The organism is Mycobacterium sp. 236(2023) (assembly GCF_029623955.1).
Lineage (GTDB): Bacteria > Actinomycetota > Actinomycetes > Mycobacteriales > Mycobacteriaceae > Mycobacterium.
Genome location: NZ_JARSBP010000010.1, coordinates 170,082 through 216,665 on the forward strand (window position 1 = coordinate 170,082; position 46,584 = coordinate 216,665).

The window sequence follows — 46,584 nt, forward strand, 5'->3', positions numbered from 1 at the left end:
CCGCTGATGCAGCCTCCCCCACCCACGGGGACGATGACCAGATCCGGTTCGGCGCCGAGTTCGTCGAGGATCTCCACCGCGATCGTGCCCTGCCCCGCCATCGTGCGCAGGTCGTCGTAGGGCGGAACCAGCGTGGCACCGGTGCGGGCGACATCGTCGAGCGCGGCACGCGCCGCCATGTCGTAGGTCTTGCCGCCGACGATCAGCTCGATGAAGTCGCCGCCGTGATAAAGGATGCGGTTGCGCTTCTGCTTGGGTGTCTTGGCCGGAACGTAGACGCGGCCGTGGATCCCCATCGACCGGCAGGCCAGCGCGAACCCCTGCGCATGGTTGCCTGCCGACGAGCAGACCACACCAGCGGCCTTCTCTTCCGGGCTCAACTGCATGAGCAGGTTGTAGGCACCGCGCAACTTGTAGGAGCGGACGGCCTGCAGGTCCTCGCGCTTGAGGTACACCTGGGCGCCGGTGAGCGCCGACAGACGATCGCTCAACTGCAGTGGCGTCCGGGCCACCACCTCCGAAATTCGCCGAGCGGCCTCATCGATATCCGCAGCACGCAGGGGCGCGCTTGGATCGATGCGAAGACTCTGGCTCAGCTCAGCGGACACCGAACAATGGTGCCACCGCACCCCGCCCCGGCAAAAATGCGTTCAGTCGACAGGCGTCAGGACGAAGACCGGGATCTGGCGATCCGTCTTCTTCTGGTACTCGGCATAATCGGGCCAGGTGGCAACGGCCCGCTCCCACCAGGCGGCCTTCTCGTCATCGAAGACCTCGCGTGCCTCGTAGTCCTTGGTGACGGTGCCATCCTGGAGTTCGACGCGAGGGTGGGCCTTGATGTTGTAGAACCACACCGGGTTCTTCGGTGCGCCGCCGAGGGAGGCGACGACGGCGTACTCGCCGCCGTGCTCGACGCGCATCAGTGGCGTCTTACGGATCTTGCCGGACTTGGCGCCGACCGTGGCGAGCAGGATGACCGGCCTGCCCTTGAGTTCGGTGCCCCGGGTCCCCCGGATTCCATGTATTCCTCGGCGTTTTCGCGGGCCCAATCGGACGTACTAGGCTCATACTCTCCAGTGATAGGCATGTAGTCAGGCTAGCGAAATCGACACTCCATAATAAGTGTTTCGGCTGGCCGAAATCTTTCGTACGAGCTATCGTTACCCCTGTGACCACCGCCGAACAGATGCGTGACGCCGTGACCCGTCCGGCGTCGTCGATCTCCATCGCCGGCGTTGCCTGGCCCGTCTACAAGGTTGTCGCGCTGCTGATGGGCCTACTGGTGTTCGTCGTCGTCGCGGCCGCGACCACGTCAGCCGCTCCCGCCGTTCTGACCGCCACCGGCATCACCGTTCTCGCTTGGGTCGCACTCGGCGCCGCGAGTCGCATCCGCGGTTAGAACAGTTCACCGGTTTCGCCGAGCGCCTGATAGTCGTCACGCAACTTCAGGATCATCAGCTTGCCCATCGTGTAGTACCCGTAGAGCGCGTCTGACGTGCCGCGTTTGGCCTCGGACTCAGCCACCAGCCGAGGTTGGTAGGCCTCGGTGACGAAGAGCTCCGTCGCGTCCTCGACCGGCACGCCCCCACCCCGTCACCGGCGCCCCTTCGCTGGATAAGCCCTCAGCCGCCCAGGCAGCCCGGACCGAGCAGTTCCTTCAGGTCGCCCATCAACGCCGACGACGGGGTGACCCGCAGCGACTGATCGAGTTCCAGCGTCGTGATGCGTTCACCACTGATCAGCCGGAGATGAACCTGCGACGTGCCGGGATGGCGGGCCAGCACCTGCTTGAGCGCCGTCACCTTGTCGACCGTGCACTGCCGCGTCGGCAGGCTCACCGCGACCGGGCGATTCGCCTGCGCACTCGAAAAGTCAGGCACCACAAGCTCGTTGACGATCAGCGAGATCCTGTCGTCGCGCTTGGCCACCTTGGCGCCGAGCAACACCACGACGTCGTCGGCGATCTCGGCGCCGAACATCGAATACGTCTGCGGGAAGAACAGCACCTCGATACCGCCGGAGAGATCCTCGATCTGCGCCGACGCCCACGGCAGGCCGTTCTTGTTGACGCGGCGGTTCACCGACGCCAGGATGCCGCCGACCCGGACCTGGGTGTCGTTGGCGATATCCCCTTCGAGGATCGCCGGGATCTGTGTGTCCACCTGCGCGGTCAGCAGGTGGGCGACGCCATTGAGAGGATGCCCGGACACGTAGAGGCCGAGCATCTCGCGTTCCAGCGCGAGCTTGTGCTTGTCCTCCCACTCCTCCTCGGGCACCTTGATGGTGAACACCGACTCCGTCTCGGAGTCTCCCCCGCCGAACAGATCGAACTGCCCCATCGCCTCGGCCTTCTTGGTACCGAGCACCGAATCGACGGCGTCGGTGTGCACGAGGAACAGCCCTTTACGCGGGTGGTTGAGCGAATCGAACGCGCCGGCCTTGACCAGCGATTCGGTGACCTTCTTGTTGCAGGCGGTGATGTCGATCTTGTTCAGATAGTCGGAGAAGTCGGTGTACTTGCCCTTCTCCGACCGCGTATTCACCAGCGAGGCAACGACGTTCGCGCCGACATTGCGCACCGCGCCGAGCCCGAACCGGATGTCGTCGCCGACGGAGGCGAAGTTTTGCACCGATTCGTTGACATCGGGCGGCAGCACCGTGATGCCGAGCCTGCGGCAGTCGGCGAGATAGATGGCCGCCTTGTCCTTGTCGTCCCCGACCGAGGTGAGCAGACCGGCCATGTACTCGGCCTGGTAGTTGGCCTTCAGGTACGCCGTCCAGTACGACACCAACCCGTACCCGGCGGCGTGGGACTTGTTGAACGCGTATCCAGCGAACGGAAGGATGGTGTCCCACAACGCTTTCACCGCGGCGGCCGAGAAACCGTTGGCCGTCATGCCCTCCAGGAAGCCCTTGTACTCGGCTTCGAGGACCTCCAGCTTCTTCTTGCCCATGGCCTTGCGCAGCGCATCGGCCTTACCCATCGAGTATCCGGCGACCTTCTGGGCGATGAACATGATCTGCTCTTGGTAGACGATCAGGCCGTAGGTCTCGGCCAGGATCTCGCGCAGCGGTTCTTCGAGTTCGGGGTGGATGGGCTTGATGGCCTGGCGACCGTTCTTGCGGTCGGCGTAGTCGTTGTGCGCATTCATGCCCATCGGGCCCGGCCGGTACAGCGCCAGGACGGCGACGATGTCGTTGAACTCGGTGGGCTGCATCCGGCGCAGCAGATCGCGCATCGCGCTGCCGTCGAGCTGGAACACACCGAGCGTGTCACCGCGACCGAGCAGTTCGTAGGCCTTGGGATCGTCGAGGTCCAGCGACTCCAGATCCAGGTCGATACCGCGGTTGGCTTTGATGTTGTCGATGCAGTCGCCGATGATCGTCAGGTTCCGCAGGCCGAGGAAGTCCATCTTCAACAGGCCGATGGCCTCACACGACGGGTAGTCCCAGCCGGTGATGACCGCGCCGTCCTGCGGGCGCTTCCACAGCGGGATCGCCTCGATCAGCGGCTCGGAACTCATGATGACCGCGCATGCGTGCACGCCCGCGTTGCGAACCAGACCCTCCAGACCGCGGGCCGTCTCGTAGATGGTCCGGACGTCGGGGTCGGTGTCGATGAGCGCGCGGACCTCCGCGGCCTCTTTGTAGCGCTCGTGTGTGGGATCGGTGATCCCCGACACCGGGATGTCCTTGGCCATGATCGGCGGTGGCAGCGCTTTGGTGATCCGGTCGGCGATCGCGAAACCGGGCTGCCCGTAGTGCACGCGGGCCGAATCCTTCAGCGCGGCTTTGGTTTTGATGGTGCCGAACGTGATGACCTGAGCCACCCGGTCACTGCCCCACTTGTTCGCAGCGTAGCGCAGCATCTCGCCGCGCCGACGGTCGTCGAAGTCGATGTCGATATCGGGGGCGGACGGGCGCTCGGGGTTGAGGAACCGCTCGAACAGCAGACCGTGCGGGATCGGGTCGATGTTGGTGATGCCCATGGCGTAGGCCACCAGCGAGCCGGCTGCCGAGCCGCGGCCGGGCCCCACCCGGATACCGACCGAACGGGCGTAGTTGATCAGATCGGCGACGATGAGGAAGTAGGCGGGGAATCCCTTGTCGCAGATGACCTTGATCTCGTACTCGGCGCGATCGATGTACTCCTGCGGGACGGTACCGCCCTGGAATCGGCGATCCCGCAGTCCGGTCATCACCTCATGCGTCAGCCACGAACCCTGGTCGTGGCCTTCGGGCACCGGGAAGATCGGCATCCGGTCCGTCGGCGTCCACACCTCGCTGTACGGCTGGACACGCTCGGCGATCAGCAGCGTGGAATCGCAGGCGCCCGGCACCTGGTCGTCCCACAGCGCCCGCATCTCCGCAGCCGACTTGAGGTAGTAGCCGTCACCGTCGAACTTGAAGCGATTGGGGTCCGAAAGCGTCTTTCCGGTCTGGATGCACAGCAACGCCTCGTGGTTCTGGGAGGCGTCACGGGTGACGTAGTGGCAGTCGTTGGTGGCCAGCGGCCGGATGCCGAGCTTCTTGCCGACTTCGAGCAGGCCTTCCCGGACTCTGCGCTCGATGTCGAGGCCGTGGTCCATCAGCTCGAGGAAAAAGTTCTCCTTGCCGAAGATCTCCTGCCACTTGGCCGCCGCGGCCACCGCTTCGTCGAAATGGCCGAGCCGTAGCCGAGTCTGCACCTCGCCCGACGGGCAACCGGTGGTGGCGATGATGCCCTCGGCATGTTCGGCGATGATCTCGGCATCCATGCGCGACCACTTGCCCAGCTGGCCCTCGAACGATGCCAGCGACGACAACCTGAACAGATTTCGCAGACCCGTCGCGTTCTCGGCGACCATCGTCATGTGCGTGTATGAGCCGCTGCCGGAGACGTCGTCGCTCTTCTGGCTCGGATCGCCCCACAGCACACGCTTGGTCTCGAAGCGCGATGCGGGCGCGATGTAGGCCTCGATGCCGATGATGGGCTTGATGCCGGCGTCGGTGGCAGCGTTGTAGAACTCGCTGGCGCCGAACATGTTCCCGTGGTCGGTCATCCCGATGGCGGGCATCTCCAGCCGCTGCGCCTCGGCCAGCATCGGCTTGACCTTCGCGGCGCCGTCGAGCATCGAATACTCGGTGTGATTGTGCAGATGCACGAAAGAACCGCTCATAGGGACGCCAGTCTAGGACCGCTCGCCGACACCGCTCGGCGTGTCGGGGCGCGTGTCTTACGAACTTCGGATCACGCGTCCAAGGACGCGCCGACCGGTTCGTTCAGCAATCCGCTACCGAGCATTCTCATCAATTGCCTGGCTACTTCCGGAGTCTCGACGCCATCGGTTCCGTCGGTCAGAAAACCCGCGTAGAAGCCGAAGCCCCAGAAAAGCGCTCCCAGCATGTCGCTCACCGCGCGGACGTCACTGTCGGGGCCCAGCTCACCGCGGAACACCGCATCGGTGACGACCGCGTCGTAGAACGAGTGAACGGTGGCGACGACAGCGGCCGCGGCCACGTGTCGCTGCGGGGCCCTGTGGTGGTCGATCCGCGCGGTCATGACCAGCTTCATCAGCGCGGGCTCGTCTGCCCCGAGACGGTGCAGTTCCCTGGCAAAAGCTGCCAGTTGGCAGATGAGGGCACCTTTGTCTAGTGCCGCATCCGCGCACTGTTCCACCCGGTCACGGACGTCCGTGAGCAACTTGTCGTACAGGTCTTCCCGGGTCGGGTAGTAGTAATGCAGAGTCGGGCGGCTGACGCCCGCGCGCCGGGCGATCTGCTGGAAGGTCGCGGCCTGATACCCGCGTTCGGCAATGATGTCGCGGGCCGCACGCAGGATCGTCTTGCGAGTCTGCTCCGAATCGGCACCCACCGGGCGTCCACGTTTGCGAACCGCGGATTCCGCGAGGGTCTCGTTCTCCACGGGCAAACGTTATGACATAGCTACCGACCGGTCAACATAGGCGTGTGCAAATGTCACGCAATCGTCAGTCCTGCAGGTCGCCGCTCGGCGCGCGCGCGTCGCACCGCGTCGACCGTGAAAATCAGCAGAGCGACCCAGATCAGGGCGAATCCCACCCACCGCGCCGGGGGCATCGCCTCGTTGCCGACGACCACTCCCCATGTCAGCTGCATCGCCGGGGTCATGTAGAACAACAGCCCCAAAGTGACCATCGGCAGCCGTTGCGCCGCCGCGGCGAACATCAGCAGCGGCAGCGCGGTCAACACACCCGCGAGGACGAGCAGTGCGACGTGGCCGCCGCCGTGGCCGGTGAGCGTGCCGCCTCCGGTGAGCGCCAGCACGACCACGTACGCCGCCGCAAACGGGGTCGCGATCGCCGCTTCGATGCCGACGCTGACGCGCGGGTCCGTCGGCACCAGTTTCTTCACGGCGCCGTAGAGACCGAAGGACAACGCCAGGCCGATCCCCACCAGCGGCGGCTCACGCAGCTGAACAGTGAGGATGACGACCGCCACCACAGCGATGGCCAGTGCGCTGAACTGCCAGCGGTTCAACTTCTCGCGAAAGATCAACAGTCCCAGCGCAATCGACACCAAAGGGTTGATGAAATAGCCGAGCGCGGCGTCGACGACATGACCGTTGTTGACCGCGTAGACGTAGATCAGCCAGTTGATCGAGATCAAGCCCGACGCCGCGATCAGGAGCAGCCAGGTGCGGCCCGTGATCGCCCTGATGTCCCCCAGCCTGCGCACCGCGGTCACCACGACGACCATCAGCGCGAAGCTCCAGATGATCCGGTGCGCAAGCACCTCGACGGCGCCGGCCGGCTTGAGCAATGGGAAGAACGCGGGAAACAGGCCCCACATCACGTAGGCGCCGGCGCCGTAGAGCAGACCCGACCTCACCGGTCGTGGCGCCGCAGAACGTCCAGTGCGTGCTGCAGGTCGGCGGGATACGGGCTGGTGATCTCGATCCACCTGCCGTCGGCGGGATGCGCGAACGCCAACGACCGGGCGTGCAGCCACTGCCGTTCCAGCTCAAGCTTTTTCGCAAGCGTCGGATCGGCGCCGTACGTCAGATCACCGCAGCACGGATGGTGCAGCGCCGAGAAATGGACGCGGATCTGGTGCGTGCGGCCCGTCTCGAGGTGGACGTCGAGCAGGCTCGCCGCCTGATGCGCCTCCAGCGTGTCGTAATGCGTGACGCTGTGCCTGCCGCCCTCGACGACCGCGAATTTCCAGTCATGCCCGCGGTGCCGTCCGATCGGGGCGTCGATGGTCCCACTCGACGGATCCGGATGCCCCTGAACGAGAGCGTGATAGCGCTTCTCGACGGTGCGCTGCTTGAAAGCGCGCTTGAGCACCGTGTAAGCGCGCTCCGACAGCGCCACCACCATGACGCCGGATGTGCCGACGTCGAGCCTGTGCACGATGCCCTGACGCTCGTGAATCCCGGAGGTGCTGATCCGGAAACCGGCCGCCGCCAGCCCGCCCAGCACCGTCGGCCCGTGCCAGCCGACCGTCGCGTGCGCCGCGACCCCCGGCGGCTTGTCGACCGCGACGATGTCGTCGTCGGAGTACAGGATGTCCATGCCCTCGATGTCGACTGGCGTATTCTCCACCGGCGCAGGCGCTTCCGGCAGCCGCACCTCCAGCCACGCACCCTCGACCAGTTTGTCCGACTTGCCCGCGGGGGCACCGTCGAGTTCCACGCCGCCGTCCTCGGCGATCGCCGCAGCCGCCGTGCGAGACAACCCGAGCAAGCGGGCCAGGCCGGCGTCGACACGCATCCCCGCGAGCCCCTCCGGCACCGGCATCGACCGGGTCGTCATCCTTCTTCTGCGCTGTCCGGCTTGCGCCGCCCGACCGTATCGAAGTCGAAGCCGAACAACGACAGCACGACGAGCAGGATCGCCCCGCCGACCACGGCGGGATCGGCCACGTTGAACACGGGCCACCAGCCGATGGACAGGAAGTCGACGACGTGACCGCGCAGCGGGCCCGGCGAGCGGAAGAACCGGTCGACCAGGTTGCCCAGAGCACCGCCGAGAATCATCCCGAGGCCGAGCGCCCACCACGGTGAGACAAGCCTGCGGCCCATCCAGATGATGCCGATGACGACGCCTGTTGCGACGAGGGTCAGGACCCACGTGTAGCCGGTGGCCATCGAGAACGCCGCGCCCGAGTTGCGCACCAGCGTCCACGTGACCGTGTCGCCGATGATCGACACCGGCTGGCCCGGAGTCAGCAGCTTCACCGCGAGAACCTTGGTGACGACGTCGAGCGCGAGCACCACCGCGGCCACGGAGAGGAGCAGGCGCAGCCGGCGCGCCGGTGTCGTCTGCGCAGTCTCGGTCGCAGGCTCGGCCGGGCTCGATGATTCATCCGTCACGCCCCCATCATCGCAAAGAGCCGGTGGGGAACAATTCCACCCATGGGTCGCCTCGTCGTCATAGCCACCGGTGGCACCATCTCGACCAGCTCCGGGGTCGACGGTGTGAAGCGGCCCACCCGCTCGGGCGCCGACCTCACCGAGGGACTCGACGTCGCGGTCGTCGACGCGCTGTCACTCGACAGCTCGCAGCTAATCCCGGCCGACTGGGACCGCGTCGCGGCCGCGGTCCGGCAGGCCGCCGCGGCCGACACCACCGACGGCATCGTCATCACGCACGGCACGGACACGATGGAGGAGACCGCGCTGTGGCTCGAACTCACCTACGACGGCGCCGCGCCGGTGGTGCTCACCGGTTCCCAGCGCAGCGCCGATGCGCCAGACGCAGACGGGCCCACCAACCTGCGTGACGCGCTGGCGGTTGCGGGCGATCCGCAGTGGCGCGGACTGGGCGTCCTGGTCAGCTTCGCCGGCGCGGTGTTCGAGCCGCTCGGCGTGCACAAAGTTGCCACGACGGATCTGCAGAGCTTCGCCGGAACCCGGGCCGGCAGTGGGAAGTCCCGCCCGTCCCTGGGGCCGCTGACGGCGTCCGACGCCCCGCGCGTCGACATCGTCGCCGCCTACCCGGGTGCCGACGCCGCGGCGCTGGATGCGTGCGTCGCCGCGGGCGCGCGCGGCATCGTCCTGCAGGGGCTGGGCTCCGGCAACGCCGGGGCCGCGCTGATCGACGGCGTCCGCAGGCATTGCCGCGACGGCGTGACCGTCGTGGTGTCGACGAGGGTGCCCGGCGGCCGGGTCAGTCCGGGATACGGGCCGGGGCGCGATCTCGTCGACGCCGGCGCGATCGTCGCGTCGCGGCTACGGCCGCCTCAGGCACGCGTGTTGCTGATGGCCGCGCTCGCCGCGGGTCAACCAGTTCAGGACGCGTTCGGACGCTGGGGCTGATCAGGTCTCCCGCCCGGCCATCTCAGCGACGAAGTCCGGCCAGTCGAGGCTGTCCACCGGATTCGCCCTGCTGATCGCGGGGTCGGTGGCGGACAGCGTGCGCGCAGATCCCGGACCGGTGCCGCGGGTCTCGAACCGCACCGTCATCACCCCGTGCCCCGCGCCCTGCACCCAGCCGTGACCGAACTCGGGATGTCGGACGTCGTCACCGACACGCCACGCGGGGGCCGTCGCGGCGACGTCGGCCAAGGTGGCAGGCAGGCTGGTGTCCGACGTCTCCTCGATCAGTCCCGCATCCGTGAACAGAGGCTCCTGCTGGACATCGGAAAGCCCCGAAAAGCCCACGCCGACAAGCCGAACGGGCCCGATGTCGACGGGGTCGAGCAGCAGCCTGCGCGCCGTGCGGATGAGAGTGGCGGCGTCGGTCGTCGCGTATGGCAGCGTCGCCGACCGCGTCAGCGTGCTCATGTCGGACCGTTTGAGTTTCACCGTGACGGTGCGTGCTCCCCTGCCGTCCTTCTCCAGCCGGCGGTGGGCGTGGTCGCCGATCGGACCCATCGCCTCGCGAAGTTGCGCGATCGTCGTCAGGTCCTCGGCGAACGTCGACTCGGCGCTGATCTGTTTGGCGGGCGCGTTCTCGGCCACCGGCCGGTCGTCGATACCGCGCGCGAGCCGGTGCAGCGCGGGACCAACCGTGGCTCCCAGGATGTCGGCCACCTCGGTCTCGCTGAGCGCGGCGAACGCACCGACGGTGTCGATCCCGAGCCGGTGCAACCGCTCCTCGGCGACGGGCCCGATGCCCCACAGGCGCCGCACCGGGAGGCCCGCCAGCAGCGTCAGCTCGACGTCCCTGCCGACGACGCGGATGCCGTCCGGTTTCGCCAGCCCAGACGCGATCTTCGCGATCTGCTTGCCCGAACCCGCGCCGACGGACGCCACCAGTCCCGTCTCCGCCAGCACCCGGGCGCGCAACTGTTCGCAGAACTCCTCGACGACGGACTCGCCTGCGCCGGCGAGTTCGGGCGGCTCGCCGAACGCCTCGTCGAACGACAGCTGTTCGAGGACGGCCACCATCGACCGGACCGTCTCGAAGACGCGCCTGCTGGCCGTGCCGTAGACGACGCCACGGGGCGGAAGGACGACCGCGCCGGCGCCGACGAGCCTGCGGGCCTGATGCATCGGCATCGCCGAGCGGGCGCCGAACACGCGGGACTCGTAGCTGGCGCCTGCCACCACACCTCTGCCGCCGAGACCACCGACGAGTACCGGTCTGCCGCGCAGCGTCGGACGGGTCAACTGCTCCACGGACGCGAAGAACGCGTCCATGTCCAGGTGCAGGACCCATCGACCGGCCACAGCTGCCGATGCTAGGGCGTGCCGGATAGCGTGGCCCCGTGGCACACCCGAGCGCCGAGCCTTCCGATGTCCCGATCCGTGACGAATCGATCCGGCTCGGTCAGTTCCTGAAGCTCGCGAACCTCATCGATTCGGGCGCGGACGCCAAGTCCGTGATCGCCGACGGGCAGGTCAGCGTCAACGGCGAGGTCGAGCTGCGGCGCGGCAGGCAGCTGCGCGCCGGCGACGTCGTCGAGCTCTCGGGACGTAGCGCCCGGGTGTCCGTCACACCTTGACGATCGAGACCCGCACGCCGTCGCCGATCTCGGCACCGTCGGCGGGCTCGCCGAACTCGAAGCTCGTCGCGAGGATCTCGCCGGCGATCAGGTCGCGATGGGTCTGCGCCCACGCCTGCTGATCGGCAGGGACCGAGATGACCACCGAGATGCGGTCGGAGACGTCGAGCCCCGTCGACTTGCGGAGCTCCTGAAGCTCGCGGATCCGGTCCTTGGCCCAGCCCTCGGCTTCCAGCTCGGGAGTGACGGTGCCGTCCAGGACCACCAGGCCCGCGCCGTCAGGCAGGGCCGCGGTGAACTCCGGATCGGCGGCCACCAGCCGCGAGCTGTACTCCTCGGGAAGAAGGACCGCAGGCCCGGCCGCAAGAGTGCCGTCGTCGTTGACGACCGCCTCACCCGCCTTGACGGCCTTGATCGCGGCTTGCACATCCTTGCCGATCCGCGGCCCTGCGACGCGGGCGTTGACGGTCAGCTCGAAGCGGCCGTGCGCGGCGATGTCGTCGGTGAGCTCGACCGTCTTGACGTTGAGCTCGTCGGCGATCAGATCCCGGTAGGGCTCCAGGCGTGCCGGGTCGTGAACGGCCACCGTCAATGTCAACAGGGGCAGTCGCACCCGCAGCTTCTTCGCCTTGCGCAGCGACGACCCGGTCGAGGCGACTTCGCGCACCAGGTCCATGTCGGCGACCAGCGCAGGATCGGCGGGCACGACACCGTCGGCGGGCCAGTCGGTCAGGTGCACCGACCGCTCCCCCGTGACGCCCTGCCAGATCACCTCGGTGATCAACGGCAGCAGCGGGGCCGCCAGCCGGGCCGTCACCTCGAGCACGGTGTGCAGCGTGTCGATCGCGTCGGCATCCTCTTCCCAGAACCGGGACCGCGACCGCCGCACATACCAGTTCGTCAGGGCCTCGGTGAACTGCCGCAGCTGATCGCAGGCCTGCGAGATGTCGCAGACGTCCAGCGAGGCCGTCAGGTCGTCGCGAAGCACCGCGAGCTTGGCCAGGATGTAGCGGTCGAGGACGTTCGCCGAATCGGTGCGCCACGTGCCCTTCTTCGGCGCGTACAGCGCGAGGAACGTGTAGGCGTTCCACAGCGGAAGCAGCACCTGACGCACGCCCTCACGGATGCCCTGCTCGGTGACCACCAGGTTGCCGCCGCGCAGGATCGGCGAGGCCATCAGGAACCAGCGCATCGCGTCGGAACCGTCGCGATCGAACACCTCGGACACGTCCGGGTAGTTGCGCAGCGACTTGCTCATCTTCTGGCCGTCGTTGCCGAGCACGATGCCGTGCGAGACACACGTACGGAACGCGGGCCGGTCGAACAGCGCGGTCGCCAGGACGTGCAGCGTGTAGAACCATCCGCGGGTCTGGCCGATGTACTCGACGATGAAGTCACCCGGGAAATGGGTGTCGAACCAGTCTTCGTTCTCGAACGGATAGTGCACCTGGCCGTACGGCATCGACCCGGAGTCGAACCACACGTCGAGGACGTCCTCGATGCGGCGCATCGTGGACTTGCCGGTCGGATCGTCGGGGTTGGGCCGGGTCAGCTCGTCGATGAAGGGCCGGTGCAGGTTGTCCGGCCGCACTCCAAAATCACGCTGGAGCTCATCCAAGCTGCCGTAGACATCGACCCGGGGATAGGCGGGATCGTCGGACTTCCACACCGGGATCGGACTGCCCCAGTATCGGTTGCGCGAGATCGACCAGTCGCGGGCGCCTTGCAGCCACTTGCCGAACTGTCCGTCTTTGACGTGTTCGGGGTACCAGGTGATCTCCTGGTTCAGCTCGACCATCCGGTCGCGGAACTGGCTCACCTTGATGAACCACGACGACACAGCCCGGTAGATCAACGGGTTCCGGCACCGCCAGCAGTGCGGGTAGGAGTGCTCGTAGGTGTCGTGGCGGAGCAGCACCGCACCGTTGGCCGCGGCGGCGCCGGTGCCGTTCTTGAGGTCGCGGATGATCTGCGGGTTCGCATCGAACACGTGCTGGCCGGCGTAGTCGGGCACGGTCGAGTCGAAGCGGCCCTTCGAATCGACCGGGGTGACCGCGACGATGTCAGCCGTGTCGGCCGTCGCCTTGTCGTCCTCGCCGTATGCGGGCGCCATGTGCACCAGCCCGGTGCCGTCGTCGGTGCTGACGAACTCGGCGCCGAGTACCTGGAACGAGTTGACCGCATCCGGGAAGAACGGGAACGGCGGGCGATAGTGCGTACCGAGGAGCTGCTCGCCGAGGTAGGTGGCGACGGCGACGGGCTCCTCGCCGAACTCGCGCGCGTACGCGGCCAGCCGGGCTTCGGCGAGCACGAACCGGTGCCCGTCAGGGCCCTCGACGACCACGTAGCTGACCGCTGGGTTGACGGCGACAGCCTGGTTGGACGGAAGGGTCCAGGGCGTGGTGGTCCAGATCAGCAGGTAGGCACCGGCGGCCGGGCCGTCTATCGCCTCGAACCCGACGGTCAGCGCCGGGTCCTGCCGGTTCTGGTAGACGTCGTCGTCCATGCGCAGCTCGTGGCTGGACAGCGGGGTCTCGTCGTTCCAGCAGTACGGCAGCACCCGGTTGCCCTCGTAGGCGAGGCCCTTGTCCCACAGCTGTTTGAACACCCAGATCACCGACTCCATGAAGCCGATGTCGAGGGTCTTGTAGTCGTTGTCGAAGTCGACCCACCGCGCCTGACGGGTGACGTAGTCGCGCCACTCGCCGGTGTACTTCAGGACGGATGCGCGGCAGGCGTCGTTGAACTTCGCGATGCCCATCTCTTCGATCTGGGCTTTGTCGGTGATGCCGAGCTGGCGCTGCACCTCAAGTTCAGCGGGCAGGCCATGGGTGTCCCAGCCGAAGCGACGTTCCACCTTGTATCCGCGCATCGTCCGATAGCGGGGCACGATGTCCTTGACGTAGCCCGTCAGAAGGTGGCCGTAGTGCGGAAGGCCGTTGGCGAAGGGCGGTCCGTCGTAGAAGACATACTCCGGCGCTCCGTCGCGCTGCGCGATGCTGGCGCGGAAGGTGTCGTCGCTGTCCCAGAACTTGAGCACCTCGGTTTCCAGCGCCGGGAACTTCGGCGCACCGGAAGTGGGCTTGGGATATGCGCTCACGTCGTAGGTCTCCTGTGCCATACAGAATCAAGGCACGGGGACGAACGTCGCGCTGGTGCGCGAGCGCCGCGGTACCACCCCGCTTGCACACGCGAACGTGCGCCACTCAAAAGTCAGGGCGATGACGGGCCCACCCGTCCGGTTCTACTGGGCGTGAGTCGACAGACTCACAGCTGTTCTTCCGAAGACTCCCCGGTGATGGCCGGATCAACGCCGATGGACCAGTTTAGCGGCGACGTGCGCCGCGGGAAATCACAGGGGCGCAGCGGCGTCCGAGGTGATGTCGATGACCGCGAGCGGAAACTGGTCGGCCATCTCTTCGACGGAGTAGGCGTCGAAGCGCGCCGCGTCGTACCACCAGTCGATCTGCAGCAGACCGTCCACGCGCTGCACGCGAAGCTCGAGGGCGCGGCCGGCCGGCTCGTCGACCAGTCCTGCGACGGCCACATTCAGCAGCAGGTCCGCCTGTGCGCTGGCGCGTCCGGGGGCTCCGGCCAGTGCACTGTGTGCTCCCTGCAGCATTTCCGTCGGGCCCATCGGCTGAGCGTCCGAGCAGATCAGAGTCACGGGGTGACTCAGCCAGCGATGACCACCGGTGACGTCGACCGTCACGGTGCCCTCGCCACGGGTCCGGCCCAGGGTGCGGCCCAGTGCAGCGAGGAGGATCTCCTCGATCTGCACACCGAGCCACTCTGCCGCCGAGTCGAGTTCCTCGGTCAGTTCGCTCGAAGGAGAGGTACTGAACTTCTCTAGTTGAGCGGGCAGTGCGTCGATCGTGGGGTGATCGAACACATCCAGGGTTTCCGGTGCGGAGTAGACGGGCCGTTGTTTGACCTCGTCTGCGATGTATGGAGCGACCATGCGACTTACCGTACAGCGAATGTCCCAAATTTGGGAGAGGGGTCCCAAAATCGTGACGACGTTGTCAATTAAGAACGTGTTATCTATTTGCCGGGAGGGGCTGCCCAAAGCTGGGATCAGGCGTTATGGTGTTGTGATGCCCCGTACGGATGAGAACGGCAGACAGCTGAAAGCCCTGCTCGACTACCTCCTCGACGGAGAGATCGATGCCAAGGACATTTTTGACGCGCTCGGCATTTCAAGCAGCACCTATTACCGGCGGATCAAAGAAGCCGACTATCCCAATGCCGAAGAGCTTCGCCTCGTGGCCGACCGGTTCACACTTAGCTACCCGGATCTTCAGATTCAGTTCGGCCTGATGAGTCGGCAAGAGGTTTGGCAGTACATCGAAGCGGTCGGACCGGCCCCCCTTGCGGTCGCAACACTGCCTGACACCAGCGTAAATACTGTGGCGAAGCAGCGGACGAAGCTGTCGGACCTGACACCGCGACTGGATGCGCCTCCCCTTTAGCGGCATTAGCCCTTACAATTTGCTGAACCCGTTCCGCCCGAAAGCGACCCCCCATGGCCCTGGCATCTCTGATCGCGATCACGCTCATGTGCATCGCGTGGAGCCTGTGGATTCGCCGCGTGACGTGGTCGTGCCGCTGGGAGGTGGCCGCGACCCTCAATATCGCCCTCCAGGGCGCCGCAGTTCTGCTGATGTCACCCCTGGCGTCGGAGACGATCGGCCCGTGGCTGTATTCGCTGACAGGTAAGTGGAACCTCGAGGATTACCTCGGACACGATTGCTACATCGTCGCCGCGTCGGCAGTTGTCTACAACGCCCTCGGACGGCTCGAACAGGACAACGCTCTCCAGCAACGCTTCCGGCAGCATGTCGAGTTGCCTGCGACGGTCTGTATTCCGGTGCTGCTCGCCGCGTTCTGGCTCGGCAACGGCGCCTCGATCTACCGGCCCGACTTCTTCGACGTGCCGACCGATCTGTGGCTCAACCTATATTGGCTGCTGCTCTGCGGCATCTTGATCTACCTGCTCGTCTACTGCGGGCGCGCCTTGATGATCCTGCGCACCGACCCGCGCTCGCGCCCGATCGCGAACACCTACCTTTTCGCCTGTGGCATGGGCATCCTTGCCTGCGTCGTCCGGATCATCACCGCGTTCGTGCCGCAGTTCCAGACCGTCCAGGGCACCACATTGGTCTGGATTTTCGCGTGCGCCTGCGGCGCCGGCTTCGCTCTGACATCCGCACACTCGTGGCGGATCAAGACGAAGTGGTTCTCGCGCGCCAATCAGTAGTTCCGGCTAGTCGCAGCACCAGCGCGCCCTTCACTTCCGGCCGGCTCGCGGCCACGTGGGCGAATGTGGCACCGTGCGCCAGCAACTGTGGGACCGCGTCCCGCAGAATCCCGGGACCGCCAACGCCGACGAAGCGGTGCGGCGCGACCCGGCATCCTGATTTGCCAGAATCTCACCGCGCGTCTCGCGGTTCACGACCCACTCCGCAGTGCTCGTTGCATCAGCAACGAAAAGCGGATCTAGACCGCCGTCGCGGTGACGTCGGCGAACGGCGCACCGTAGTCCCGCACCCGGTGATAGCCGTTCTTACGGGCCAGGGAGGCGCCACGACGGATCAGCGCTGCGGTCGCGACGAAACCGGCCTGATCGCTGACGACGAGCGGCGTCAGCAGCCGGTTGTGCACGAAACCGAACGACAGTCCGGTCTGCGGATCCGCCCAGCCGAGGGAGCCGCCGAGACCGACGTGCCCGAAACCGGGCAGCAGACCGGGGATCGGCAACCCGTGATAACCGAGGTGGAAGGACAGCGGCATGACCATGCTGTGGTCGAGGCGCAGACTCCGGCGGCCGGTGAGCGCGGCCGTCGTCTCGCTGGACAGGTACTGCACGCCGTCGATGCGGCCGCCGTTGGCGATCGCGCCGTACATGCGCGCCAGGGCTCGCGCGGTGGCCACGCCATTGGCTGCCGGTATCTCGCTGTCGAGCAGCGGAATATCGCCCTGCACAAAGGATTTGACGCCGGGGAAGTACATGGCACCGAAGGCCGCGGAGAACGGCAGCGCCGCGATGTGCGGGGCGACGAGGTTGAAGACAGGATTCTGCAGTCGCGTCTGCGGCCCGATGATGCGAGCGGGCTGCGTCGGCGCCTGGGCCGGCGGCCGGCCGAGGTGGATACCGTCGGTGTTCAGCGGCGCGGCGACCTCGGTGCGGATCAGCTCGCGCATGCCGACGCCGGTGACCGAGCGGGCCAAGCCGGACAGCAGCCACCCGAACGTGAACGCGTGGTAGGCCGGTTTGCCGTGCAGCCAGCTCATAGGGGCCGCGGCGAGCCGCTCCTCCATGACGAGGTGATTCATCAGGTCGGCTCTCGCGACGCCGTTGAGCTGTGACAGCCCGGCCCGGTGTCGCATCAGATCACGCACCGTGATCTGCGACTTGCCGTTGGCGCCGAACTCGCGCCAGTACTCGGCGACCGGGGCGTCGTAGTCGATCAGCCCGCGATCGGCCAGCCGATGGATGACCGTGGCGGCCACACCCTTTGTCGCCGAGAACACCATCGGCGCCGTGTCCGCCGTCCAGCGCCGCTTGCCTCTACGGTCTGCCCATCCGGTCCAGACGTCGACGACGGGCTCGCCGTCGAGGTACACCGACAGCGCGCCACCGCCGAACCGTCGGTGCGGGAACATCTGGGCGAAGGCACGCACCGCACACGCGAAGTTGGGATCGGCAGCGCCCTCGACGCTGCGCGGAAGGTCACCGTTGACGCCCGTCACAAGATGAATTTACCCCGTGGCGCGGCAAACTATGAGGGTGTTATCGATTCGTTAATCGATCGGCTCGGCCTACGGCTCGACAGCGTCCAGAATCTGCTGCGCAGCAAGCGCCGGGGTGAGCTCGCCTTCGCGAACCTGGCGCTCCACGTCGGCGCGGATGGCGCGCACCCCGGGGCTTGAGAGCACGCGATCCAGCACCGTGTCGCGGACCATCGACCAGGTCCATTCCACCTGCTGAGTGCGCCTTCTCGCTTCGAACTCACCGGCCTCGGTGAGCGCTCCACGGTGCTTGAGGACGGTGCCCCACAACTCCCCCAGACCGTCGCCGGTGAGTGCACTCATCGTGAGAACCGGTGGGCGCCAAGTTGTTTCGCGCGGATAAATCAGCCGAATCGCCCCTGCGAGTTCGCGGGCGGCGGCCTTGGCCTCGATCGCGTGCTCGCCATCGGCCTTGTTGACCACGACGATGTCGGCCAACTCCAGGACGCCCTTCTTGATCCCCTGCAGTTGGTCGCCCGTGCGGGCCAGGGTCAGGAACACGAAGGTGTCCACCATGTTGGCAACCGTCACCTCGGACTGTCCCACCCCGACGGTCTCCACCAGGACAACGTCGTATCCGGCGGCCTCCAGCAACACGATGGTCTCGCGCGTCGCCCTGGCCACCCCGCCGAGCGTCCCCGAGGTCGGCGACGGCCGGATGTAGGCGTCGGGATGCACCGCGAGCTTGGCCATCCGCGTCTTGTCGCCGAGGATCGACCCGCCGGTGCGGGTGGAGGACGGGTCCACCGCGAGCACGGCCACCCTGTGCCCCTGCTCGATCAGGTGGATGCCGAGCGCCTCGATGGTTGTCGACTTGCCGACGCCGGGGACTCCGGTGATGCCGACGTGCATCGCCGAGCCGGCTTCGGGCATGAGCTCGAGCAGCAGCTCCTGGGCCTTCTGCCGGTGGTCGGCACGGGTTGACTCGACGAGTGTGATCGCCCTCGCCAGGGCCGAGCGGTCACCGTTGCGGATCGCCTCGGCTAGGTCAGGCGAGGTCATATCCCAGGCGTTCGGCGAGCTTGTTCAGCAGTCCGATCGCGGCATCGGCGATCACAGTGCCCGGCGGGAAGATCGCCGTCGCCCCGGCCTCGTAGAGCTCGTCGAAGTCGCCGGGCGGGATGACGCCGCCGACGACGACCATGATGTCCGGCCTGCCGACCTCTGCCAGCGCGTCGCGCAGCGCGGGCACCAGCGTCAGGTGCCCGGCGGCCAGCGACGACACCCCGACCACGTGCACGTCGTTGTCGGCGGCTTGACGCGCGACCTCGTCGGGTGTCGAGAACAGCGAGCCGACGTCGACGTCGAAGCCGATGTCGGCGAACGCCGTCGCGATGACCTTCTGCCCGCGGTCGTGGCCGTCCTGGCCCATCTTCGCGACCAGGATCCGCGGCCGGCGGCCGTCGGCCTCGGCGAACTTCTCGACGAGTTCGGTTGCGCTGCTGACGTTGCTGGCCATGCCCACCTCGTCTCGGTACACGCCGGCGATGGTCCGGATCTCGGCCTGATGGCGGCCGTACACCTTCTCCAGGGCGTCGGAGATCTCTCCGACGGTGGCTTTCGCGCGGGCGGCGTTGATCGCCAGCGCCATCAGGTTGTTTCCCAGGCCGTCCTCGCCGGCAGCCTCGTGAACGCCTGCTGCCCTGGTCAATTCGGCCAGCGCCGCCTGTGTCGCGTCTTCGTCACGCTCGGCGCGCAGCCGCTCGAGTTTCGCCAGCTGTTCGGCGCGCACCCGGCTGTTCTCGACCTTGAGGACCTCGATCTCCTGATCCTCGTCCACCTGGTACTTGTTGACGCCGATGAGCGCCTGGACGCCGGAGTCGATGCGGGCCTGGGTGCGCGCGGCGGCTTCCTCGATGCGCAGCTTCGGGATGCCGGCGTCGATTGCGGCGGCCATGCCACCGTGCTCGGCGACCTCGGCGATGTGCGCGCGGGCTTTCTCCGCGAGTTGGTGGGTCAACCATTCCACGTAATAGGAACCGCCCCACGGGTCGATCGGCCGCGTGGTGCCGGACTCCTGCTGCAGCAGCAGCTGGGTGTTGCGGGCGATGCGCGCCGAGAAATCGGTCGGCAGCGCCAGCGCCTCGTCGAGGGCGTTGGTGTGCAGCGACTGGGTGTGGCCCTGGGTGGCGGCCATCGCCTCCACGCAGGTGCGCGCCACGTTGTTGAAGACGTCCTGGGCGGTCAGCGACCAACCGGAAGTCTGCGAATGTGTGCGCAGGGACAGCGATTTGGAACTTTTCGGGTCGAACTGTGCGACGAGCTCGCTCCACAGCAAACGGCCGGCGCGCAGCTTGGCCACCTCCATGAAGAAGTTCATGCCGATGCCCCAGAAGAACGACAACCGAGGCGCGAACTTGTCGATGTCCAGGCCGGCGTCCAGGCCCGCCTTGATGTATTCGACGCCGTCGGCCAGCGTGTAGCCGAGCTCCAGATCGGCCGTGGCTCCAGCTTCCTGGATGTGGTAGCCCGAGATCGAAATGCTGTTGAACTTGGGCATTTTCGCGCTGGTGTAGCCGAAGATGTCGGAGATGATCCGCATCGACGGCTTCGGAGGATAGATGTAGGTGTTGCGGACCATGAACTCTTTGAGGATGTCGTTCTGGATGGTCCCGGCGAGCTTGTCCGGCGCCACGCCCTGCTCCTCGGCGGCCACCACGTAGAGCGCGAGGATCGGCAGCACGGCCCCGTTCATCGTCATCGACACCGACACCGACGACAGGTCGATGCCGTCGAACAGCTGCCGCATGTCCAGGATCGAGTCGATTGCCACACCTGCCATGCCGACGTCCCCCGCGACGCGGGGGTGGTCGGAGTCGTAGCCGCGGTGGGTCGCGAGGTCGAAGGCGACCGACAGACCCTTCTGACCCGCCGCCAGGTTGCGACGATAGAAGGCGTTGGATTCCGCGGCCGTGGAGAAGCCGGCGTACTGGCGGATGGTCCACGGCTGGTTCACGTACATCGTCGGGTACGGGCCGCGCACGAACGGCGGCTCGCCGGGCAGGCTGTCGAGCGGGTATCCGGCGTCGGCGACGCCTGCGCGGTCGGCGGCGATGTAGACAGGCTTGACGTCGATGCCTTCGGGCGTGGCCCAGTCGAGTTGTTCGGGCGTGTACCCGTGCGCGGCGGCGGCCGCGGCGACCTGTTCGGTGACGTCGGCAGAAGTCGGCGCCACGGGCGCGACATCACCCGTGAGTGGAACGTCGGCGAAGCTGTCGATGACAGGCTTTGTCGCAGTCATGTCATGCCCCCAATCGGGTCAGCAGGTCTGACAAGGTGGCCACCGCATCGATCTTCGCGGTGACATACCCGTCGGGCTTGGATTGCGCGTCGGCCACGGCCTTTTCGGGCCCCGCCAGCAGGACGTACTTCACTCCGGCGGCCTTGGCGGCCTCGACCGCAGCCGAGGCCTCGTCGGCGTAGCGCTTGTCGGTGCCGCAGATCACCGCGATGTCGGACGTACCCGCTTCGGTGACGGCCTCGATACCCCCGGAGGCCAGCAGGTTCGACGCGAACGTGGTGCGGATGTTGTGCTCGGCGAGCGGGCCCAGCGGCAGCAGCAGCACGGCAGGCCGGGCACCGGTCTTGGCCAGGAACGCGTCCGACCGGTCGCGCAGCGCTTCGAAATCTGCCGCGTAGCGCTTCACGCTCGGCAGCGGATTGCCCTGCGGCAGGGGAACTTCGGAGAGGTTGGGGTATTCGTTGACGCCGGTGAGCGCGGTACGCCGATGGGCGATGTCAGCGGCGCGGCGCTCCGCGACCTCTGCGATCTGGGCCGCGATGTGCTCGCGGGCGGCTTCGAAGCCGCCTTGCGCTTCGATCTGCTGGAAGTGCGCCCACGCCTGCTCAGCGAGTTCACGCGTGAGGTCCTCGACGAACCATGACCCGCCCGCCGGATCGAAGACCCGGCCGATGTGGGACTCCTCGAGCAGCAGCAGCTGCGTGTTGCGCGCGATGCGTCGCGCGAAACTGCGTGCGGTGCCGGGGAATCCGCCGTCGATCGCGACATCGAAGGGGTGGACAGCCACGATGTCGGCGCCACCGACACCCGCGGCAAAGGCCGCGACCGTGGTGCGCAGCATGTTCACCCACGGATCGCGCTGAGTCATCATCGGCAGCGACGTCGTCGCGATCACGGTCGCCGCGCCGGCATCCGGCTCCCCCACCACGTCGGCGACGCGCGCCCAGAGCTGGCGTGCGGCACGCAGTTTCGCGATCGACTGGAACTGGTCGTCGTCGGCCGCGAATCGGAAACTGATCTGGCCCAGCGCTGCTGACGTGCTCAGGCCGGCGTCGACCAGATGCCGCAGGTACGCCACACCGGCAGCGATGGAGGCCCCCAGTTCCCACGACGCATTCGCCCCGAGGTTGTGGAACGTCGGGCCGTCGACGGTGATCGTGCGGACGTGCCCGTCGAAGCCGAGCACCTGACCCGCCCGTCCGACGACTTCGTCAAGGCATGGCGCCGCGCGGCCGGCGAGCGGCGCGCTGAGCGGGTCTGCACCCAGGTCCACCGACAGGCGAGACCGCTGATCGTCGTCGAGGCCGGCCAGCAGAGCGACGAGCGCATCGACGGTGCCGCCGAACGTGGCGCCGTCCCCCTCGACCACGATGGGAACGAGATCCAGATAGACACCCTCGAGCAGTTGCCCCAGGTCAGCGGGCGAAATCGCGTCTCCGACGCGCAACACCAAGGCGCTGATGCCCTCGGTGAGGCCGACCAGGATCGACCCGTTGGCCTCGGCCGCCGGCACTCCGTCGGCCGGATAGACGTCGGCGACCTTCCAGCCCGACTTCACGTCGCGCAGCGCGTCCCCGCCCCGCACGAACGGCCAGCTGCCGGGCAACGCGGGCTCGGTGAGTTCGTCGCGGCTCGTATACAGCGGCCGGATCGGGAAGCCGTCGTAGGTGGGCGAGTCGAGCAGATGCTCAGGCTCGGCGCCGAGTTCGGCCGGCTCTTTCTTCGTGGACTTCGCCAGAACACCCGCCACGGCGGAGCGCCATCGGTCCAGATCGGGGTCGACTACACCTGCGGCAGCGCCGGCGCTGGGATTCTGCACAGCCATCAGGCTAAATGATGCCGCTCACATCAGCGTGCGCCGGTGTGCAGATTCCACACACTGTCGACATCGCCGGTTTGCTCGCGGCCCGTACTCTTGGTAACCGTGAATTCCGTAGTCAGCACGCTTCGTAGCGTTCACGCTGCGGTCGTCACGACGCTGAAGACGGTTCCGCGGACCCGCCTGGCGGCTGCTTTGACGGCGATTGTGATTCTTGTCGCAATTGCGCTGCTCGTACCCCTGCCGACAGCGCTGCAGCTGCGTGACTGGGCCACCTCGGCAGGCCCCTGGTTTCCGCTGGCGTTTTTCGTCGCACACGTGGTCATGACGGTGTTCCCCTTCCCGCGCACCGCGTTCACGCTGGCCGCGGGCCTGCTGTTCGGCCCGGTCCTCGGGATTCCCATCGCCGTCGCTGCCAGCACGATCAGCGCCGTCATCGCCCTGGTTCTGGTCCGGACCGCGGGCTGGCAGGTCGGCAAGCTTGTCAGCCATCCCCGCGTCGACGCGGTCGACAGAAGACTCCGGGAACGGGGCTGGCCCGTGGTTCTGGCCACCCGGCTGATTCCCGCCGTGCCGTTCTCGGTGCTGAACTACGCCGCCGGCGCGTCCTCGATACGAGTCATTCCGTATACGTTGGCCACCTTTTTCGGTGTGCTGCCTGGGACAGCGGCGATCGTGATCCTCGGCGACGCACTGACCGGCAGGCTCAGCCCGACGCTTGTTCTGGTGTCGCTGTGCACAGCCGCCATCGGACTGGCCGGTCTCGCATACGAGATCAGGTCCCACCGGCGTCAGGAGCCGTCGGGCCCCTTCACGGTCAATGCGCCGAACAGCGCGAGGAACGACGACGCCGCAACGAGCCCGGGGCTGTAGTCCTTGGCCCGGACGTGGGAACCGACGGCGAGCACGAAGTAGATCGTCAGCATGAACGTCGTCAGCCGGGCCAGCGCCGGGAAGCGGAACACCGATAGCAACCCGACGGCGCTCGCGGCCTTGACCCACGGGATCAGCGGCCTCAACTCCGGGGCGAGACCGACGTCGTCGAACGCCTTCTTGATCGGCGGGATCTGCTTGGCACACGCCACAGCGTCGCCGGCCTGCATCGCCGCCAGGGCGGCGTAGGTACGGCGAGATGTCAGGGCGCTCATTCGGTCTGCCCGTGGCGCGGCGCGGACTGCTGCTGGTAGTCGCCGGGCGGCTGCGCCTGCTGCGACAGCGGCGGGTACTGCGGCGGCGGGTCGATGACCCCGGCCACCGGCTTGCGGGCCTCGGCTTCGGCTTTCGCGACGGCCTGGGCGATCTCGGGATCGGTCTCGGTGTTGAACCAGTCGGCGACTTCGTCGGAATCGTCTTCTGGCCGGGCCGGGCTCTCGTCCACCGGTGACGGGGTGTACCGGAACACGCCGTCCTCGCCGGGGGCGCCCAGCATCTTGGTGAATCCCTGTAGCGCCGAACCGAAGTCGCTGGGCACGAGCCACACCTTGTTGGCCTCGCCCTTGGCCATCTGCGGCAGTGTCTGCAGGTACTGGTAGGCCAGCATCTCCGGGGTCGGCCTGCCGTTCTTGATGGCGGCGAAGGTCTTCTCGATGGCTTTGGCCTGACCCTGGGCCTGCAGGTAGGCCGCGGCGCGCTCACCCTGGGCGCGCAACATGCGGGACTGCCGGTCGGCCTCGGCGGCGAGGATCGCGGCCTGCTTGGCGCCTTCGGCGGCCAGGATCTGAGCCTGCTTCTGACCTTCGGCCTGCTTGATCGACGCCTCGCGGTTGCCTTCCGCGGTCAGGATCATGGCGCGCTTCTCGCGGTCGGCGCGCATCTGCTTTTCCATCGAGTCCTGGATCGACGGGGGCGGGTCGATGCTGCGCAGCTCGACGCGGGCGACGCGAAGACCCCACCGGCCGGTGGCCTCGTCGAGCACGCCGCGCAGCTGGCCGTTGATCGAATCGCGCGAGGTGAGCGTCTGCTCCAGCGTCATGCCGCCGACGACGTTGCGCAGCGTGGTGGTGGTCAGCTGCTCGACGCCGACGATGTAGTTGCTGATCTGGTAGACCGCGGCCTGCGGGTTGGTGACCTGGAAGTAGACGACGGTGTCGATGTTGACCGTCAGGTTGTCCTCGGTGATCACGGGCTGCGGAGGGAACGAGACGACGCGCTCACGCAGGTCGACGCGCGCCCGGATCTTGTCGACGAACGGCAGCAGAAGCGTCAGCTGCCCCGACACCGTCTTGCTGTACCGGCCGAGGCGCTCGATGACCGCGGCCTCCGCCTGCGGAATCAGCGCCACCGACTTCGCGACGACGATCGCGGCGAAGATCACCAACACCGCGAGCAGCACCAAACCTGCAATCGCACCGTCCACTACGGGCCCCCTTTAGCTAGACAACCTCGGACTACACAACTTTGGCGACCACCGCCGTGGCTCCGTCGATGTGCACGACGGTCACATGGTCGCCGGGTTCGAAGACATCGTTCTCGTTGTAGGGCCTCGCCGTCCAGACTTCCCCGTCAAGTTTGACCTGGCCCTCGTGCACGGCGACCCGGTCCAGAACCAGTGCGCTCTTGCCTTCGAGCGCCTGCACGGGCTCGGGAAGTCCTTTGCCGGACACCATCCGGCGGCGCAGCGCCGGGCGCACCCCGACCAGAAGCAGCACGGATACGACGAGGAACACGACGCCGTCGGCCCAGATCGGCCAGTCCAGCAGGAAGCTCGACCCCGCGGCGGCCAGAGCGCCACCACTGAGCATGAGCAGGAAGAGATCACCGGTCAGCGCCTCGGCGCCCGCGAGCGCCAAAGCTGCGATCAGCCAGATCAATGCGACAGGCATGACGCCAGCGTATCGCGCAACCGACTGTATGAGCCGGTAACAACTACACTGCAGCCATCATGTGGTGCCCGAGTGTTTCGCTATCGGTGTGGACCAATGCCTGGTTGGCAGGCGCCGCCGCGCCTGACGATGTCCTGGACGCGTTATCTCAATGGACGCCAAGGCATTCAGTGACCGCCTACGATTCGGCCGCGGCCGAACGCACCGGTCTGTCGTGGCCGGATCTCGACGACGCAGCGTCGGTGTCGTTGCTGCAGACGGTGCGCACCGCGTCTGCACAGGCGGTATCGCAACCCGCGATCTCGCTCGCCCTGCCGGTTCCCGGCGATGTGCGGGGGCTGCCGCCGGGTACGCAATTCGGCCGGGACGCCGTCGCGGCAGGCGAGGCGGTCGTGGTGGCCGGGGTGAACGGCGCCATCGGCCTCGTGCCCGACTTCGAGTACCAGGACAGCTATCCCGACACTTTCGATCCCGACGACGAGTTCGAATACGACGCAGAGCTCACCGGACTGTCGTGGACGGTGTATTCGTTCTCCTCCGCGCCACCGGCCGGTCACTTCGATCTCGGTGAAGCCGAATACGAGCTGCGCGACGCGGTGCGTTCGGCGGCGGACGCGCTCGGTGCGCTGCGTGCCGGTTCGCACGGCGGCGACGTCGGCGATCCCCGCAGACTCGTCGAGCAGGTCCTCGATTCCACGCGGGCACACCGCATTCCCGACCACGCCCCGACCCGAGCCGTCCGGGTTCTGGAGAACGCCGCGCACGTCGATGCGATCATCACGGTCAGCTCCGGGCTGATCCCGATCGGATTGCAGAGTTCCTCGGAGTTCCAGCTGGCCAGCGACGCGCTGCGCCCGTTGACGTCGGTCGTGCGGTCAGCTCGGTTGGCGGCGGTCGATGCGATCCTGCACTCCGCCTGGCAGAACTAGGCGCCGCAGGCGGGCGTGCACAGCGCCCCGTTGACGCTGCTGCCGTAGCCCGGCACATCGCCGGATCCACTGGCCCGCAACGGTGGACGGCCCAGGGTCACCTCGTCGATGAGGTCGACGACCAGTTGGGCGAATCGTGGTTGCGCGTTGGGGGTGGACGCCCGCGCGAAGGCGATCCCGGCCTCCGCGGCCTGTTCGGCGATCTCGTTGTCCAGATCCCAGACGACCTCGATGTGATCGGCCACAAAACCCACCGGGCACACGATCACCGCCTTGACGCCGCCTTTGGTCAGCACGTCGAGGTGGTCGCCGACGTCGGGTTCGAGCCATGGCACCTGGGGCGGGCCCGAGCGCGACTGCCAGACCTGGTCGTATTCGCGATATCCGGCTGCCGCCGCCACCAGGCCGGCCGTGTAGCCGACCTGACGCTCGTAAAGGTCTGGCCCACAACGGGATGCGGCACGCAGCGGGATGGAGTGCGCGGTGAACACCAGCCGTGCCTCGTCCCGCAGATCCTCGGGCAGGGTGGCCGCCGCGTCCCTGATTGCGTCGGCGAACATCGCGATGAGCAGCGGATGGTCGAAATACTGCCGCAGCTTGACGAGTTCGGGTGCGTCCGGACCAGCGGACCCGCGGCCGCGGGCGATATCCTCCTGGTACTGGGTGCACCCGGAGTATCCGCCCCAGGCTGAGGTCGTGAACACCGCGGCACGACGAATGCCGTTGTCTCGCATCTGCGCAACGGTGTCTTCGATGTACGGCTCCCAGTTGCGGTTGCCGAAGTAGACGGGCAGCTCGACGCCGCGTCGAGCCAGCTCCGCCTCGATCGATGCGATCAGCTCCCGATTGATGCCGTTGATCGGCGACACCCCGCCGAAGTGCAGATAGTGCTCGGCCACGGATTCCAGGCGTTCCCTGGGGATTCCACGGCCTCTGGTGACGTTCTCCAGGAACGGCATGACCTGCTCGGGGCCTTCGGGGCCGCCGAACGACAACAGCAGCAGGGCATCAAAAGACATAAAAGCTCATATCGTCACAGCAGCTGGGTGCTCGCTCCGCCGTCGGCGTACACGATGGTGCCGGTGGTGGCAGGCAGCCAGTCGGACAGCAGCGCGCACACCGTCTTCGCCACGGGGGTCGGGTCTTTCATGTTCCAGCCGATGGGCGCGCGCTGATCCCAACCTTCTTCGAGCAGCTTCATCTGGGCGCCGGCTTCGTCACCGAGCGCGCCACCGACGATGGCGCTCATCGCCAGGGTCCGGATGGGCCCTGCGGCAACCAGATTGGACCGCACCCCGACCTTGCCGGCTTCGCGCGCGACGAATCGGTTCACGGACTCGAGCGCGCTCTTGGCGACGGTCATCCAGTTGTAGGCAGGCATGGCCCGCGTCGGGTCGAAGTCCATGCCGACGATGCCACCACCCGGATTCATGATGGGCAGAACGGCTTTGGCCAGCGACGCGTACGAGTACGCGGAGATGTGGATGCCCTTGGCGACGTCCTCGTAGGGGGCGTCGAAGAACGGGTTGATGCCCATCCCGGTCTGCGGCATGAAGCCGATCGAGTGCACGACGCCGTCGAGTTTGTTGCCTTCGCCGATGACCTCGGCGATGCGGTCGGCGAGGGTGTCGAGGTGCTTGTCGTCCTGCACGTCGAGTTCGAGCAGCGGCGGCTTGGACGGCAGCCGGTCGAGAATCCGCTCGATCAGCCGCAGCCGGTTGAAGCCGGTGCAAATCACCTCGGCGCCGGCCTCCTGGGCGACCTTGGCGATGTAGAACGCGATCGAGCTGTCGGTGATGATCCCCGTGACGAGGATCCGCTTGCCTTCCAGAATTCCTGTCATTGCTTCTGTCATGCCCTTTCTAGTGGCCCATGCCCATGCCGCCGTCGACCGGGATGACCGCGCCGGCGATATAACCTGCGTCCTCGGACGCCAGGAAGCTGACCGCCCCGGCGACGTCCTCGGCGGTCCCGACCCGCTTGGCGGGAATGAATTGCAGTGCGCCCTCCTGGATCCGCTCGTCCAGGGCGCGGGTCATCTCGGTGTCGATGTAGCCCGGGGCGACGACGTTGGCGGTGACGCCGGCCTTGGAGAGCTCGCGGGAGATCGAGCGCGCCATACCGATCAGGCCCGCCTTGGCGGCGGCGTAATTGGCCTGGTTGCCGATGCCCCACATGCCCGAGACGGAGCCGATGAAGATGATCCGGCCGAACCGCGCACGCTGCATACCGCGGCACGCGCGCTGCGCGACGCGGAACGCACCGGTGAGGTTGGCGTTGATGACCTCTTCGAAGCGCTCCTCGGTCATCCGCATCAGGAACGCGTCTTTGGAGATCCCGGCGTTGGAGACCAGCACCTCGACGGGCCCCTGATGCTCCTCGACCTCTTTGAAGGCGCGGTCGACGGCGGCATTATCGGTGACGTCGCATTCGACGCCGAACACGCCCTCGGGCGCGCCGGATCCACGATGGGTGACGGCGACCTTGTGGCCGTCGGCAGCAAGTCGCTGCGCGATGGCCAGACCGATGCCCCTGTTGCCGCCGGTGACGAGCACCGATCGGGAGACGAAAGCGGGAGAAGTCATGCCCGTCAACTTAGTCGGTGGGCTCCATTCTTAAGAAATCGCCTTACTTAATTGGGCAGGCGGCGGTTGATCAGCAGCGCGCCGAGCGCTGCTGCGGCCAGGACGACAGCTCCCAGGCGCAACCAGCCCACGCTGGCATCACCCTTGATCGTTTCGTACCCGATCTGCTCCTGCAGATTGGTGAACACCTGCTTGAGCTGTTCGAGGCTGGACGCGGTGAACGCGTCGCCGCCGGACAGGTCGGCGATCTTCTTGAGCATCTCGTCGTCCACCGGAACCGGCTGGCGCTGGTCGTTGATCTCGACGTACCCGTACGGTGTGCCGAACGACACCGTGGAGATCGGGACTCCTTGATCCTTGGCGGTGCGCGCCGCGGTGTAGGCGCCCTTCGGGTTGTCCGGATTCGACGGCACGGTCTCCTTGCCGTCGGACATCAGCACGATGCGTGCCGGCGGCGGTTCGTCGCCGCCGCCGATGACGGCGCCGACCGTCGCGACGGCCTGCAGCGCGGTGAAGATGCCTTCGCCGGTGGCGGTGCGGTCCGCCAGCTGCAGCTTGTCGATCGCCGTTTTCGTCGACTCTCGGTTCGTCGTCGGCGAGACCAGCACGGTCGCGGTGCCCGCGTAGGCGATCAGGCCCAGGTTGATGCCGGGCGTCAGCTGATCGGCGAACTGTTTGGCCGCCTCCTGGGCGGCAACCAGGCGGTTGGGGGCGACGTCGGTCGCGCGCATCGACTGCGAGACGTCGATGACGAGCATGACGACCGCCCGGTTGCGAGGGATGCGCACGTCGTGGGTCGGGCCGGCCATCGCGATGGTGAACGACACCAGCGACAGCAGCATCAGCACCGCAGGGAGATGACGTAACCGACTGGGCCGCTTCGGCGCGACGCTCTCCAGCAGCTCCATGTTCGCAAAGCGCAGCATCCGTTGCTGCCGGGCCAGCTGCACGATGACGTAGAGAGCGACGAGCGCGATGACGACGAGGAAGAAGAGGAAGAACCAGGGGTGTTCGAAACCCGAGAGCGACATGGGTCCGAGCAACGGTAAAGTCATGCGTTACTTGCCATTTCGTTGTCTTGTCTAGCGGGCCAGGGCGCCGCGGCGTCTGCTCGCCACGAACCGCACGACGTCGGCGATCCAGTCGCGATCGGTCCGCAAGGTCAGCAGCGGGGCATCACAGCGCCGCAGCGTCCGGGCCACGTCGGCACGGTGTGCGGCGGCGGCCTTCTCGAAGTCGGTGCGCAACTTGTCGTCGATCTTGAACTCGCGGGTGCGACCGGTCTCGGTGTCCTGCAGGACCACGTCACCGACAACGGGAAGCTCGACGTCGCGCGGGTCGATGATCTCGATGCCGAGGACCTCGTGCCTGCCCGCGATGGCGCGCAGCGGGCGCATCCAGTTGATGGGCCCGAGAAAGTCGCTGATGATCACCGCCATGCCGCGGCGCCGTTCGGGCCGTCGCAGCGAATCGATGGCGAGAGCCAGATCGCCGCGGAAACCCGGGGACGCCTTGGGCATCGTGGCGATGGTACGCAGCAGCTCCTGCTCGTGCATCCGTCCTGACAGCGCGGGCACCCGGCGCACGGTCTCACCGTTGGCGATGATCGCGCCGATCCGGTTTCCGCCGCCGCTGTTGAGGAACGCGATCGACGCGGCCGCAGCCACGGCGAGGTCGCGCTTCTCGCAGCCTGTGGTGCCGAAGTCCAGGCTGGCCGACACGTCGACCACCAGCCAGGTTTCCAGCTCGCGGTCGGCGATCATCTGCCGTACGTGCGGATGCGTGGTGCGGGCGGTCACCGACCAGTCCATCCGGCGCACGTCGTCGCCGGGTTGGTAGGCCCTCGACTCCCCCGGCTCGGATCCCGGACCGGGAAGCAGCCCGAGGTGGTCGCCGTGGAGCACTCCGTCGAGCTTGCGGCGCACTGTCAGCTCGAGTTTGCGCAGTGCCGCCGTCAGCGCGGGGTCGCGAATCTCCCCCCGCTTCATGGACGGGAGGTCGACAGCGCGGCTTGTCCGTGCCACCAGGTCAGCGACCGCTCGCCGCTGCCGCGGCGGCCGGCACTACGGGCGGAACCGAATGTCCTTGCTGCGGAATCGCATTCACCTGCGGCAGCGCGACCGTCTGCATGATGCGGTTGATCACCGTCTCGGCGGAGATCTCGTCGGCCAGTGCGTCGTAGGTCAACACGAGGCGGTGCCGCAGCACGTCGGGGATGATCTCGACGACGTCCTGCGGGATCACGTAGTCGCGACCACGCACGAGCGCCAGGGCGCGCGACGCGGCGATGATGCCCAGCGAGGCACGCGGGGACGCACCGTAGGCGATCCACGCTTTCGCGTCGGGCATGCCGAACTTCTCAGGCTCGCGCGTCGCGGTCACGATGCGCACCACGTAGTCGACGAGCGCGTGATGGACGAAGTTGTTGGCGGCCACGTCTTGCAGGCGCAGCAGATCGCCGGTGTTGAGGATGCCCTTCGGCTCCGGCGGCTTGACGCCCATCCGGTAGATGATCTCGCGCTCTTCTTCCGGCGAGGGGTAGTCGACGTTGAGCTTGAACAGGAAGCGGTCGCGCTGGGCTTCCGGCAGCTGGTAGACGCCTTCCTGCTCGATCGGGTTCTGCGTCGCCATCACGAGGAACGGGCTGGGCAGCGGGAACGTCTTACCGCCGATGGAGATCTTGCGCTCGGCCATGACCTCGAGAAGTGCCGACTGCACCTTGGCGGGCGCGCGGTTGATTTCGTCGGCGAGCAGGAAGTTGACCACGACGGGGCCGAGCTCGATGTCGAACTCTTCCTTGCCCTGCCGGTAGATACGGGTACCGACGATGTCGGTGGGCACCAGGTCGGGAGTGAACTGGATGCGCGCGAAGGTGCCGCCGACGACTTTGGCGAAGGTCTCGACCGCCAGCGTCTTGGCGACGCCGGGGACGCCTTCAAGAAGTACGTGTCCCTTGGCGAGCAGGCCGACCAGCATCCGCTCGACGAGCTGATCCTGGCCGACGATGATGCGCTTGACCTCGAAGATCGCCCGTTCGAGCGTGTGCACCTCGTTCTGCAGTCCACCGTTGGACTGGGCGGATCCCGTAGGCGCGGCATGGGCTCCAGCGGAGTAGCCCGGAGCGGGGGCCTGTCCGGGATATCCTCCAGCGCCCTGCGGCGGTCCACTCGGTGAGGTCATCAAAAAGTTCCTTCCACAGGCGCCGTACTTGCTGGTCCATCGCGGTGCGGGCCGGTTGAGACCGCGCACCCGCAGTCAACTATTCCAGGCGCTTCGGGATCCGTCGACGTCGCCCGGTCTGCCCTCAGGCCACACTCAGGATTCGATGATGCGCTGCACGGTCGGCTGCAGGCCCGCCATGCGGACCTTGCTGACGACGACTTTGTCGGCGGTGCCGCCGGATTCGAGCATCTGCCCGTTGCCGAGGTAGATCGCAACGTGCTGGCTGCCACCGGGGCCCCAGAACAGGAGGTCGCCGCGCTTGGCCTGCTGGATGGGGACCCGGCGTCCGGTGTTGAACTGGTCTCCCGAGTACTTCGGGATCAGCACGCCGACGCCGGCGAACGAGTACTGGGTGAAGCCGGAGCAGTCGAACCCGACGATGTTGGCGCCGCGTTCCACGCCGGTGCTGGGACCGCTGGGCTTCCCGCCGCCCCACGAGTACGGGGTGCCGAGCCGTGCGGCGCCGCGCTTGATGACGTACTCGACGGCGGCGGGACCACGCACGGATCCCGGAGCGACGCTGGGCGCGTCGGGCGGCACAAGACCGAGGCTCTGCAGGAACTTGCGGCCCATGCCCATCGTGGCCTGCGTGGCCTGCGCGGTCACGGCGAGCGACGCGTTCGCGATCGCGAGGGGGTCACCGGGAGCGCCTGCGCTGGGCCGCATCGGCAGCAGCGGGTCCCACAGGCTCGGCTGCGCGGACGCGGGAGCTGCCGTCCCCGCCAGGAGAGCGACCGCAGTCGCCAGGGCAAAGATGAAGCGACGCAGGATCATCACCACTCGATCATTCGGGTCACGTACGGGGTCATGCCGCTGGTGCGCACCGGCGAGATCTTGACGACCGAGCCCGTGTACGGGGCTTCCAGCATCTGCCCGTTGCCCAGGTACATGGCGACGTGCTGGCTGGCGTTGGGGCCGTAGAAGATCATGTCGCCGCGGCGCATCTCCGACGAAGGCACTTTGCGGCCGGCGTTGTACTGCGAGCCCGAGTAGTGGTCGAGCTTGATGCCGACGCCGGCGAACATGTAGAGCATCAGGCCGGAGCAATCGAAGCCGACAGTGCCTGCGCCGGAGTCGATTCCGCGGCTCGGACCGGCGGCGTTGCCGCCGCCCCACGAGTACGGCACACCCATCTGGGCCATGCCGCGCTTGATGACGAACTCGGTGGCCTGCGGGCCGGCGACGGCCGGGATCGCGCCGTTGGTGATCCCGGAGTCCGGCGGGATCAACCCGAGAGCCTGCATGAATTTGCGGCCCAGGTTCTGGGTGATCTCGAACGAGGTCGTGATGATCTTGATGACCGCGTTGATGATCTGGATGGGGTCGCCGCTGACGAAGGCGCTCGGGATCTGCGGCAGCGTCATGTCCCACGCCGTCTCGCGGTTGCCCGTGGAGGGGTCGACGTCCCAGTCGGCTCCCCCGTCAGCTTTGGCACCGGCCGGGGAGGTCGCGGCCCCGGCCGGCGCCGCTGCTGGTCTGGGGCGCGACGGGCCTGCCGACGGAGCGGCCAGCGTGCGGGCCTCTTCGAGCTTGGCCTGGGCGTCGGCGCGCTCGGCGGCCAGACGGTCGAGTTCGACCTGCTGGGTCTTGAAGGTCTGCTGCGCGTTGGTCAGCGCGGACACGGCGTCCTGCTGGCTGGCCTCGGCCGCCACGACGGCGTCGTCGGCCTTCTTTTTGGCCAGTCGCGCCGCAGATTCCTTGTTGATCTGTTCGGTACGGGCCCGCTGCAGGTCGCTGATCACCTTTTGCGAGCTGAGCGACAGGGTCTGTCCCGCGGCCGCGGTGTGCAGGATGTCCGCGGGGTCCTGGGCGGTCAGATACGAGCTCGACGGGCCGCTGACATACATCGCCGCGGCGAAGTCGTCGAAGCGGTCCTGCGCCGACTCGATGGCGATGTTGGCGTCGTTGACGCGCTGCGCGCTGGCGTCGACCTCGACCTGGGCTGCGGCCGCGTTGTCGCGGGCGGTGGCCACGTCGAGGATCGCCTTGTTGACGCTCTCCTGCTGCATCTGGATCTCGGCCCCGAGATCCTGCAGCTTCTGATTGACGTTCGCGACGTCGGTCACCAGTCGGGCGATCGTGTCGGTCTTGGCGGGCTGCGCGGCTGCGAGCCCAGGGGTGGTCATCACCATGCCGAACGCCAGGGACGCGGCGCAGAGCCGCGAGGCGGATCCGCCTCCGGGGGTGCGTCTCATTGGACTCATGTCTCCTCAGGCTCCACGCGAAACGTGTCGACACAGGGCTGGCGACTGAGCTCAGAAGTCACATTAATCACAACCGCAACACCAGGCACCGATTGCACCGTACGTCACATCTGACGCTAAAGAAACTTTAGCCACAAATTACAAGAATGTAATTGCGATTGGCGTTATCAAATAGTGATGTTTGTATTTGCGCTACGCGCGGCTATCTATCAATCAGTGCTGCTGGAGGCTGCCTCGGGCACGCCGTCGCGTTTGCCCCATTTCTGCAGTACGCGCGTTGCAACAACAGCGAGAGCGACCGCTAAAACCAGCACAATCGTGAATGGCGTCCAGGGGAAATGCGAGGCCGTCAACTCGCCGACGAAATTCTTCGACGACAGCACGGGATCGCCCGTCTTGGCCAGGTCCTCGCCGGCCTCCAGCGTCACCCTGTCGAAGACGGGGCTGTAGGTCCCGGCGTATCCGGGGCTGACCACCAGCACGGTCGCGCCGGGGCTGGCCTCCCCGACCTCGGACGCGATGTCCCGCAGCGGGGTGTGGATCGGCGGGCTCGCATCCATGACGACGATCTTCAGATCGATGCCCTGGTTGTCGGCATCCGCGACGACCTGCTCGAGCTGCGCTTTGACCTCCGGTGCGGTGCCAACGGGCACACTCACCCCGGATTCGGCCACGTTGGTGCGGACGATGTCCATGCACGCATCGGTGGAGTCGCCGGGTTTCACCTCGATGCCGACTGACTGGCAGAGCTGCGGCGGGATATACGTCGGCACAAACGGGACGAACTGCAGTCCGGACACACGAGCACGGTACGCGATGGGTATGCAGCACAGGTGGCAGCGCGCCCGCCGACCGACAAGACTGGTAGGCACCCTGGGAGTTCTTACAGGACAAGCGTACTGTTAGAGTTACCAACGCCGCCGACACAGCCCGTCGCGGCGATGATTCAAGCCGGGAGTTGATGTGAGCAGCAAGAATTCGTTCGGAGCACACGACACACTGAAGGTCGGAGACAACAGCTACGAGATCTACCGCCTCGACGCTGTCCCCGGCAACGAGAAACTTCCCTACAGCCTGAAGGTCCTCGCCGAGAACCTGCTGCGCACCGAAGACGGCGCGAACATCACCAAGGAGCACATCGAGGCGATCGCTAACTGGGATCCCGAGGCCGAGCCGAGCATCGAGATCCAGTTCACCCCCGCGCGCGTGCTGATGCAGGACTTCACCGGTGTCCCCTGCATCGTCGACCTCGCGACCATGCGCGAGGCCGTCGCGGCCCTCGGCGGCGACCCGGACAAGGTCAACCCGCTCTCGCCCGCGGAGATGGTCATCGACCACTCGGTGATCCTGGACGTGTTCGGCCGCGCCGACGCCTTCGAGCGCAACGTCGAACTCGAATACGAACGCAACGGCGAGCGCTACCAGTTTCTGCGCTGGGGCCAGGGCGCGTTCGACGACTTCAAGGTCGTCCCGCCCGGCACCGGCATCGTGCACCAGGTCAACATCGAGTACCTCGCCCGCGTCGTGATGGAGCGTGACGGGGTGGCCTACCCCGACACGTGCGTGGGCACCGACAGCCACACCACGATGGAGAACGGCCTCGGCGTGCTCGGCTGGGGCGTCGGCGGCATCGAGGCCGAAGCGGCCATGCTGGGCCAGCCCGTATCGATGCTCATCCCGCGTGTCGTCGGCTTCAAGCTGACCGGCGAGATCAAGCCCGGCGTGACCGCCACCGACGTCGTGCTGACCGTCACCGACATGCTGCGCAAGCACGGCGTGGTCGGCAAGTTCGTCGAGTTCTATGGCAACGGCGTCGCCGAGGTTCCGCTGGCCAACCGCGCGACGCTGGGCAACATGAGCCCCGAATTCGGTTCCACCGCAGCGATGTTCCCGATCGACGAAGAGACGATCAACTACCTGCGTCTGACCGGCCGCACCGACGAGCAACTCGCGCTCGTCGAGGCGTACGCCAAGGAACAGGGCATGTGGCACAACCCGGAGAAGGAGCCCGTGTTCTCCGAATACATGGAGCTCGACCTGTCCACGGTGGTGCCGTCGATCTCGGGCCCGAAGCGCCCGCAGGACCGGATCGAGCTGTCGGACGCCAAGAACGCGTTCCGCAAGGACATCCACAATTACGTGGAGGAAAACCATCCGGCCGAGTGCACCAATCTCGACGAGGCTGTCGACGAGTCGTTCCCGGCCAGCGACCCGGTGTCACTGTCGTTCGCCGAAGAGGACGCCGTGGACGTCCGCCCGTCTGCCGCCAACGGATCCGAGGGGCGGCCGAGCAAGCCCGTCAAGGTGAGCTCCGAGGAGCGCGGCGAATTCGTGCTCGACCACGGCGCGGTCGTCGTCGCGGGCATCACGTCGTGCACGAACACGTCCAACCCGTCGGTGATGCTCGGCGCGGCGCTGCTCGCCAAGAAGGCCGTCGACAAGGGCCTGACCACCAAGCCGTGGGTGAAGACCAACATGGCGCCGGGCAGCCAGGTGGTCACCGACTACTACAACAAGGCCGGCCTGTGGCCCTACCTGGAGAAGCTCGGGTACTTCCTCGGCGGCTATGGATGCACGACGTGCATCGGCAACACCGGCCCGCTGCCCGACGAGATCTCGGCGGCGATCAACGACAACGACCTGTCGGTGACGGCGGTGCTCTCGGGTAACCGCAACTTCGAGGGCCGCATCTCCCCCGACGTGAAGATGAACTATCTGGCATCGCCCCCGCTGGTCATCGCCTACGGTCTGGCCGGCACGATGGACTTCGACTTCGAGTCGGACCCGCTGGGACAGGACACCGACGGCAATGACGTCTATCTGAAGGACATCTGGCCGTCCGCCCAGGAGATCCAGGAGACGATCGCGAGCTCGATCAACCGCGACATGTTCACCGATTCGTACGCCGACGTGTTCAAGGGTGACGATCGCTGGCGTTCGCTGCCGACGCCGGAGGGCAACACCTTCGAGTGGGACGAGGATTCCACATACGTTCGCAAGGCGCCCTACTTCGACGGCATGCCCGCCGAGCCCGAGCCCGTCTCCGACATCCAGGGCGCCAGAGTGCTTGCGCTGCTGGGAGATTCGGTCACCACCGACCACATCTCCCCCGCGGGCAGCATCAAGAAGGGCACCCCGGCTGCGCAGTACCTCGAAGAGCACGGAGTCGAGCCGAAGGACTTCAACTCACTGGGATCGCGGCGCGGCAACCACGAGGTGATGATTCGCGGCACGTTCGCGAACATCCGCCTCAAGAACCAGCTCCTCGACGACGTCTCAGGTGGTTACACCCGCGACTTCACCCAGGATGGCGGTCCGCAGGCGTTCATCTACGACGCCTCGCAGAACTACCAGAGGGAAGGCATTCCGCTGGTTGTGTTGGGCGGCAAGGAGTATGGCTCCGGATCGTCGCGCGACTGGGCCGCCAAGGGCACCACGCTGCTGGGTGTGCGGGCGGTGATCACCGAGTCGTTCGAGCGCATCCACCGCTCCAACCTGATCGGTATGGGTGTCATTCCGCTGCAGTTCCCCAAGGGTGAGTCGGCGGCATCGCTGAAGCTCGACGGCACGGAGACGTTCGACATCACCGGCATCGAGGAGCTCAACGAGGGCAAGACGCCCAAGACGGTGAAGGTCACCGCCACGAAGGAGGACGGCTCCAAGGTGGAGTTCGACGCGGTGGTCCGCATCGACACCCCCGGAGAGGCCGACTACTACCGCAACGGCGGCATCCTGCAGTACGTCCTGCGCAACATGCTCAAGTCGTAAAGCAGCCACTATGCCCCGGGTGACCGACGATCATCTGGCGGCCCGCCGTCGCCAGATTCTCGACGGCGCCCGCCGGTGTTTCGCACAGTACGGGTACGAGAGCGCGACCGTGCGGCGGCTCGAACAGACCATCGGGCTGTCGCGCGGCGCGATCTTTCACCATTTCCGCGACAAGGACACGCTGTTCTTCGAACTCGCGCGCGAGGACGCCGAACGGATGGCCGATGTGGCGGCGCGGGAAGGCCTGATCCAGGTGATGCGCGACATGCTCGCCGCGCCCGATCAATTCGACTGGCTGGCCACCCGGTTGGAGATCGCCCGCAAGCTCCGCAACGATCCGGCGTTCAGCCGGGGCTGGGAGGAGCGGTCAGCCGAACTCTCGGCGGCGACGACCGAACGGCTGCGCCGCCAGAAGCAGGCGGGCCGGTTGCGCGACGACGTCGACGATGAGGTGCTGCAGACGTATCTGGAGCTGGTGCTCGACGGATTGGTGGCAAGGCTTGCCGCCGGGGATGAGCCCGAGAAGCTCAGCGCTGTTCTCGACCTCGTGGAAGCCTCGGTGCGACAGCAGTAATGGCTAGCGCCTGCCACGGTGGTTGGGACCCCCGCGGCTACGCATCGTCACGCCGGATTCTCGCAGCATGGTGTGCACAGACCCGTAGGAGTGGCCGGTCGACGCGACCAGAGACCTGATGCTGGCGCCGCCCTCGTACGCACTGCGCAACTCGCTCAGAAGCTGATCTCTGGGCTTGCCGCTGTTTTTCATGACCGCGGCATACCCAGACGGGTAGCTGTTGACACCCGATGGGGTCAGGCGAGTTCGATCAGGTCTCGGTATTCGTCGGACCAGAAATCCTCGGTACCGTCAGGCAGCAGCAGTACCCGCTGCGGTTCGAGCGCCTCCGCGGCTCCGGGATCGTGGGTGACGAGCACGACCGATCCTTCGTAGCTGCGCAACGCGTCGAGGACCTGTTCGCGCGACGCCGGGTCCAGGTTGTTGGTGGGCTCGTCGAGCAGCAACACGTTGGCAGTCGATGCGACGAGACCCGCCAGAGCCAGCCGGGTCTTCTCGCCGCCGGACAGCGTGCCTGCCGGCTGCTCGAGCTGCGGTCCGGAGAACATGAATGCCCCCAGCAGACCCCGCAGATCCTGTTCGGCGGTGTCCGGCGCGGCGTGGCGGATGTTCTCCCAGACCGAGGCCATGTTGTCGAGGGTGTCGTGCTCCTGGGCGAAGTACCCGATCCGCAGCCCATAGCCCGGTTCGAGTCCGCCGGCGTCCGGCGTCTCGACACCGGCGAGCAGCCGCAGCAGCGTGGTCTTGCCCGCACCGTTGAGGCCGAGCACGACGACACGAGAGCCCTTGTCGATGGCCAGATCCAGGCCGGTGAAGATCTCCAGCGAACCGTATGTCTTCGTCAGCCCCTTGGCGATCAGCGGTGTCTTACCGCACGGGGCGGGCGTCGGGAACTTGATCCGCGCCACCTTGTCGGCCACCCGCTCGGCGTCAAGTTCGGCGATCATCCGCTCGGCGCGGCGCAGCATGTTCTGCGCGGCAACGGCTTTCGTTGCCTTGGCGCCCATCTTGGCGGCCTGCGCGCGCAGGGCACCCGCCTTCTTCTCGGCGTTGGCGCGTTCGCGCCGCCGACGTTGCTCGTCGGTGGCGCGGGCGTCGAGGTACTTCTGCCAGCCCATGTTGTAGACGTCGGCCTCGCCGCGGACCGCGTCGAGGAACCACACCCGGTTCACCACATCGGCGAGCAGGTCGACATCGTGGCTGATCACCACGAGCCCGCCGGTGTGGTTCTGCAGGAAGGTGCGCAGCCAGCCGATCGAGTCGGCGTCGAGGTGGTTGGTGGGCTCGTCGAGCAGCAGCGTCGTCCCAGAGCCACTGCCCTCGGATGCGGCGAACAGGATCCGGGCGAGCTCGACGCGGCGGCGTTGACCACCGGAGAGCGTGCGCAGCGGCTGGGTCAGGACGCGGTCGGGCAAGCCGAGGCTGGCGCAGATCCGCCCGGCTTCGCTTTCGGCGGCGTAGCCGCCCAGCGCGGCGAAGCGCTCCTCCAGTTGGCCGTAGCGGCGGATGGCCTTGTCGCGGGCGGCATCGTCGGCGACCTCGGCCATGAGCGCCTGCTGCTTCTCCAGGTCGGCCAGCAAGGCGTCCAGGCCGCGGGCTGACAACACGCGGTCACGGGCCAGCATCTCCAGGTTTCCCTCTTTGGGATCCTGTGGCAGATAACCGATTTCACCGGAGCGGGTCAGCGTTCCCGCGTAGGGCTCGCCCTCCCCCGCCAGGATGCGCATCGTGGTCGTCTTGCCCGCACCGTTGCGCCCGACGAGCCCGATGCGGTCGCCGGGCTGCACCCGGAGCGCGGGTCCGTCGATCGCGAGCAGCGTGCGCGCTCCAGCGCGGACCTCGAGGTCCGTTGCGGTGATCACGCTGATGCTCCCGGGAAAAAGGTGGGTTTGGGCCCCCAAAGGCTAGTGCGCACCACCCACCCGACGCCAACCGATAACGCGGGCGCCTATTTTTAGCGAGGTTAGCCTAAGCTCTTCCGGACATTAGGTGGTGAAAGTCAGAAGTGATCGAATCGTCCATTCCGGCGCTCCTTCGGGAGCGCGCGAGTTTGCAGCCCCACGACACGGCGTTCACCTACGTCGACTTCGACGTGGACCCCGCGGGCGTGCCGGACAGCCTGACCTGGTCTGAGCTGCACCGGCGGGTGGTCAACCTCGCCGACGATCTCAGGGAGATCGCCGCGCACGGTGACCGTGCACTGATCCTTGCTCCGCAGGGAATGGACTACGTCGTCGGCTATCTCGGCGCCCTTGAGGCCAACCTGATCGCGGTGCCGTTGGCAGCGCCGATGCATCCGTCGGGCGACGAGCGCATCCGCGCGGTTCTCGACGACGCGACACCTACCGTGATTCTGACCACATCGGCCCTCGTCAACGACGTCGCACGGTCCGTCGCCGATCATCCGGCCCGGCCGGCGATCGTCGAGACCGACAGGCTGGACCTGATTGCCCGCCGCCGCCTGCAGCGCAGGCGCGAGGACCGCCCGGACGTGGCCTACCTGCAGTACACCTCCGGGTCGACGCGCACGCCGGCCGGCGTCATGGTGTCGCACCGCAATCTGGCGGCCAACTTCGAACAGATGACGGCGAACTTCTTCGCCGACCACGGCAGGGTCGCGCCGCCCGGAACCACCGTGGTCTCGTGGCTGCCCTTCTATCACGACATGGGTCTGCTGCTGGGAATCTGCACCCCGATCCTGGGTGGCTGGAAAACGGTGTTCACCAGCCCGGTGGCGTTTCTGACCAAGCCTGCGCGCTGGATGCAGTTGCTTGCCTCCCACGAGTGGGGCCTGACGGCGGCCCCGAACTTCGCGTTCGATCTGACCGCGGCACGGACGTCCGACGCCGACATGGCCGGCCGCGACCTCGGGAACGTGCTGGCGATCATGAGCGGTGCCGAACGGGTTCAGCCGGCGACCGTCGAGCGGTTCGCCAAGAGGTTCGCTCCGTACAACCTGCCCGACACCGTGATTCGGCCGTCCTACGGGCTCGCCGAGGCCACCCTCTACGTCGCGACACGGCTACCGGGCGCGGCACCCACCGTCGTCGCGTTCGACTCCGAGAAGCTCTCCCACGGTGTTGCCGAACGCAGCACGGCAGGCACCCCGCTCGTGAGCTACGGCCCGCCCACGTCGCCCGACGTGCGCATCGTCGACCCGGAATCGCGGCGTGAAGTAGCCGCGGGCACCATCGGCGAGATCTGGGCCCGCGGCGACAACATCTGCCTCGGATACTGGAACAAGCCCGACGAATCGGCCCACACGTTCGGCGGAGTCCTCGACGACGAGACTGGCCAAACATGGCTTCGGACAGGCGATCTCGGCTTCCTCTCCGACGGAGAGCTGTTCATCGTCGGCCGCCTGAAGGATCTGCTGATCGTCCGCGGACGCAACCACTACCCCGACGACATCGAGGCCACCGTCAGCGCGATCTCCGGTGGCCGCAGCGCCGCGATCGCGGTCGACCAGGACGGCACCGAACAACTCGTCGTCGTCGCGGAGGCCAAGACCGACCGTGACATCGTCAGTGACGTGACGGCCGCGGTCGCGAACGCCCACGGACTCACCGTCACCGACCTCGTACTCGTGCAGCGCGGTTCGCTGCCGATCACCACGAGCGGCAAGATTCGCAGGCAGATGTGCGTAGAGCAATATCTGAGCGCCTCACTCGCCCGCCTCGACGCCTGACCCACCGTGATCTCTTTCATCGTCCCGACCCTCGACGAAGAGGGCACGATCGAGCAGACCCTCGAATGCCTTGCGGCCTACACCGGCGAGCACGAGATCATCGTGTCGGACGGCAACAGCACCGACGGCACCGTCGACATCTGCCGCAGGTTCACCGATCATGTCATCGTCCACGGTGAGCCGCGCCGACAGACGATCGCCGAGGCCCGCAATGTCGGGGCTGCCGCGGCCCGCGGGGACCACCTGGTGTTCGTCGACGCCGACGTACTCATCCCCGACATCGACCACTTCTTCGCGACCGCGTACGCAGCATTCGCGGCAGACGACCGCGTGGTAGCGCTGACGGGCAAGTACCGGGTGACTCCGGAGAACGCCACTGCTGCAGACAAATACGTGTTCACGATGCTGGGGCTGCAGTTCCTCATCCAGAACAACGTGCTCGGCATCGGCGGCTCGGGCGGCGAGTTCCAGATGATCGATGCCGAAGCGTTTCGCACAGTCGGGGGCTTCGACGAGCGGCTGCCCGCCGCCGAGGACATGGACCTGTTCCGCAGGCTGTCCAAGATCGGGCGGACACGGTTCGAAAGCAGGCTGACGGTGTACCACACGGGGCGCCGGGCCCACGCCGTCGGCTGGCGAACCCTTCTGTGGCAATGGTTTTCGAACTCCGTGTCCGTGTTCGCGTTCCGCCGGTCCGCCAGCAGCGAATGGACGGTGGTCCGGTGATCGAGGTGACCGGCCTGACGAAGGCGTACGACGGCGGGGTCTCGGCCCTGACGGACGTCAGCTTCACGGTGCCGACGGGTTCGGTGCTCGCGCTGCTCGGCCACAACGGTGCGGGGAAGACGACGACGGTGCAGATCCTGTCGACGCTGATTCCGCCGACGTCGGGGCGGGCGCTGGTCGGCGGATACGACGTCGTCGGTCAGGCCGACGACGTCCGCGACAGTATCGGTGTGACGGGCCAGAGCGCCTGTCTCGACGAGCTTCTGACGGGCCGGGAGAACCTGACGCTGTTCGCGCGGTTGCGCGGCATGCGGCGCAAGGCGGCACGACAGCGTGCCGATGAGCTGATCGAGCAGTTCGACCTCGGGCACGCCGCGAACCGGCCCGTGCAGACGTATTCCGGCGGCATGCGGCGCCGTGTCGACATCGCCATCGCGCTGGTGGCGACGCCAAGGGTGCTGTTCCTCGACGAGCCGACCACCGGCCTTGACCCCCGCAGTCGGCTTCAGGTGTGGGAACTGGTGTCGTCGCTGGCCGCCGACGGGGTCACCGTGCTGCTGACCACGCAGTACCTCGAAGAGGCTGACGTACTGAGCGATTCGATCGTCATCCTCAATTCCGGGCGGATCGTCGCCAGCGGCACGGCGGAGGAACTCAAGGCACAGACCGGTGCGACGTACTGCCAGGTGACGCTTGTGCATCCCGCCGACATGGCGCGCGTGTCGGCTGCCCTCGCGGAAATCGCCGAGGTCGACTCCGACGCGAACACCAACACCGTCTCGGTGCGGGCGGTCGACGGCGTCGGCACGCTGAGTGAGGTCGTGCGCAGGACCGATCAACTCGGGGTCGAGCTCATCGACATCACGCTGCGCAGACCCACGCTCGACGAGGTATTCCTGAACCTGACCCCGGCGGCGCTCACACCGTGAATGCTCTTGCCGCGCTGACCGAACGGATGGTCCAGGTCGCGTTGCGCGACTTCGACCTCGTGCTCGGCGTGGTCGCCCCGGTGGTGACGTTGCTCGGGTTGAACTTCGCGCTGCGCCAGGTCATCGATACGGGCGATATGAGTTACGCCGACTATCTGCTGCCCGGCATCATCGTGCAGGCCATGCTGCTCGGCGCCGTGACCACCGCGGACCGGGCAGCGTGGGAACAGGCGTCGGGCTTCACGATTCGTCTTCGTACACAACCTATTTCGTTGTTCGCGCCGATGACGGCCCGGATCGCCTATTGCCTGATGCGTGGGATTCTGGCGCTGGCGGCGGCGGTGCTGACCGCGTGCATGCTGGGATTCCGCATGTCGGGTGGATTGCCGGCCGCCGCAGGGTTTCTCCTCGTCCCGCTGGTGTTGACGGTGGCGCTGTCGCTGGGCGCCGACGCGATGGGGACTCGGATCGGCAAGGTGGGCGCGGGACAACTCCTGCTGGTCCCCCAGCTCGTCCTGATTCTCGTCTCGACGTGCCTGGCGCCCACCGAGTCTTTCCCTGACTGGGTGCAAACTTTCGTCGCGCATCAACCGGTCTCCCAGATCACCGACACGCTGCGGGATCTCACCGTCGGGCGCGCATCCGGCGGCGAGGTCGCGGTCACGGTGGCCTGGTGCATCGGCTTGCTGGTTGTTTTCGGTGCGGTCGCGGTGCGGGCGCAGAGGCGGGCGCGGTGAGGACGAGCCCCTCCACAACGACGGTCATCCTGGCCGAACGCATGATGACCCATTGGCGCCGGAATCCCGTGATCCCGATGCAGTCGCTGCTGTTGCCGACACTGCTGCTGCTGACATACCACCTGGTGGTCAGCAAGTCGATGGTGCGACTCACCGGTGCCGACAACCTCAGTGCGCTTGTACCGATGTGCACCGTTGCGGGCGCCATGATGGGTGCGATCGGGGCCGGGTTCCGGATTCCCGCCGAACGCGAAAGCGGCCTGCTCAGCCGGCTGTGGGTGCAGCCCGTGCAGCGGTACAGCCTGCTGGCGGGAACCCTTGCCGCAGAGGGCCTCCGAACGCTGGGCGCTGGAGTCATCATCGTGGCGGTGGGCGTCGCGCTCGGATTGCGGTTCGATGGCAGCCCGCTGGCCATTGTGCCGTTCCTGCTCATCCCGGTGATGGTGGTGGTTGTCTTCGCGACGATCGTCGCCTCGGTTGCCGTCACACGGCAAAGTACGGCGCTGCTGACGGTGCTCGGCGGCTCCGCGATCGGTCTGTCGTTCTGCACAGGCGGCATCGCTCCCGTGGACCTGTTCCCGTCGTGGCTCCAGCCGCTGATCAGATTCCAGCCGTTGACCCCCGTCGTGGAGTCGATGCGGGCGCTGGCCGACGGTGATCCCGCGGGACCCGCACTGCTCGCCGCCGCGGCGTGGATGATCGTGCTGCTGGCCATCTTCGGACCCCTGGCTGCCCGCGGCTATCGCCGCGCCGCCCAATCGGGTGGCGCCGGTTGACCGACGGCTGATTCATTGCGGCGGCGTTCGTCGTCGATGCGTTGGCGCCGCGCCTCGGCGCGGGTGATCGGCCGCTTGGGCATCGTCAGTCCCTCGGTGTGCTTGCGGGGCCGTCCGGTGGGCACGACCTCGGCGGTGGGCACACAGAGCCCAGGGAAGAGACGCCGGCACCCTGGATAGGTCGTGGCCGTGCAGCCGTCGGGGTCGGTCCACACGATGGTGCCGTCGGGATGCTGGACGCTGCTCCACCCCGGCCAGAAAGTCTTGAGCAAGTGGTGTTCTCGGCATAGGCACGCGAGATTCGATGCACACGTCGGCCCGGACGGGTACGGGATGGTGTGGTCGATGTCGGCGATGGTGGCCGGTCTCGCACATCCGGGAAATCTGCATGTCAGATCCCGGCACCGGATGAATTCGGCCAGCTTTCGCGACGGCCGATAGCGAGGTTCCTGAGGCGCCTGACCCGGGTGAATCAGCGGCCGAATCGTGGCGTGCATCGCGGCCTGAGCGGCAACCGGCGCCGGAATGACCACGCCACCAAGTATCGTCGCGGGGCTCGCGGGGCAGTACTCGCCGCGGTCGGCAGCGAGTGCGGCGTTCAGGCCCGCCAATGTGTAGCGATACCACGGCTGCGGCAGCAGCGGCGGTTTCTCCCCCCTAGTGCACGGCGCTGCGCGGTGAGGTCACCTGTCGGGGCGCCGGGAGTCTCGGTCTCGGTCTCGCCAACAGGATTGCCGTCATCGGTGGGCGTGTCAGATGGTTTGTGTAGCTGTGGCTCCTAGTGAATGGAGCAGTATCGATGGATGTGAGCACTGACGAGCCGATGTCGGGGGCTGACGCCGTAGAGGCGTTGAAGTCCGC

43 protein-coding genes and 1 pseudogene (1 of these 44 cut by a window edge) are annotated in these 46,584 nt (G+C 66.9%); 14 read left to right on the forward strand and 30 right to left on the reverse strand.

The annotated features are described in order from the left end of the window. Together ilvA and P9A17_RS30075 are read right to left on the reverse strand one after the other, a co-directional pair. Nucleotides 1–608, reverse strand: partial view of a threonine ammonia-lyase IlvA gene (ilvA, locus tag P9A17_RS30070; protein ID WP_278042437.1) — the 5' end (the start) only. 682 nt of this gene lie to the left of the window's left edge; 608 of the gene's 1,290 nt are visible here — the first part of the coding sequence; it begins with the start codon at nucleotides 606–608; its stop codon lies off the left edge, out of view. 42 nt (nucleotides 609–650) lie between these two features. Continuing rightward, nucleotides 651–1,087: pseudogene (locus P9A17_RS30075) on the reverse strand (nitroreductase family deazaflavin-dependent oxidoreductase). An 81-nt stretch (nucleotides 1,088–1,168) separates the two neighbouring features. Between P9A17_RS30075 and P9A17_RS30080 the strand changes: the two are divergent. After that, nucleotides 1,169–1,399 carry a hypothetical protein gene (locus P9A17_RS30080; protein WP_278042438.1) on the forward strand — a complete coding sequence of 77 codons (231 nt, stop codon included), beginning with the start codon at nucleotides 1,169–1,171 and terminating at the stop codon, nucleotides 1,397–1,399. Here P9A17_RS30080 and P9A17_RS30085 read toward each other — a convergent pair. The 6 genes from P9A17_RS30085 to lspA form a co-directional block, all read right to left on the reverse strand. Next, nucleotides 1,396–1,581, reverse strand: a complete 186-nt coding sequence (locus tag P9A17_RS30085; protein WP_278042439.1) for a hypothetical protein — start codon at nucleotides 1,579–1,581, stop codon at nucleotides 1,396–1,398. The genes P9A17_RS30080 and P9A17_RS30085 overlap by 4 nt on opposite strands. A 41-nt stretch (nucleotides 1,582–1,622) precedes the next feature. Continuing rightward, nucleotides 1,623–5,159, reverse strand: a complete 3,537-nt coding sequence (gene dnaE, locus P9A17_RS30090; protein WP_278042440.1) for a DNA polymerase III subunit alpha — start codon at nucleotides 5,157–5,159, stop codon at nucleotides 1,623–1,625. A 71-nt stretch (nucleotides 5,160–5,230) separates the two neighbouring features. Next, on the reverse strand, nucleotides 5,231–5,905 hold the full coding sequence (locus P9A17_RS30095; protein WP_278042441.1) for a TetR/AcrR family transcriptional regulator: 675 nt from the start codon (nucleotides 5,903–5,905) through the stop codon (nucleotides 5,231–5,233). Nucleotides 5,906–5,958: 53 nt separating this feature from the next. Further along, a complete protein-coding gene (gene rarD / locus P9A17_RS30100; RefSeq protein WP_278042442.1) occupies nucleotides 5,959–6,849 on the reverse strand; it encodes an EamA family transporter RarD in 891 nt (296 codons plus the stop codon). Beyond that, nucleotides 6,846–7,775, reverse strand: coding sequence for an RluA family pseudouridine synthase (locus tag P9A17_RS30105; protein ID WP_278042443.1), 930 nt, complete (start codon nucleotides 7,773–7,775; stop codon nucleotides 6,846–6,848). The genes rarD and P9A17_RS30105 overlap by 4 nt, the downstream gene beginning before the upstream one ends. Continuing rightward, entirely contained in the window at nucleotides 7,772–8,335 is a 564-nt protein-coding gene (gene lspA, locus P9A17_RS30110) for a signal peptidase II (RefSeq protein ID WP_278042445.1), read from the reverse strand. The genes P9A17_RS30105 and lspA overlap by 4 nt, the downstream gene beginning before the upstream one ends. A 42-nt stretch (nucleotides 8,336–8,377) precedes the next feature. Here lspA and P9A17_RS30115 point away from each other — a divergent pair, with 42 nt between their 5' ends. Next, complete coding sequence (locus P9A17_RS30115) at nucleotides 8,378–9,280, forward strand: asparaginase (protein ID WP_278042447.1); 903 nt, start codon at nucleotides 8,378–8,380, stop codon at nucleotides 9,278–9,280. Here the strand turns inward: P9A17_RS30115 and P9A17_RS30120 are convergent, their stop codons facing one another. After that, nucleotides 9,281–10,636 carry a DNA polymerase IV gene (locus P9A17_RS30120; RefSeq protein ID WP_278042448.1) on the reverse strand — a complete coding sequence of 452 codons (1,356 nt, stop codon included), beginning with the start codon at nucleotides 10,634–10,636 and terminating at the stop codon, nucleotides 9,281–9,283. It lies immediately after the preceding gene. A gap of 38 nt (nucleotides 10,637–10,674) precedes the next feature. Here P9A17_RS30120 and P9A17_RS30125 point away from each other — a divergent pair, with 38 nt between their 5' ends. Further along, on the forward strand, nucleotides 10,675–10,911 hold the full coding sequence (locus tag P9A17_RS30125; protein ID WP_278042449.1) for an RNA-binding S4 domain-containing protein: 237 nt from the start codon (nucleotides 10,675–10,677) through the stop codon (nucleotides 10,909–10,911). On the opposite strand, the gene ileS is transcribed toward P9A17_RS30125, so the two are convergent. Together ileS and P9A17_RS30135 are read right to left on the reverse strand one after the other, a co-directional pair. Continuing rightward, nucleotides 10,901–14,032 (reverse strand): isoleucine--tRNA ligase, encoded by a 3,132-nt coding sequence (gene ileS, locus P9A17_RS30130; protein WP_278042450.1) that lies wholly within the window; start codon nucleotides 14,030–14,032, stop codon nucleotides 10,901–10,903. The genes P9A17_RS30125 and ileS overlap by 11 nt on opposite strands. Before the next feature lie 231 nt (nucleotides 14,033–14,263). Beyond that, on the reverse strand, nucleotides 14,264–14,872 hold the full coding sequence (locus P9A17_RS30135) for a hypothetical protein (protein WP_278042451.1): 609 nt from the start codon (nucleotides 14,870–14,872) through the stop codon (nucleotides 14,264–14,266). 136 nt (nucleotides 14,873–15,008) lie between these two features. Between P9A17_RS30135 and P9A17_RS30140 the strand changes: the two genes are divergently transcribed. After that, on the forward strand, nucleotides 15,009–15,383 hold the full coding sequence (locus tag P9A17_RS30140) for an XRE family transcriptional regulator (RefSeq protein WP_278042494.1): 375 nt from the start codon (nucleotides 15,009–15,011) through the stop codon (nucleotides 15,381–15,383). 53 nt (nucleotides 15,384–15,436) lie between these two features. Further along, the gene (locus tag P9A17_RS30145; protein ID WP_278042452.1) at nucleotides 15,437–16,171 is read left to right on the forward strand and encodes a hypothetical protein; all 735 of its coding nucleotides are present in this window, start codon (nucleotides 15,437–15,439) and stop codon (nucleotides 16,169–16,171) included. Nucleotides 16,172–16,410: 239 nt separating this feature from the next. On the opposite strand, the gene P9A17_RS30150 is transcribed toward P9A17_RS30145, so the two are convergent. From P9A17_RS30150 to mutA, 4 genes are all read right to left on the reverse strand, one after another. Beyond that, nucleotides 16,411–17,664 (reverse strand): serine hydrolase domain-containing protein, encoded by a 1,254-nt coding sequence (locus P9A17_RS30150; protein ID WP_278042453.1) that lies wholly within the window; start codon nucleotides 17,662–17,664, stop codon nucleotides 16,411–16,413. 69 nt (nucleotides 17,665–17,733) lie between these two features. Further along, on the reverse strand, nucleotides 17,734–18,705 hold the full coding sequence (gene meaB / locus P9A17_RS30155; RefSeq protein ID WP_278042454.1) for a methylmalonyl Co-A mutase-associated GTPase MeaB: 972 nt from the start codon (nucleotides 18,703–18,705) through the stop codon (nucleotides 17,734–17,736). Further along, a complete protein-coding gene (gene scpA, locus P9A17_RS30160) occupies nucleotides 18,692–20,944 on the reverse strand; it encodes a methylmalonyl-CoA mutase (protein ID WP_278042455.1) in 2,253 nt (750 codons plus the stop codon). Before scpA ends, meaB begins: the two co-directional genes overlap by 14 nt. Nucleotide 20,945: 1 nt before the next feature. Next, nucleotides 20,946–22,769 (reverse strand): methylmalonyl-CoA mutase small subunit, encoded by a 1,824-nt coding sequence (mutA, locus tag P9A17_RS30165; RefSeq protein ID WP_278042456.1) that lies wholly within the window; start codon nucleotides 22,767–22,769, stop codon nucleotides 20,946–20,948. A 99-nt stretch (nucleotides 22,770–22,868) separates the two neighbouring features. On the opposite strand from mutA, the gene P9A17_RS30170 reads away from it, so the two are divergent. Continuing rightward, on the forward strand, nucleotides 22,869–23,636 hold the full coding sequence (locus P9A17_RS30170) for a TVP38/TMEM64 family protein (protein WP_278042457.1): 768 nt from the start codon (nucleotides 22,869–22,871) through the stop codon (nucleotides 23,634–23,636). Here P9A17_RS30170 and P9A17_RS30175 read toward each other — a convergent pair. Genes P9A17_RS30175 through P9A17_RS30185 form a run of 3 tightly spaced genes read right to left on the reverse strand, consistent with a single transcriptional unit; the run spans nucleotide 23,555 to nucleotide 25,585 of the window. Beyond that, nucleotides 23,555–23,911, reverse strand: coding sequence for a DoxX family protein (locus tag P9A17_RS30175; RefSeq protein ID WP_278042458.1), 357 nt, complete (start codon nucleotides 23,909–23,911; stop codon nucleotides 23,555–23,557). The two genes, P9A17_RS30170 and P9A17_RS30175, sit on opposite strands and share 82 nt — an antisense overlap. After that, nucleotides 23,908–25,119 (reverse strand): SPFH domain-containing protein, encoded by a 1,212-nt coding sequence (locus P9A17_RS30180; protein ID WP_278042459.1) that lies wholly within the window; start codon nucleotides 25,117–25,119, stop codon nucleotides 23,908–23,910. The genes P9A17_RS30175 and P9A17_RS30180 overlap by 4 nt, the downstream gene beginning before the upstream one ends. A gap of 31 nt (nucleotides 25,120–25,150) precedes the next feature. Continuing rightward, nucleotides 25,151–25,585 (reverse strand): NfeD family protein, encoded by a 435-nt coding sequence (locus P9A17_RS30185; protein ID WP_278042460.1) that lies wholly within the window; start codon nucleotides 25,583–25,585, stop codon nucleotides 25,151–25,153. Between the two features lie 59 nt (nucleotides 25,586–25,644). Between P9A17_RS30185 and P9A17_RS30190 the strand changes: the two genes are divergently transcribed. Further along, the gene (locus P9A17_RS30190; protein ID WP_278042461.1) at nucleotides 25,645–26,514 is read left to right on the forward strand and encodes a hypothetical protein; all 870 of its coding nucleotides are present in this window, start codon (nucleotides 25,645–25,647) and stop codon (nucleotides 26,512–26,514) included. Here P9A17_RS30190 and P9A17_RS30195 read toward each other — a convergent pair. From P9A17_RS30195 to P9A17_RS30235, 9 genes are all read right to left on the reverse strand, one after another. Beyond that, nucleotides 26,511–27,533, reverse strand: a complete 1,023-nt coding sequence (locus tag P9A17_RS30195) for a ferrochelatase (RefSeq protein WP_278042463.1) — start codon at nucleotides 27,531–27,533, stop codon at nucleotides 26,511–26,513. The two genes, P9A17_RS30190 and P9A17_RS30195, sit on opposite strands and share 4 nt — an antisense overlap. A gap of 14 nt (nucleotides 27,534–27,547) precedes the next feature. Then, on the reverse strand, nucleotides 27,548–28,357 hold the full coding sequence (inhA, locus tag P9A17_RS30200) for an NADH-dependent enoyl-ACP reductase InhA (protein ID WP_278042495.1): 810 nt from the start codon (nucleotides 28,355–28,357) through the stop codon (nucleotides 27,548–27,550). A 19-nt stretch (nucleotides 28,358–28,376) separates the two neighbouring features. Beyond that, on the reverse strand, nucleotides 28,377–29,099 hold the full coding sequence (gene fabG1, locus P9A17_RS30205; RefSeq protein ID WP_278042464.1) for a 3-oxoacyl-ACP reductase FabG1: 723 nt from the start codon (nucleotides 29,097–29,099) through the stop codon (nucleotides 28,377–28,379). 47 nt (nucleotides 29,100–29,146) lie between these two features. After that, a complete protein-coding gene (locus tag P9A17_RS30210) occupies nucleotides 29,147–30,154 on the reverse strand; it encodes a VWA domain-containing protein (RefSeq protein WP_278042465.1) in 1,008 nt (335 codons plus the stop codon). A gap of 27 nt (nucleotides 30,155–30,181) precedes the next feature. Beyond that, nucleotides 30,182–31,087 carry a DUF58 domain-containing protein gene (locus P9A17_RS30215; RefSeq protein WP_278042496.1) on the reverse strand — a complete coding sequence of 302 codons (906 nt, stop codon included), beginning with the start codon at nucleotides 31,085–31,087 and terminating at the stop codon, nucleotides 30,182–30,184. 40 nt (nucleotides 31,088–31,127) lie between these two features. Continuing rightward, on the reverse strand, nucleotides 31,128–32,279 hold the full coding sequence (locus tag P9A17_RS30220; protein ID WP_278042466.1) for a MoxR family ATPase: 1,152 nt from the start codon (nucleotides 32,277–32,279) through the stop codon (nucleotides 31,128–31,130). 135 nt (nucleotides 32,280–32,414) lie between these two features. After that, on the reverse strand, nucleotides 32,415–33,095 hold the full coding sequence (gene ripB, locus P9A17_RS30225; RefSeq protein WP_278042497.1) for an NlpC/P60 family peptidoglycan endopeptidase RipB: 681 nt from the start codon (nucleotides 33,093–33,095) through the stop codon (nucleotides 32,415–32,417). Continuing rightward, nucleotides 33,095–34,516, reverse strand: a complete 1,422-nt coding sequence (gene ripA / locus P9A17_RS30230) for an NlpC/P60 family peptidoglycan endopeptidase RipA (protein WP_278042467.1) — start codon at nucleotides 34,514–34,516, stop codon at nucleotides 33,095–33,097. Before ripA ends, ripB begins: the two co-directional genes overlap by 1 nt. Before the next feature lie 218 nt (nucleotides 34,517–34,734). Further along, a complete protein-coding gene (locus tag P9A17_RS30235) occupies nucleotides 34,735–35,325 on the reverse strand; it encodes a DUF6676 family protein (protein ID WP_278042468.1) in 591 nt (196 codons plus the stop codon). A 163-nt stretch (nucleotides 35,326–35,488) separates the two neighbouring features. Between P9A17_RS30235 and P9A17_RS30240 the strand changes: the two genes are divergently transcribed. Then, on the forward strand, nucleotides 35,489–38,293 hold the full coding sequence (locus P9A17_RS30240; RefSeq protein WP_278042469.1) for an aconitate hydratase: 2,805 nt from the start codon (nucleotides 35,489–35,491) through the stop codon (nucleotides 38,291–38,293). A 10-nt stretch (nucleotides 38,294–38,303) separates the two neighbouring features. Then, on the forward strand, nucleotides 38,304–38,867 hold the full coding sequence (locus P9A17_RS30245; protein ID WP_278042470.1) for a TetR/AcrR family transcriptional regulator: 564 nt from the start codon (nucleotides 38,304–38,306) through the stop codon (nucleotides 38,865–38,867). Between the two features lie 3 nt (nucleotides 38,868–38,870). Here the strand turns inward: P9A17_RS30245 and P9A17_RS30250 are convergent, their stop codons facing one another. Together P9A17_RS30250 and P9A17_RS30255 are read right to left on the reverse strand one after the other, a co-directional pair. Further along, nucleotides 38,871–39,059, reverse strand: coding sequence for a helix-turn-helix domain-containing protein (locus P9A17_RS30250; RefSeq protein WP_278042471.1), 189 nt, complete (start codon nucleotides 39,057–39,059; stop codon nucleotides 38,871–38,873). Between the two features lie 44 nt (nucleotides 39,060–39,103). Continuing rightward, nucleotides 39,104–40,729, reverse strand: coding sequence for an ABC-F family ATP-binding cassette domain-containing protein (locus P9A17_RS30255; RefSeq protein ID WP_278042472.1), 1,626 nt, complete (start codon nucleotides 40,727–40,729; stop codon nucleotides 39,104–39,106). 143 nt (nucleotides 40,730–40,872) lie between these two features. On the opposite strand from P9A17_RS30255, the gene P9A17_RS30260 reads away from it, so the two are divergent. From P9A17_RS30260 to P9A17_RS30280, 5 genes are read left to right on the forward strand one after another with little or no spacing between them, the layout of a single operon-like run. Then, a complete protein-coding gene (locus P9A17_RS30260) occupies nucleotides 40,873–42,555 on the forward strand; it encodes an AMP-binding protein (protein WP_278042473.1) in 1,683 nt (560 codons plus the stop codon). Between the two features lie 6 nt (nucleotides 42,556–42,561). Beyond that, nucleotides 42,562–43,281, forward strand: a complete 720-nt coding sequence (locus P9A17_RS30265; protein ID WP_278042474.1) for a glycosyltransferase — start codon at nucleotides 42,562–42,564, stop codon at nucleotides 43,279–43,281. After that, nucleotides 43,278–44,210, forward strand: a complete 933-nt coding sequence (locus tag P9A17_RS30270) for an ATP-binding cassette domain-containing protein (protein WP_278042475.1) — start codon at nucleotides 43,278–43,280, stop codon at nucleotides 44,208–44,210. Before P9A17_RS30265 ends, P9A17_RS30270 begins: the two co-directional genes overlap by 4 nt. Next, nucleotides 44,207–44,947 (forward strand): ABC transporter permease, encoded by a 741-nt coding sequence (locus tag P9A17_RS30275; protein WP_278042476.1) that lies wholly within the window; start codon nucleotides 44,207–44,209, stop codon nucleotides 44,945–44,947. Before P9A17_RS30270 ends, P9A17_RS30275 begins: the two co-directional genes overlap by 4 nt. Beyond that, complete coding sequence (locus tag P9A17_RS30280; protein ID WP_278042477.1) at nucleotides 44,944–45,723, forward strand: ABC transporter permease; 780 nt, start codon at nucleotides 44,944–44,946, stop codon at nucleotides 45,721–45,723. The genes P9A17_RS30275 and P9A17_RS30280 overlap by 4 nt, the downstream gene beginning before the upstream one ends. On the opposite strand, the gene P9A17_RS30285 is transcribed toward P9A17_RS30280, so the two are convergent. After that, nucleotides 45,687–46,334, reverse strand: coding sequence for a DUF222 domain-containing protein (locus tag P9A17_RS30285; protein ID WP_347403867.1), 648 nt, complete (start codon nucleotides 46,332–46,334; stop codon nucleotides 45,687–45,689). The genes P9A17_RS30280 and P9A17_RS30285 overlap by 37 nt on opposite strands. Nucleotides 46,335–46,584: the final 250 nt, after the last annotated feature.

Coding starts and splice junctions, on each gene's coding strand:
- dnaE (WP_278042440.1), bottom strand. CDS start 5,159: ATGAGCGGTTCTTTCGTGCATCTGCACAATCACACCGAGTATTCGATG.
- P9A17_RS30105 (WP_278042443.1), bottom strand. CDS start 7,775: ATGACGACCCGGTCGATGCCGGTGCCGGAGGGGCTCGCGGGGATGCGT.
- P9A17_RS30115 (WP_278042447.1), top strand. CDS start 8,378: ATGGGTCGCCTCGTCGTCATAGCCACCGGTGGCACCATCTCGACCAGC.
- ileS (WP_278042450.1), bottom strand. CDS start 14,032: ATGGCACAGGAGACCTACGACGTGAGCGCATATCCCAAGCCCACTTCC.
- P9A17_RS30135 (WP_278042451.1), bottom strand. CDS start 14,872: ATGGTCGCTCCATACATCGCAGACGAGGTCAAACAACGGCCCGTCTAC.
- P9A17_RS30140 (WP_278042494.1), top strand. CDS start 15,009: ATGCCCCGTACGGATGAGAACGGCAGACAGCTGAAAGCCCTGCTCGAC.
- P9A17_RS30145 (WP_278042452.1), top strand. CDS start 15,437: ATGGCCCTGGCATCTCTGATCGCGATCACGCTCATGTGCATCGCGTGG.
- meaB (WP_278042454.1), bottom strand. CDS start 18,705: ATGACCTCGCCTGACCTAGCCGAGGCGATCCGCAACGGTGACCGCTCG.
- scpA (WP_278042455.1), bottom strand. CDS start 20,944: ATGACTGCGACAAAGCCTGTCATCGACAGCTTCGCCGACGTTCCACTC.
- mutA (WP_278042456.1), bottom strand. CDS start 22,769: ATGGCTGTGCAGAATCCCAGCGCCGGCGCTGCCGCAGGTGTAGTCGAC.
- P9A17_RS30175 (WP_278042458.1), bottom strand. CDS start 23,911: ATGAGCGCCCTGACATCTCGCCGTACCTACGCCGCCCTGGCGGCGATG.
- P9A17_RS30185 (WP_278042460.1), bottom strand. CDS start 25,585: ATGCCTGTCGCATTGATCTGGCTGATCGCAGCTTTGGCGCTCGCGGGC.
- P9A17_RS30190 (WP_278042461.1), top strand. CDS start 25,645: ATGTGGTGCCCGAGTGTTTCGCTATCGGTGTGGACCAATGCCTGGTTG.
- P9A17_RS30195 (WP_278042463.1), bottom strand. CDS start 27,533: ATGTCTTTTGATGCCCTGCTGCTGTTGTCGTTCGGCGGCCCCGAAGGC.
- inhA (WP_278042495.1), bottom strand. CDS start 28,357: ATGACAGGAATTCTGGAAGGCAAGCGGATCCTCGTCACGGGGATCATC.
- fabG1 (WP_278042464.1), bottom strand. CDS start 29,099: ATGACTTCTCCCGCTTTCGTCTCCCGATCGGTGCTCGTCACCGGCGGC.
- P9A17_RS30210 (WP_278042465.1), bottom strand. CDS start 30,154: ATGACTTTACCGTTGCTCGGACCCATGTCGCTCTCGGGTTTCGAACAC.
- P9A17_RS30215 (WP_278042496.1), bottom strand. CDS start 31,087: ATGAAGCGGGGGGAGATTCGCGACCCCGCGCTGACGGCGGCACTGCGC.
- P9A17_RS30220 (WP_278042466.1), bottom strand. CDS start 32,279: ATGACCTCACCGAGTGGACCGCCGCAGGGCGCTGGAGGATATCCCGGA.
- ripB (WP_278042497.1), bottom strand. CDS start 33,095: ATGATCCTGCGTCGCTTCATCTTTGCCCTGGCGACTGCGGTCGCTCTC.
- ripA (WP_278042467.1), bottom strand. CDS start 34,516: ATGAGACGCACCCCCGGAGGCGGATCCGCCTCGCGGCTCTGCGCCGCG.
- P9A17_RS30245 (WP_278042470.1), top strand. CDS start 38,304: ATGCCCCGGGTGACCGACGATCATCTGGCGGCCCGCCGTCGCCAGATT.
- P9A17_RS30250 (WP_278042471.1), bottom strand. CDS start 39,059: ATGAAAAACAGCGGCAAGCCCAGAGATCAGCTTCTGAGCGAGTTGCGC.